The sequence below is a fragment of the Nocardia sp. NPDC058176 genome (genome assembly GCF_042883805.1).
Taxonomy (GTDB): domain Bacteria; phylum Actinomycetota; class Actinomycetes; order Mycobacteriales; family Mycobacteriaceae; genus Nocardia.
The window spans coordinates 115,344-172,864 of sequence record NZ_JBHVVA010000003.1 but is presented as its reverse complement, the minus strand read 5'-3'; the positions used below and the strand labels follow the sequence as shown (position 1 = coordinate 172,864).

At 69.1% G+C, this 57,521-nt stretch carries 48 protein-coding genes (2 of these 48 cut by a window edge); 19 read left to right on the top strand and 29 right to left on the bottom strand.

All coding sequences use genetic code 11. From position 1 onward, the window contains the following. Both ACFVVM_RS18910 and ACFVVM_RS18905 read left to right on the top strand, forming a co-directional pair. A protein-coding gene (locus ACFVVM_RS18910; RefSeq protein ID WP_387619666.1) for an alpha/beta hydrolase crosses the window boundary here: on the top strand, nt 1-157 show its final stretch. The gene continues 1,394 nt to the left of window position 1, outside the view; only the last 157 of its 1,551 coding nucleotides appear in the window; its start codon lies off the left edge, out of view; the stop codon is at nt 155-157. A 141-nt stretch (nt 158-298) separates the two neighbouring features. After that, entirely contained in the window at nt 299-454 is a 156-nt protein-coding gene (locus ACFVVM_RS18905; protein ID WP_387619663.1) for a hypothetical protein, read from the top strand. A gap of 50 nt (nt 455-504) precedes the next feature. Here ACFVVM_RS18905 and ACFVVM_RS18900 read toward each other — a convergent pair whose 3' ends face one another. From ACFVVM_RS18900 to ACFVVM_RS18885, 4 genes are read right to left on the bottom strand one after another with little or no spacing between them, the layout of a single operon-like run. Further along, the gene (locus ACFVVM_RS18900; RefSeq protein ID WP_387619660.1) at nt 505-2,379 is read right to left on the bottom strand and encodes a dipeptide ABC transporter ATP-binding protein; all 1,875 of its coding nucleotides are present in this window, start codon (nt 2,377-2,379) and stop codon (nt 505-507) included. After that, entirely contained in the window at nt 2,376-3,248 is an 873-nt protein-coding gene (locus ACFVVM_RS18895) for an ABC transporter permease (RefSeq protein ID WP_387619657.1), read from the bottom strand. Before ACFVVM_RS18895 ends, ACFVVM_RS18900 begins: the two co-directional genes overlap by 4 nt. After that, nucleotides 3,245-4,204 carry an ABC transporter permease gene (locus ACFVVM_RS18890; protein ID WP_387619654.1) on the bottom strand — a complete coding sequence of 320 codons (960 nt, stop codon included), beginning with the start codon at nt 4,202-4,204 and terminating at the stop codon, nt 3,245-3,247. The genes ACFVVM_RS18895 and ACFVVM_RS18890 overlap by 4 nt, the downstream gene beginning before the upstream one ends. Next, nucleotides 4,201-5,778, bottom strand: coding sequence for an ABC transporter substrate-binding protein (locus ACFVVM_RS18885; protein ID WP_387619651.1), 1,578 nt, complete (start codon nt 5,776-5,778; stop codon nt 4,201-4,203). Before ACFVVM_RS18885 ends, ACFVVM_RS18890 begins: the two co-directional genes overlap by 4 nt. A gap of 274 nt (nt 5,779-6,052) precedes the next feature. Between ACFVVM_RS18885 and ACFVVM_RS18880 the strand changes: the two genes are divergently transcribed. The 5 genes from ACFVVM_RS18880 (at nt 6,053) to ACFVVM_RS18860 (ending at nt 13,185) form a co-directional block, all read left to right on the top strand. After that, on the top strand, nt 6,053-8,500 hold the full coding sequence (locus ACFVVM_RS18880) for an arylsulfatase (protein WP_387619648.1): 2,448 nt from the start codon (nt 6,053-6,055) through the stop codon (nt 8,498-8,500). 332 nt (nt 8,501-8,832) lie between these two features. Next, nucleotides 8,833-10,773, top strand: a complete 1,941-nt coding sequence (gene mtnA / locus ACFVVM_RS18875) for an S-methyl-5-thioribose-1-phosphate isomerase (RefSeq protein ID WP_387619645.1) — start codon at nt 8,833-8,835, stop codon at nt 10,771-10,773. Continuing rightward, nucleotides 10,770-11,342, top strand: coding sequence for an acireductone dioxygenase (locus ACFVVM_RS18870; RefSeq protein ID WP_387619642.1), 573 nt, complete (start codon nt 10,770-10,772; stop codon nt 11,340-11,342). Before mtnA ends, ACFVVM_RS18870 begins: the two co-directional genes overlap by 4 nt. Beyond that, on the top strand, nt 11,339-12,031 hold the full coding sequence (mtnC, locus tag ACFVVM_RS18865; protein ID WP_387619639.1) for an acireductone synthase: 693 nt from the start codon (nt 11,339-11,341) through the stop codon (nt 12,029-12,031). Before ACFVVM_RS18870 ends, mtnC begins: the two co-directional genes overlap by 4 nt. A gap of 50 nt (nt 12,032-12,081) precedes the next feature. Then, nucleotides 12,082-13,185: a hypothetical protein gene (locus ACFVVM_RS18860; RefSeq protein ID WP_387619636.1), complete on the top strand. Its 1,104-nt coding sequence runs from the start codon at nt 12,082-12,084 to the stop codon at nt 13,183-13,185. A gap of 23 nt (nt 13,186-13,208) precedes the next feature. On the opposite strand, the gene ACFVVM_RS18855 is transcribed toward ACFVVM_RS18860, so the two are convergent. Then, nucleotides 13,209-14,000 carry a helix-turn-helix transcriptional regulator gene (locus ACFVVM_RS18855; RefSeq protein WP_387619633.1) on the bottom strand — a complete coding sequence of 264 codons (792 nt, stop codon included), beginning with the start codon at nt 13,998-14,000 and terminating at the stop codon, nt 13,209-13,211. 415 nt (nt 14,001-14,415) lie between these two features. On the opposite strand from ACFVVM_RS18855, the gene ACFVVM_RS18850 reads away from it, so the two are divergent. Genes ACFVVM_RS18850 through ACFVVM_RS18830 form a run of 5 tightly spaced genes read left to right on the top strand, consistent with a single transcriptional unit; the run spans nt 14,416 to nt 22,504 of the window. Then, on the top strand, nt 14,416-18,144 hold the full coding sequence (locus tag ACFVVM_RS18850; protein WP_387619630.1) for a nitrate reductase subunit alpha: 3,729 nt from the start codon (nt 14,416-14,418) through the stop codon (nt 18,142-18,144). 10 nt (nt 18,145-18,154) lie between these two features. Further along, the gene (narH, locus tag ACFVVM_RS18845) at nt 18,155-19,846 is read left to right on the top strand and encodes a nitrate reductase subunit beta (RefSeq protein WP_387620871.1); all 1,692 of its coding nucleotides are present in this window, start codon (nt 18,155-18,157) and stop codon (nt 19,844-19,846) included. Beyond that, a complete protein-coding gene (gene narJ, locus ACFVVM_RS18840; protein ID WP_387619627.1) occupies nt 19,843-20,523 on the top strand; it encodes a nitrate reductase molybdenum cofactor assembly chaperone in 681 nt (226 codons plus the stop codon). Before narH ends, narJ begins: the two co-directional genes overlap by 4 nt. Then, nucleotides 20,520-21,275 (top strand): respiratory nitrate reductase subunit gamma, encoded by a 756-nt coding sequence (gene narI, locus ACFVVM_RS18835; RefSeq protein WP_387619624.1) that lies wholly within the window; start codon nt 20,520-20,522, stop codon nt 21,273-21,275. The genes narJ and narI overlap by 4 nt, the downstream gene beginning before the upstream one ends. A gap of 56 nt (nt 21,276-21,331) precedes the next feature. Next, entirely contained in the window at nt 21,332-22,504 is a 1,173-nt protein-coding gene (locus tag ACFVVM_RS18830) for an NADH:flavin oxidoreductase (RefSeq protein WP_387619621.1), read from the top strand. A gap of 91 nt (nt 22,505-22,595) precedes the next feature. Here the strand turns inward: ACFVVM_RS18830 and ACFVVM_RS18825 are convergent, their stop codons facing one another. The 6 genes from ACFVVM_RS18825 to ACFVVM_RS18800 form a co-directional block, all read right to left on the bottom strand. Continuing rightward, the gene (locus ACFVVM_RS18825; RefSeq protein ID WP_387619618.1) at nt 22,596-22,931 is read right to left on the bottom strand and encodes a hypothetical protein; all 336 of its coding nucleotides are present in this window, start codon (nt 22,929-22,931) and stop codon (nt 22,596-22,598) included. A 100-nt stretch (nt 22,932-23,031) separates the two neighbouring features. Next, complete coding sequence (locus ACFVVM_RS18820) at nt 23,032-24,771, bottom strand: amidohydrolase family protein (protein ID WP_387619615.1); 1,740 nt, start codon at nt 24,769-24,771, stop codon at nt 23,032-23,034. Nucleotides 24,772-24,783: 12 nt separating this feature from the next. Continuing rightward, on the bottom strand, nt 24,784-26,448 hold the full coding sequence (locus ACFVVM_RS18815; RefSeq protein ID WP_387619612.1) for a class I adenylate-forming enzyme family protein: 1,665 nt from the start codon (nt 26,446-26,448) through the stop codon (nt 24,784-24,786). Between the two features lie 10 nt (nt 26,449-26,458). Next, the gene (locus ACFVVM_RS18810) at nt 26,459-27,502 is read right to left on the bottom strand and encodes an NAD(P)-dependent alcohol dehydrogenase (protein ID WP_387620869.1); all 1,044 of its coding nucleotides are present in this window, start codon (nt 27,500-27,502) and stop codon (nt 26,459-26,461) included. Between the two features lie 2 nt (nt 27,503-27,504). Further along, a complete protein-coding gene (locus ACFVVM_RS18805) occupies nt 27,505-28,647 on the bottom strand; it encodes a serine hydrolase domain-containing protein (protein WP_387619609.1) in 1,143 nt (380 codons plus the stop codon). Beyond that, complete coding sequence (locus ACFVVM_RS18800) at nt 28,647-30,017, bottom strand: flavin-containing monooxygenase (protein WP_387619606.1); 1,371 nt, start codon at nt 30,015-30,017, stop codon at nt 28,647-28,649. The genes ACFVVM_RS18805 and ACFVVM_RS18800 overlap by 1 nt, the downstream gene beginning before the upstream one ends. Nucleotides 30,018-30,132: 115 nt before the next feature. Between ACFVVM_RS18800 and ACFVVM_RS18795 the strand changes: the two genes are divergently transcribed. Beyond that, a complete protein-coding gene (locus ACFVVM_RS18795) occupies nt 30,133-30,750 on the top strand; it encodes a TetR/AcrR family transcriptional regulator (RefSeq protein WP_387619603.1) in 618 nt (205 codons plus the stop codon). A gap of 2 nt (nt 30,751-30,752) precedes the next feature. Here the strand turns inward: ACFVVM_RS18795 and ACFVVM_RS18790 are convergent, their stop codons facing one another. After that, the gene (locus ACFVVM_RS18790) at nt 30,753-33,368 is read right to left on the bottom strand and encodes a LuxR C-terminal-related transcriptional regulator (protein ID WP_387619600.1); all 2,616 of its coding nucleotides are present in this window, start codon (nt 33,366-33,368) and stop codon (nt 30,753-30,755) included. A 146-nt stretch (nt 33,369-33,514) separates the two neighbouring features. Then, complete coding sequence (locus ACFVVM_RS18785; RefSeq protein ID WP_387619597.1) at nt 33,515-33,736, bottom strand: hypothetical protein; 222 nt, start codon at nt 33,734-33,736, stop codon at nt 33,515-33,517. A 188-nt stretch (nt 33,737-33,924) separates the two neighbouring features. Here ACFVVM_RS18785 and ACFVVM_RS18780 point away from each other — a divergent pair, with 188 nt between their 5' ends. Next, nucleotides 33,925-34,353 (top strand): Ig-like domain-containing protein, encoded by a 429-nt coding sequence (locus ACFVVM_RS18780; RefSeq protein ID WP_387619595.1) that lies wholly within the window; start codon nt 33,925-33,927, stop codon nt 34,351-34,353. A gap of 56 nt (nt 34,354-34,409) precedes the next feature. On the opposite strand, the gene ACFVVM_RS18775 is transcribed toward ACFVVM_RS18780, so the two are convergent. The 3 genes from ACFVVM_RS18775 to ACFVVM_RS18765 form a co-directional block, all read right to left on the bottom strand. Further along, on the bottom strand, nt 34,410-34,745 hold the full coding sequence (locus tag ACFVVM_RS18775; RefSeq protein WP_387619592.1) for a TfoX/Sxy family protein: 336 nt from the start codon (nt 34,743-34,745) through the stop codon (nt 34,410-34,412). A 32-nt stretch (nt 34,746-34,777) separates the two neighbouring features. Then, on the bottom strand, nt 34,778-35,746 hold the full coding sequence (locus tag ACFVVM_RS18770; RefSeq protein ID WP_387619589.1) for an alpha/beta hydrolase: 969 nt from the start codon (nt 35,744-35,746) through the stop codon (nt 34,778-34,780). Nucleotides 35,747-35,928: 182 nt separating this feature from the next. Further along, complete coding sequence (locus tag ACFVVM_RS18765) at nt 35,929-36,879, bottom strand: NAD-dependent epimerase (protein WP_387619587.1); 951 nt, start codon at nt 36,877-36,879, stop codon at nt 35,929-35,931. 129 nt (nt 36,880-37,008) lie between these two features. On the opposite strand from ACFVVM_RS18765, the gene ACFVVM_RS18760 reads away from it, so the two are divergent. Beyond that, nucleotides 37,009-37,956: a GlxA family transcriptional regulator gene (locus ACFVVM_RS18760; RefSeq protein WP_387619584.1), complete on the top strand. Its 948-nt coding sequence runs from the start codon at nt 37,009-37,011 to the stop codon at nt 37,954-37,956. Here the strand turns inward: ACFVVM_RS18760 and ACFVVM_RS18755 are convergent. The 7 genes from ACFVVM_RS18755 to ACFVVM_RS18725 all read right to left on the bottom strand — a co-directional run bounded on the left by ACFVVM_RS18755 (nt 37,946) and on the right by ACFVVM_RS18725 (nt 47,044). After that, nucleotides 37,946-38,866: a hypothetical protein gene (locus ACFVVM_RS18755; RefSeq protein ID WP_387619582.1), complete on the bottom strand. Its 921-nt coding sequence runs from the start codon at nt 38,864-38,866 to the stop codon at nt 37,946-37,948. The genes ACFVVM_RS18760 and ACFVVM_RS18755 overlap by 11 nt on opposite strands. Nucleotides 38,867-39,033: 167 nt before the next feature. After that, nucleotides 39,034-39,732 (bottom strand): sirohydrochlorin chelatase, encoded by a 699-nt coding sequence (locus ACFVVM_RS18750; RefSeq protein WP_387620867.1) that lies wholly within the window; start codon nt 39,730-39,732, stop codon nt 39,034-39,036. Nucleotides 39,733-39,803: 71 nt separating this feature from the next. Then, complete coding sequence (locus ACFVVM_RS18745; protein ID WP_387619579.1) at nt 39,804-41,045, bottom strand: uroporphyrinogen-III synthase; 1,242 nt, start codon at nt 41,043-41,045, stop codon at nt 39,804-39,806. Further along, nucleotides 41,042-41,422 (bottom strand): nitrite reductase small subunit NirD, encoded by a 381-nt coding sequence (gene nirD, locus ACFVVM_RS18740; protein WP_387619577.1) that lies wholly within the window; start codon nt 41,420-41,422, stop codon nt 41,042-41,044. Before nirD ends, ACFVVM_RS18745 begins: the two co-directional genes overlap by 4 nt. A 63-nt stretch (nt 41,423-41,485) precedes the next feature. Continuing rightward, nucleotides 41,486-44,047 (bottom strand): nitrite reductase large subunit NirB, encoded by a 2,562-nt coding sequence (gene nirB, locus ACFVVM_RS18735; protein WP_387619575.1) that lies wholly within the window; start codon nt 44,045-44,047, stop codon nt 41,486-41,488. 29 nt (nt 44,048-44,076) lie between these two features. After that, nucleotides 44,077-45,531 (bottom strand): nitrate/nitrite transporter, encoded by a 1,455-nt coding sequence (locus ACFVVM_RS18730; RefSeq protein ID WP_387619572.1) that lies wholly within the window; start codon nt 45,529-45,531, stop codon nt 44,077-44,079. Nucleotides 45,532-45,787: 256 nt separating this feature from the next. Continuing rightward, complete coding sequence (locus tag ACFVVM_RS18725) at nt 45,788-47,044, bottom strand: MFS transporter (RefSeq protein ID WP_387619570.1); 1,257 nt, start codon at nt 47,042-47,044, stop codon at nt 45,788-45,790. A gap of 64 nt (nt 47,045-47,108) precedes the next feature. Here ACFVVM_RS18725 and ACFVVM_RS18720 point away from each other — a divergent pair, with 64 nt between their 5' ends. The 4 genes from ACFVVM_RS18720 (at nt 47,109) to ACFVVM_RS18705 (ending at nt 50,984) form a co-directional block, all read left to right on the top strand. Continuing rightward, a complete protein-coding gene (locus ACFVVM_RS18720) occupies nt 47,109-47,780 on the top strand; it encodes a FadR/GntR family transcriptional regulator (protein WP_387619568.1) in 672 nt (223 codons plus the stop codon). Nucleotides 47,781-47,970: 190 nt separating this feature from the next. After that, the gene (locus tag ACFVVM_RS18715; protein ID WP_387619565.1) at nt 47,971-49,452 is read left to right on the top strand and encodes an MFS transporter; all 1,482 of its coding nucleotides are present in this window, start codon (nt 47,971-47,973) and stop codon (nt 49,450-49,452) included. A 153-nt stretch (nt 49,453-49,605) separates the two neighbouring features. Continuing rightward, nucleotides 49,606-50,130, top strand: coding sequence for a GNAT family N-acetyltransferase (locus ACFVVM_RS18710; RefSeq protein ID WP_387619563.1), 525 nt, complete (start codon nt 49,606-49,608; stop codon nt 50,128-50,130). Continuing rightward, nucleotides 50,127-50,984 carry a hypothetical protein gene (locus ACFVVM_RS18705; protein ID WP_387619560.1) on the top strand — a complete coding sequence of 286 codons (858 nt, stop codon included), beginning with the start codon at nt 50,127-50,129 and terminating at the stop codon, nt 50,982-50,984. The genes ACFVVM_RS18710 and ACFVVM_RS18705 overlap by 4 nt, the downstream gene beginning before the upstream one ends. On the opposite strand, the gene ACFVVM_RS18700 is transcribed toward ACFVVM_RS18705, so the two are convergent. The 6 genes from ACFVVM_RS18700 to moeZ form a co-directional block, all read right to left on the bottom strand. After that, entirely contained in the window at nt 50,985-51,953 is a 969-nt protein-coding gene (locus ACFVVM_RS18700) for an SCO2521 family protein (protein WP_387619557.1), read from the bottom strand. A 17-nt stretch (nt 51,954-51,970) separates the two neighbouring features. Continuing rightward, complete coding sequence (locus tag ACFVVM_RS18695; protein WP_387619554.1) at nt 51,971-52,975, bottom strand: SCO2522 family protein; 1,005 nt, start codon at nt 52,973-52,975, stop codon at nt 51,971-51,973. Nucleotides 52,976-52,985: 10 nt separating this feature from the next. After that, nucleotides 52,986-53,906 (bottom strand): SCO2523 family variant P-loop protein, encoded by a 921-nt coding sequence (locus tag ACFVVM_RS18690; RefSeq protein ID WP_387619551.1) that lies wholly within the window; start codon nt 53,904-53,906, stop codon nt 52,986-52,988. A gap of 4 nt (nt 53,907-53,910) precedes the next feature. Further along, nucleotides 53,911-55,764 carry an SCO2524 family protein gene (locus ACFVVM_RS18685; protein WP_387619549.1) on the bottom strand — a complete coding sequence of 618 codons (1,854 nt, stop codon included), beginning with the start codon at nt 55,762-55,764 and terminating at the stop codon, nt 53,911-53,913. Between the two features lie 171 nt (nt 55,765-55,935). Next, nucleotides 55,936-56,787, bottom strand: a complete 852-nt coding sequence (locus tag ACFVVM_RS18680) for a TIGR02569 family protein (RefSeq protein WP_071929699.1) — start codon at nt 56,785-56,787, stop codon at nt 55,936-55,938. A 111-nt stretch (nt 56,788-56,898) separates the two neighbouring features. Beyond that, nucleotides 56,899-57,521 carry the 3' portion of an adenylyltransferase/sulfurtransferase MoeZ gene (gene moeZ / locus ACFVVM_RS18675; RefSeq protein WP_387619546.1) on the bottom strand. The gene runs 559 nt beyond the window's last position, so 623 of the gene's 1,182 nt are visible here — the last part of the coding sequence; its start codon lies beyond the right edge, outside the window — the gene reads right to left on this strand; its stop codon occupies nt 56,899-56,901.

Below are 57,521 nucleotides of genomic sequence, written 5' to 3'. Positions count from 1 at the left end.
CCTCGGTCTCGCCGACACGCTGGGCGCGAGCTTGTTGACGGTCGAGGGTGCCCAGCACGGCGCGATCATCGTGCAGAACCCGTGCATCGAGCAAAAGCTCGCCGACTACCTGATCGACCTCACCCCACCGGCCGACGGGAGTGCGTGCGCATTGTGAATTCCTTTGCTCGAATGCGGACACGCCGATAATCGGCCGGTCGGAGGACAATTTTCGCCCGGCCTCTTCCGGAGCGGATCTTCGCTGGTTATCGTTGGCGCGTTAGGCGAATCACTATCCCTCGGAAAGGACCGTGTGGAGATGGCTGACAAGTCGAAGAAGACGCCTAAGAAAATGCCCAAGCAAATGCCGCGCCAGCAGCAGCAACAGCGGCAGGAGCAGGGCGAGGAATCGCGGGGAATGCCGCGAGCAGGCCAGGACGATCGGCGCGAACCACGCCGCCCCGGCCATCACTGATCCACGTGTGTCGACGAGCCGCCGGTGCCCCTACCGGCGGCTCGTCCACGTTATGCCCCGACTGTCTGGCGCGCGTTCACCGCGGATTCGGCCCGCCCCCGGCGAGCCGTCGTCGGATCGGGAGCGGGTACCGCGTCGAGCAGGCGGCGGGTGTACTCCTGAGCCGGTGCGGCGAATACCGCGCGTACCTCGCCGGTTTCGACGATCCGGCCCTGCCGCAGCACCACCACCCGGTCGGCGACCTGGTGCACCACGGCCAGATCGTGACTGATGAACAGGCTCGCGAACCCGTATTCGGCCCGCAGATCGGCGAACAGATCCAGCACCTGCGCCTGCACCGACACATCGAGCGCGCTGGTCGGCTCGTCGGCCACCAGTAGCCGCGGCGCCAAGGCCAGCGCCCTGGCCAAGGCCACTCGCTGACGCTGCCCACCGGAGAGCTCCCCCGGCCTGCGCTGCGCGTAATCGCGTGGCAGCCGCACGGATTCGAGCAGTTCACCGACCTTGGCCCGCAACAGCGCACCCGAGGCCGCCCGGTGCACTTCGAGTGGCTCGCCGATCGCGTCGGCGACACTGCGCCGCGGATCCAGTGACGCGCTCACATCCTGATGCACCAGCGCGACATTCTTGCGCAGTCCGCGCAGTTCCCGTCGCGACAGCCCCGCCAGCGAAACACCCTGCAATTCCACGGTTCCCGAGGTCGGTGGAATCAGCCCCAACGCGGTGCGACCCAACGTGCTCTTGCCCGAACCGGATTCACCGACCAGACCGAGTACTTCGCGCGGACCGAGGGTGAGCGAGATGTCCGCCAGCGCGGAGAACGGCGCGGCACCGTGCCGGCCGGGATACACCACCGACAGATCGTCGATGCGCAACACGTCGTCGTACTCGGATTCAGCTGTTCCGCCGCCCTTCTCGGCCACCACAGCGGGTCCACGCACCACCACTCGCCGCAGGATCGCGCGGGCCGACCGGTCAGTGGATTCCGTTGTGGACGGCTTCTCCTCCTCGGATTCGCCGGGCTCTTCCACGGCGCCGCCGGTCTGTTCCGCGTCGACCGACGTCTCGGAGTTCTGTGTATCCCCGGCGTCACCAGCGGCGGCTACCGTCTCCGTCGGCTCGACCCCGCGCGCCGAGGTCGCAGGCAGCCGTGGCACCGCGGCCAGCAAGGTCCGCGTGTACTCGGCCCCCGGCGCGCCGAACAGCCCGAACACCGCCTGCTCCTCGACCACCTGCCCCGCGCGCAGCACCACGACCCGGTCGGCGATCTCGGCGACGACACCCAGGTTGTGGGTGATGAACAGGATGGCGGTGCCGCGGCCGCGCTGCAGGGTGCGCAGCAGGTCGAGGATCTCGGCCTGCACGGTGACGTCGAGCGCGGTGGTCGGCTCGTCGGCGATGAGCAGGTCGGGTTCGCCGGACAGGGCGAGGGCGATCACCACGCGCTGCTTCTGGCCGCCGGAGAGCTGGTGGGGGTACCAGTCCAGCCGCTTCTCCGGTTCCGGGATGTCGACGGCGGTCAGCAGTTCGATCGACCGGGCGCGAATGGCGGCCTTGTCGGTGGTGCCGTGTGCGCGCAACGCCTGGGCGAGCTGGGTGCCGATCTTCTGCACCGGGTTCAGCGCGGTCTGCGGCTCCTGGAACACCATGGCGGCCTTGGTGCCACGCAGCTCGCGCAGGCCGGATTCGGTCGCGCCGATCACCTCGGTGCCCGCGAGCCGGATGGACCCGCTCGCCGTGGCGGTGCCCGGCAGCAGCCCGAGCACCGAACGCGCGGTGAGCGACTTGCCGGACCCGGATTCACCGACCAGCGCGACCACTTCGCCACGGCGCACCCGCAGGCTCACCTGGTCCACCACGGTGGTGTCGCCGAACCTGACGATCAGGTCCGCGATGTCGAGCACTACCTCGTCGTGGTCGCTCATCCCAGCCTCCTAGCCCGGCCCAGCGCCTGGGCGATCAACAGGAATCCGAGGGTGAGCGCGGCGACCACGGTCAGCGGACCGATCGCCATCCACGGATTGGCATCGAGATTGTCGATGGAATCGGCGATCAGCGAGCCCAGCGAGGGATCCGGCGGGCGCACTCCGATGCCGATGAAACTCATCGCGCCCTCGATGAACACCGCCACCGACAGCGACAGCGCGAACTGCACGCCGAGCGGTTCGATCGCGTTGGGCAGCACATGCTTTCGCAGAGTCCACCAGGTGCCGGCGCCGATCACCTCCGCGGCCTCGACGAAGGGCTGTTCGCGCACCGCCAGTACCGCGGTGCGGATCTGCCTGCCGAAGATCGGGATCTCGGCGGCCACGATGACGATGACGACCGCGTGCGCGCCGGGTCCGGTGATCGCGGCCAGCGCGATCGCGAAGATCAGCGTGGGGAACGCCAGGATCAGGTCGAACACCCGCTGCGCGGTGACATCGGCGATCGGGTTCACCGTCGCGGCGAGGCCGACCAGCGCACCGATCAGCGCGCCGATCGGCACCGCGATCAGCACGATCAGCAGGTTGACGCGAATGCCCGCGAGTACCCGGGCGGCCACATCGCGGTTGAGCTGGTCGGTGCCGAGCCAGTGCTCGGCACTCGGACCGAGCAGATTGGCGCCGGAGATCTGCGCCAGCGGATCGTAGGAGCTGAGTGCCCCCGCGAACACACCGGCGAGCGCGACCACCGCGATCAGCAGCACCCCCGCCAGGCCCTGCCCCCTGCGCAGGGCCGTGAGCACGCCCGCACGACGCGACGACACCTCTTCGGGGACAGTCGTTTTCTCGAGCACGAGACTCTCGGTCATGACCGACCCCCGATCCTGATTCGCGGATCCAGCCAGGCATGCGCGATATCGGTGAGCAACTGGATCACCACGAACACCGCCACCGACAGCAGCAACAGCACCTGCACCAGCGGATAGTCGCGGCGGCTGATGCCCTGTTCGATGAGCTGACCGATACCCGGCCAGACGAAGGCCGCCTCGACCAGCACCGCCCCACCGAGCAGCTGCCCGGTCTGGATGCCGAGCACGGTGAGCATGATCGGTAGCGCGCTGCGCAGCGCGCCGCGGGTGATGATCTCGCGATGGCCGATGCCGAGCGAACGTGCCGTGAGCACATAGGGTTTGGCCAGTTCGGTGCGCAGCGACTCGGTGAGGAACCGGGTCAGGGCCGCGGCCACCGGCAGCGCGAGGCAGATCGCGGGCAGCAGCAGGTACTGCACCGCGATGTCGGGCCGGGCGATGAAGCCGTCCGGCGGCGCGCCACCCGCGGGCAGCACCGGGATCGCGATCGCGAACACCAGCACCAGCAGCGGTCCGACGACGAAGGTCGGCAGCGCCACCGCGATCGTATTGGCCGCGGCGACAACGGTATCGAGCCACCGGCTCGGCCACAGCACCGACGCGACCGACACCGTGAGGCTCGCCAGCAGCGCCAGCACCAGCGCGGTCACCGTGAGGACCAACGTGTTGGTCAGGCCGCGGCCGACCAGATCGGTGATCTCGCCGCCGATGATGTAGGAGCGGCCCAGATCCAGGGTGAACAGATCGGCCAGCCAGCTCAGGTACTGCACCGGAATCGAGCGGTCAAGCCCCAGCTGGTGGCGGATCGCCTCGATCGACTCCGGGGTCGCGTCGTTGCCCGCGAGGATGGTGGCCGGATCACCGGGCACCAGCCGCAGCAGCAGGAAGATCAGCACCGACGCCCCGAACAGCACGAGCAGTGCCGACGGGAGCCGATGTAACAGGTAGCGGGTCATGACAGGAAGGTGTCGGTGAGCAAGGGCTCACGGCGCTTGGTCCAGCCGAGGTCGTGCACCTTGTTCGAGGCGGCGTACTGCTGGTAGCGCACGCCGATCTCGATCAGGAACAGCCCCTCGAGCAGCTGATCCGACAGCGCCTTGTACGCCTGCACCGCCTCGGGGCCGGTGCTGTCCGACCGCTGCCACGCGGCGTCGGCGGCGGCCACGTAGGCGGGCGACTCGTAGTGCGAGGCATTGCGGCGCGCGTTGAACGGGTACGCGCTCACGGTCAGCGTCGAGGGCACGAACTGCGCCCACGAGTGGTCGGTGACCCACAGGCCGCGGAACTGGGCGCCGGTGAGCAGCTTGACGAAGGTGGCGCCGTCGACCGGATCGAGTTCGACCTCGACGCCGATGTCGGCGAGGTTGGACTGCACGATCTGCGCGGTCTCCTGGTAGCCGGGCGCGAAGGTCAGCGGGAGCTTCGGCGGTGTGCCCGCCTCGGTCAGCAGCTGCTTGGCCTTGTCGATGTCGCGGCTGTAGCGGGAGTTGCGCGACTCGTCGTAGGCGGGCGAGTTCTTCGGCCACGGCACATTGAGCGGGTAGCCGGCGCCGCGGTAGACCTCGGCGACGATCCGATCGCGGTCGAGCGCGTAGGCGATGGCCTGGCGCACCCGGACATCGGCCAGCTCCGGCACGGTGACATTGACGCCGACATAGGACTGCAGCTCGGCGCCCTCGAGGTCGAGCACCTGGTAGCCACCGCCCTTGGCGAGGTTCTCGGCGTCGCGGTAGCCGAGTTCGCGGGCGGCGGCGATCTGCCCGGACTTCAGCGCGTTGAGCAGGGCCTGCGGGTCGGGGATGATGGCGATCTCGACCCGGTCGAGGTAGGGCCGCTCGGGCACCCAGTACTCGGGGTTCTTCTCGAACACCAGCTGGGAGTTCGGGATGCGCTGGACGAACTTGAACGGGCCGGTGCCGATGTAGGTCTCGCCGGTGCCGAGCTGTTCGATGGATTCGCTGTCGAGGATGGGCACGGTGTCGAGCAGGTCGTAGACATTGCTCAGCGGGTGCGCGAACTGCAGCACGATCCGGGTGGGCGAGACGATGTCGAAGCCGGTGACGGCGGTGGCGGTGCTGCGCAGCTGGGCCGACCACTTGGCGTCGGCGTAGGTGCGGATCGAGAATTCGACGTCCTTGGCGGTGAACGGGCGGCCGGAGTGGAACTTCACGTCGTCGCGCAGGTCCAGGCTCAGCGAGCGGCCGTCGGCGGCCAGTTCCCACGACTTCGCCAGCAGCGGTTGCGGTTCCAGCTCGTCGTTGGGGTAGCGGATCAGCGACTCGTAGACCAGGCCGACGATGACCGGGGTCGCGCCGGTGTTGGTCAGCAGGTTCGCCGGGACCAGGTCGTCGCGGATGCCGAACTTCAAGGTGCCGCCGGCAACCGGGGTCGCGTCGCCGCCGCCCGCCTTCTGCTCCGACACCGCCGAGGTGCAGGCGGCCAGCGCCGCGCCGCCGAAGATGGCCGCCGCGACGATGCCGCTGGTGCGCAGGAAGTTACGGCGGTCGAAACCGCCAGGGGTAGAACTCATCGTGAAGATCCTCGAAGACACGTCGACCCGCGCCGCGGGCCGATCGGTGCGCAGGCATAGCGGCACCAGGGGAAAGGGGACAACTTCGGCTCGGCTCGGCCGCGCACGTCAGCAGACGTACGTCAGCCACACAGGACGCGACACGAACAGCAGCTGGACGACTGATTCGTGGGCACGGCAGTGACGCTAACAAGTTGCGCCGAGCCGGTCACCGATTCCACGCACCATGCACATAACCCTGGTGACCTGCGTAGATGTCCTCTTTACTGCCAGAATGCCTGTTCCACCCCACGCACGCGGTTATGAATCCTTCGGCGGCTCGATCGGCCGCACCACGGCGGATTCCACGCCGGAATGGACCTATCCCCCGACCGCGCCCGCGGGTGCGCCCAACATCGTCGTCGTGCTCGTCGACGACATGGGCTACAGCGATATCGGTCCGTTCGGTTCCGAGATCGAGACCCCCACGCTGGACCGGCTCGCGGCCGAGGGTGTGCGGCTGTCGAACTACCACACCACCCCGCTGTGCTCGCCCTCGCGCGCGGCGCTGCTGACCGGGATCAATTCCCACCGTGCGGGTTTCGGCTTCGTCGCCAATGCCGATCCCGGCTACCCCGGTTTGCGGCTGGAACTGGCCGACGATGTGCTCACGTTGCCGGAGATCCTGCGCGAGAACGGCTATGCGACCTATGCCGTCGGCAAGTGGCACCTCGTGCGGGATGCCACGATGAATCCGTCGGCGCACCGGGACTCGTGGCCCACCCAGCGCGGATTCGACCGCTACTACGGGTCTTTGGAGGGTTTGAACTCCTTCTACTATCCGAATCAGCTGGTGTCGGACAGTTCGGTGGTCGATGTGGAGGAGTATCCGGAGGGCTACTACCTGACCGACGATCTCACCGACAAGGCGCTGTCCTACATCAAGGACCTGCGCGCCCACGACGCCGAGAAGCCGTTCTTCCTCTACTTCGCGCACGTGGCCATGCACGGTCCGCTGCAGGCCAAGGCCGAGGACCAGGCGAAATACCGTGGCCGCTACGCCGAGGGCTGGGACGAGCTGCGCAGGCGCCGCTTCGCCGAGCAGCTCGCACAGGGGCTGTTCCCGCCGGGGACCGAGCAGAAGCCGCGCAATACCGAGCCGGGTTACGAAGCGGCGGAATGGGATTCGCTGTCGGCCGATGAGCAGCGCCGCTATGCCAAGTACATGGAGGTGTACGCGGGCATGGTCGACAGCATCGACCAGAGCCTGGGGCGCATCGTCGACCTGCTCGAGGACCTCGGCGAGCTCGACAACACCATCATCGTGTTCACCTCCGACAACGGCGGCACCGCCGAGGGCGGACCGGAGGGCACCCGCTCCTACTTCGCCGAGTTCGCCCACATCGACGACCCCGACTGGATCGGCGACGTCCCGCACGACGAGGACCTGATCGGCACTGCGAAGCTGGGCGTGCACTATCCGCGCGGCTGGGGCCAGGCCTCCAACACCCCGTTCCGGTTCTACAAGGGCCAGACCTTCGCCGGTGGGGTGCGGGTGCCGCTGGTGGTGTCGTGGCCGAAGGGGTTGCCGCGCACCGAGTCCGATTCGGGTATCCGGCACGAGTACGCCTACGTCACCGATCTCGCGCCCACGCTGCTCGAACTGGCCGGGCTCGAGCGCCCGTCGGTCCGTAACGGGTTGCCCGCCAAAGAGTTCGACGGCATCTCGGCCGCCGAACTGCTGCGTCATCCGGGCGCCCCGACCCGGCACACCGAGCAGTACTCGGAGATGACCGGCCATCGCGGCTTCTACCGCGACGGCTGGAAGCTGCTCTCCCTGTACGAAGCCGGGACCGATCTGGACGCGCCGAGCTGGCAATTGTTCGACGTGCGCGCCGATCCCACCGAGCTGCACGACCTGTCGGCGCAGTACCCGGACAAGGCGGCCGAACTCGCCGCCGCCTGGGACGAATCCGCCTGGAACAACACGGTTTTCCCGCTGCTGACCCGCGCCGACCTGTTCCGCCGCCGCCCGGAGGAGGCCCGTTTCACCGCCCCGGTCCGGCTGCTGCCCGGTACGCCGACCCTGGAGCGCTACCGGTCCCAGCGCCTCATCGCCTTCCGCGATTTCACCATCACCGCCGACCTGACCGGCGCGAAGCGCACCGCGACCAGGTCCAGTGTGCTGACCGGCGCCGAGTTCGACGCCAGGAGCGAGAGCGGGGCCGGCGTCGATGCCGACTCCGGGACGAGGGACGTGTCCGGCACCGGAGCAGCGGCCGAGGGCGACGGCTACCGGTTCGGCGACGAGGGCGTTCTCGTCGCACACGGTGACCCGCTCGGCGGTTACCTGCTCTACGTGGAGGACGGCGAGGTGGTGCTCGGCGTCAACAGCTACGGCCGCTACGCCTCGGCACAGGCGCCGCTGCCGACCGGGACACGCGAGGTCACCGTGCGCGCGACGGTCCGACCGCACCTGCGCTGGGACTTCGTCGTCGAAGCCGACGGCGTACCGGTCGCCGACCTCACCGAGCAGGTACAGCTGGTCGGCATGGCGCCATGGACCGGCATCTCGGTGGGCGTCGACGCACGGGGTCCGGTCTCCTGGGAGCTGCGCGAACGACGCGGACCGTTCCGCTACACGGGGTCACTGCGGGCGGTGACCTACACCCCCGGACCGATCCAGGTACCGCAGCGCACGATCGACGAGGTCGAGCGAGAGGCGGAATATGTGGCGGAATAGCGCCGCTCCGCGTGAGCACGCACCCACGTTCCGGGGCGAACCTGGTAGTGCCCTGGACCACCGATACGGTCGAGCGCGAGACGACGTACGTCGCGGAGTCGGGCAACGCCGGGCGGACACTCGACTGCGCACCCGGGGCGTTCTGGTGCGGCATCGGATCACCAACCCGACCGAGTGGGGCGTGGGGCCGCTATTGGCCATACTCTCGTCGCCGACTCGGTCGGTGTCGCGGTCGGTCGGTGAGCGCACGGTCGCGACGGGCCCATCCCGCGCCACCCAACCAGGTCCGATACCGTTTTACCGGCCGAAACCCCCGCAGTGAGGACACCCGCATGGACGACAGCTCCCTGATCTGGGATGACGGTGCGCTCGTCACCATCGACCAGCGTGGGCTGCCGCACGAGGTGCGGGAGCTGCGGCTGCGCACCGTCGACCAGATCATCGACGCGATCGTCACCCTGGCCATCCGGGGCGCGCCGGCGATCGGGATCGCGGGGGCGTTCGGCGTGGTCATCGCCACCAGGGCGCACACCGTCGACGGAGTGGTCGATGAAGCGGCGGTGGGTGCCGAGGCCGACCGGATCGCGGCGGCCAGGCCGACGGCCGTCAACCTCGCCTGGGCGGTCGAGCGGGTGCGCGGGCGCATCGCCGACGGTGCCGACGCGGTGCTGGCCGAGACCCTGGACATGCTCGCCGAGGACGGGCGGGTCAACCGGGCCGCCGCCACCCACGCCGCCGACCTGGTGCAGCGCCTGTGTGGCGACCGCCCACTGCGCCTGCTCACGCACTGCAACACCGGCCGCCTGGCCACCAGCGCGTTCGGCACCGCGATCGGCACGCTGCGGGTCCTGCACGAGCGTGGCGTGGTCACCGACGTGATCGTCGACGAGACCCGACCGCTCCTCCAAGGCGCCCGGCTGACCGCGTGGGAACTCGCCGAGGCGGGCATCCCGCACCGGCTGACCATCGATTCCGCCGCCGCCTGGGCCATGGCCACCGGCCAGGTCGACGCCGTCCTGGTCGGCGCCGACCGGATCACCGCCAACGGCGATGTCGCCAACAAGATCGGCACCTTCACCCTGGCCTTGGCCGCCCGCCACCACGGCATCCCGTTCATCGTGGTCGCCCCGGAATCGACCCGCGACACGGCCATGGCCACCGGCGCCCAGATCGTGGTGGAGCAGCGCGCCGCCGCCGAGGTCACCGGCTTCGGCACCGTCTCGACCGCACCCGCGGACACCGCCGTGTTCAACCCCGCCTTCGACGTCACCCCCACCGACCTGGTCACGGCAGTGGTCACCGAAAACGGTGTGGCCTACCGGAATTCGGATCAGTTCGACGGGCACGGCCGAGCAGTGCCAGCGTCTGTCACCAACAGCACACGTTCCGACGCGACAGTTCTCACCACGGCAGCGGGCGAGCGCTCCACCACGGCAGATCTGACCACGACAACCGGCGGTCGGCACGCCACCGCGGACCCGACCGCGCCGACCAGCGCGCACCCCGTCACCACAGACCCGACCGCGCCGACCAGCGCGCACCCCGTCACCGCCGACCCGACCACGGTGACCAGCGCGCACTCCGTCACCGCCGACTCGGCCACTCCGGCCGACCACGGGCGGGCGGTGCGGCAGGCCGAGCAGGGGCGGGCGATCGCCGCGGTGGCGCGGCAGCTCTACGAGCGCGGCTGGATGCCGGGGACCGCGGGCAACATCTCGGTGCGGATCGGCGACGACGTGCTGATCACCGCCAGTGGCCTGTCAAAAGGTGAACTGAACGAGGGCGATACGGTGCTCGTCACCGTGGCCGACACCGCCGCCCACCCCGGCCAGAACCGTAAACCATCCGCGGAGACCAGCATTCACACCGCCGTCTACCGCACCACCGGCGCGGGCGCGGTCGTGCACGTGCACTCCCCGTTCGCGACGGCCCTCGCCACCACGGCAGCCCAGCCCGGCAACAGCGTCACCCCACTGCGGATCACCGGCTACGAACTGCTCAAGGGTTTCGGTCTGGCCGACCCCTCCTCGGCCCAGGTCCCGATCTTCCCGAACTGGCCCGATGTCCCGCGCATCGGCGCCGACATCGAGACCTACCTGCGCGAGAACCCCACCGCCCCACCGATTCTGCTCATCACCGGACACGGCATCACCACCTGGGGTGACACTCTTCCCCAGGCGCGTGACCGCGCCGAATGCCTGGAAGCCCTGTGCGAGTTGATCGCCCGCACCGGGCGCACCGATGCCACGCCTCTCGAGATCGGACTGACATGACCCTGCTGCAAGTGATGGCCGTCGACAACGCCGCGGTCCGCGTACGGACCACCGACCCCGCCGAGATCGCCGCCGAACTGGCGAAGCACGGCATCGAGTTCTCCCGCTGGGATGTCCTCGCCGACGCCGCCGCCACGGATTCGGAGACGCTGCTCGCCCACTACGGCCCGCGGATCGCCGAGCTCAACGCCTCGGGCCGCTACGAGCACATCGACGTCGCCCGCATCCATCCCGACGACGACAACCCGGACTGGCCCGCCACCGCCGCGGGCGCGCGCGCCAAATTCCTCGACGAGCACCGCCACGCCGAGGACGAAGTGCGCTTCTTCGCCGCCGGCCGCGGCTGCTTCTACCTGCACCTCGACGATGCCGTCCTGGCCACGGTCTGCGAGGCGGGCGATCTGCTCTCGGTGCCCGCGGGCACCCTGCACTGGTTCGACATGGGCACCCGCCCCGATTTCATCGCCATCCGCTTCTTCGAGGAGGCCGACGGCTGGGTCGGCGACTTCACCGGCGACAAGATCAGCGCGGGTTTCCCCACCCTGGACGAACTGCTCACCGCCTCGTGACCCGCGCGATCGTCCTCGACATCGAGGGCACCACCAGTCCCACCGACGCGGTCCGCACCGATCTCTACGGCTATACCTCGGCCCGACTGCCCGCCTGGCTGGCCGAGAACGCCGACGGCGCAGCTGATTCCGTCATCGCGGCCACCCGCGAACTCGCCGGGGAACCCGACGCCGACACCGACCGGATCGCCGAAATCCTGCGCGGCTGGCTGGAATCGGACGTGAAGGCCGAGCCACTCAAGACGGCCCAGGGCGCGATCTGCGCCCAGGGTTTCCGCACCGGCGCCCTGCACGGGCGCTTCTTCGCCGATGTGGCGCCGGCACTGGCGAAGTGGCACGACGCCGGATTCCAGCTCCACGTCTATTCCTCGGGATCCGAACGCAACCAACGCGATTGGTTCACCTTCGCCGATTCCGGCGATCTCTCCGGACTGATCACCGACCACTTCGACCTGGTCACCGCGGGCCCCAAGCGCGAGCCCACCTCCTACCAGCACATCGCCGAACGCATCGACATCCCCGGCCCGGAGATCCTGTTCCTGTCCGACCACCCGGACGAGCTCGATGCCGCCACGACAGCGGGCTGGCAGGTCGTCGGCATCCATCGCGACGGTGAGCCGAATTCCCCACGAGCACCCCACGTCTGGGTCGGCTCGTTCGACGAGATCACCGTGCGCACACCAGCCTGAACCGACCGTCCGTGGACCGAGCACCACAAAAGACCGATTAGTCTGTTTCCATGGAACACCAGGGGCACAGCCTCGATTCAGCCCCACCGGCCCAGGGAACCGTGGATCCCCTCGACCACCCGGCACCCGAGCTCCCCGGCCTCGACCAGCCGGACACCACGTTCACCATGTCCCCCCGTATCGCGTCACTGCTGCGCCACCACAACGCCATGCGCGCGGCCGGTCGCGGGACCTGGATCATCATGCTGGCCTTGATCCCGCTGCACGTATTCAACCTGACAATCAGCGGGATGCCGCTCCCGTTGATCGTCATCGTCATGACGATTCCCGTCTGCGCCCCCATCGCCAACCATTTCCAGCTGCGCAGGCAGTACGGCAGCCTGGTCGATGATGCCGCGACCGTCGCGGTCCGGCTCGGCACCGACGCGCTCGACATCACCGAGCGGACGTGCCACAGCAGGATCCGCTACCAGCGCATCCGGGGGATCACGGTCTCGGCGCGGGTTGCCGTCCTGCAGGTCGACGGGCGACCGTACGCCATGCCCCGCGAGCTCTGGCCCGACCACCTGGTCGAGGAGTTGCGCGGATTCCTCTCGAGGGAACCCGTCACCACACCCGACCGCCGCGTCCGCACACCTTCACCGCTGTTTCCCGCCCTGCCCAGACCCCACGCCGTCACGGTCGCCGACTCCGATACGGCACGCCTGCTGACTCGCGCGCACGCGCGTGCACCGTGGTGGCGGCCGACAGCCAAGACCGCCCTGATCGGGGTCGCCGTCATCGTCGGCGCTGTTGTCTTCGGATGGCTCGGCGGGCCGCCGGCCGTCCTGATCTTCCTGGTGATCAGCGCCCTGATCGGCGCGGTCGGATGGTGGATGACGCGCGTTCCGTCCTATGCCGAGATCGACAAGGTCGCGGGCTTCGCCGCACCCGGCGCGGTCATGGCCACACAGTTCGGTTCCGACGCCGTGCTCATCGCCACGGCGAGGTTCGTCCTGCGCCTGCCGTACTCGACCATCCGTCGGATCACGGTTCGAGGCGAAGTCGCCACCCTCGGATACCGCGGGATGACCATCGTGCTGCCGGGAGCCCTCTTCCCGTCACCCATCCGCGACCGCCTGCGTGAGCGAGGACTGAGGATCAGCGGACGCTGACGTGGCGACCGGCGCGCGCCTGCTCACGCCTCGGGAACACGAACGCCCAGGTAGTACTGGATGTGACCGGGATGGGCGACGGAATCGAGCCGGAAGAGCTGCACGTCGACGGTGTAGTGCTCGCCGGTGCGCAGGTCGCACAGGCGCATGGCGGTGTGGTCGCGGCCGTAGACGGTGTCGCCGTCGTCCCAGATGCGGCGGAAGTCCGGGTACTCGGCGAGTTCGGCCAGCAGCTCGGTGGCCCAGGCGCCGCCGCCCTGCTGGCCGATCAGCCCGCGTAGCCAGTGCACGGTGAGGGTGGATTCGCGCTCCCATTCCACCATCACCTTGCGCGAGAGCGGATTGCCGAAGAACCAGCGCAGGATGTTGACGTCGTCGAGTAGGCCGGGGAAGGCGAGGTGATACGACTCGTTGCCGGCGAGCACGTTCCAGCGGATGTCGACATAGGCGGCCAGATCGGGTTCCTGCAGGGCCAGGGTGCGCCGCATCTCGTCGGTGATCTCGGCGCGCAGGTCATCGACGGTCGGATTGTCGGCGGGGGCGAGCCCGGCCAGATCGAACAGGTGCCTGCGCTCGATCTCGGTCACGGGGCTGATCCGGTCCAGATAGCGCACCAGCGCCTCGACGACGGCCAGGGTCGGGCGGTCGCGGTCGCCGCCTTCCAGGTGGGTGATGTAGCTCGTGCTGACCCCGGCCGCGAACGCCAGTTTCTCGCGGGAGATCCGCCGGTCGTCGCGCAGCCGCCGCAGCAACCCGCCGAGCGTCGGCGGCCGCGGTGGGCCGTCGAACCCCGCTGGCGATGACTTCGGTCCCAACCCCAACCCTCCCTGTCTGCAGGGCACCATCCTCGGTGACATTTCCGTATCGAACCGAATGCCGACCGGAAAAGATGCGGTTTCTTTATCTTGGCAGCACAACCTGCACCGTAGTTAACGACAGGCAAACAATGGGTGGGATCGGCTGTGCGTACCGGCACAATGTGGCCGAAAGGGGGGTGCGCCGAGCCTGTTAACAAATGTAAACCGCCCGAGAACCCACCGTTTCCGAAGGATCACCGCGGCCCGCCACGCCGGTGTGGACCGATCGCGTCCGGCCAGTTCGCCAACCCGTTGTCCCTGGTCGCGCTCGAGCAGTCGGACGCACCCGCGGTCGAGCCGGTGACCACGAGATTTCGCCGCGCTCACAGCTCACAACGGCCCGAATAGGGATGTGAAAAGTTCGTTTTGCGGGATGCGGTCGCCTCCTTACAGTTGCGCCAACAGCCCGATTTCACAGCTCGAAGGGGGCGTCGTGGTTAATTCGCTGCTGAACCTCGGTAAGTATTTCCAGCGCGGCGAGGTCTCGCCGGACCAGCGATCGGTGTACAAGGTCGGTGGTCGCGATGCCGACGAGTTCTATCGCGATCGCTGGTCGCACGACAAGGTGGTGCGCTCCACCCACGGCGTGAACTGCACCGGTTCGTGCTCGTGGAAGATCTACGTCAAGGACGGCGTGATCACCTGGGAATCCCAGCAGACCGACTACCCCTCGGTGGGCTCGGACAAGCCCGAGTACGAGCCGCGCGGCTGCCCCCGTGGCGCCTCGTTCTCCTGGTACACCTACTCCCCCGCCCGGGTGCGCTACCCGTACGTGCGCGGCACCCTGCTCGATCTGTACCGCAAGGCCAAGGCCGAGCTCAAGGACCCGGTGCTGGCCTGGGAGTCCATCGTCGAGGACCCCGTCAAGGCCAAGGCCTACAAGACCGCGCGCGGCAAGGGCGGCTTCGTCCGGGCCGAGTGGTGGGAGGCCGCCGAGATCGCCGCGGCCGCGCACGTGTACACGATCAAGCAGTACGGGCCCGACCGCGTGGCGGGCTTCTCGCCGATTCCCGCGATGTCGATGGTCAGCCACGCCACCGGTGCCCGGTTCGTGTCGCTGATCGGCGGCTACATGCTCTCCTTCTATGACTGGTACGCCGACCTGCCGGTGGCCTCACCGCAGGTGTTCGGCGATCAGACCGACGTGCCGGAATCGGCCGACTGGTTCGACGCGGGCTATCTGATCATGTGGGGCTCCAACGTCCCGGTGACCCGCACGCCCGACGCGCACTACATGACCGAGGCGCGCTATCGCGGCCAGAAGGTCGTGGTGGTCTCCCCCGACTACGCCGACAACACCAAGTTCGCCGACGAGTGGGTGGCCGCGCGCCCCGGCACCGACGCGGCACTGGCCATGGCCATGGGGCACGTGGTGCTCAAGGAGTTCTTCCTGGAGAAGCAGACTCCGATGTTCACCGACTACATCAAGACCTACACCGACCTGCCGTACCTGATCTGCCTCGACGAGGCGGCGGATCAGGGTGGCGCGCTGCCCGGCAAGTTCCTCACCGCCGCCGACCTCGGGCACACCGGCGAGGGCGTCGAGCACAAGCCGGTACTGCTGGACCAGGCCGGAAACCCGGTGGTACCCAACGGTTCTCTCGGCCACCGGTTCAATGCCGGGGACGCGGGCAAGTGGAACCTCGACCTCGAGGGCGTCGACCCGCTGCTCACCCTGCTCGGCCACACCGACGACGCGCCCGCCACGATCGCACTGCCCCGCTTCGACACCGACACCGCCCAGCCGATCCTGCGTGGCGTCCCGACGAAAACCGTTGCGGGCAAACGCGTCACCACCGTCTTCGACCTGCTGCTGGCCCAGTACGGCCTGGGCCGTGACGGCCTGCCCGGCGAGTGGGCCAAGGGCTACGACGACGCGGAATCGCCGTACACCCCGGCCTGGCAGGAGACCATCACCGGCGTGCCCGCCGTGCAGGCCGCGCGCATCGGCCGCGAATTCGCCGACAACGCCGAACGCTCCGGTGGTCGCTCGATGATCCTGATGGGCGCGGGCACCAATCACTGGTTCCACTCCGACCAGATCTACCGCGCCTTCTTCACCCTGACCCTGCTCACCGGCTGCCAGGGCAAGAACGGCGGCGGCTGGGCGCATTACGTCGGCCAGGAGAAGTGCCGTCCCGTAACCGGCTGGGCCACACTGGCTTCGGCCTCGGACTGGCAGCGCCCGCCGCGCCAGATGCAGGGCACCGTGTTCTGGTACCTGACCAACGACCAGTGGCGCTACGACCCGTTCACCTCCGACAGCTTCGCCTCACCGCTGGGCAAGGGCACCTTCGCCGGACGCACGGCCGCCGACAACATCGCCCTTGCCAGCCGGCTGGGCTGGATGCCGAGCTACCCCACCTTCAACCGCAACCCACTCGATCTCAGCGACGAGGCGGCAGCGGCAGGCGCGACCCCTGCCGAACATGTTGTGTCCCAGTTGAAGTCCGGTGACCTGCGCTTCGCCTGCGAGGACCCCGACGCCCCGGAGAACTTCCCGCGCGTGCTCACCGTGTGGCGGGCCAACCTGCTCGGCTCCTCCGGCAAGGGCAACGAGTACTTCCAGAAGCATCTGCTCGGCTGCGGCTCCAACCTGCAGACCACCGATGCCACCGGCGTGCGCCCCCAGGAACTGGAATGGCGCGAGGAGGGCGCCGAAGGAAAGCTGGATCTGCTGCTGGCCCTGGACTTCCGGATGACCAGCACCACCCTGTTCGCCGACATCGTGCTGCCCGCCGCCACCTGGTACGAGAAGCACGACCTGTCCTCCACCGACATGCACCCGTTCGTGCACGCCTTCTCCCCCGCCATCTCCCCGCCGTGGGAGGCCAAGACCGACTTCGAGGCGTTCCACCGGATCGCGCGCGGGTTCTCCTGGCTGGCCGAGAAGCACCTCGGCACCCGCAAGGACATCGTCGCGGTACCGCTGCAGCACGACTCCCCCGACGCGCTCGCCCAGGCGGGCGGCAAGGTGCTGGACTGGAAAGCCGGTGAGTGCGAACCGATTCCGGGCAAGACCATGCCCAAGATCGTCGAGATCGAACGCGACTACACCAAGATCGCCGAGAAGCTCGCGGCACTGGGACCGCTGGTGGACACCCTCGGCGTGACCACCAAGGGCATCACCACCTATCCCGAGGCCGAGGTGGAATACCTCGCGGGCCAGAACGGCACCATCGTGTCCGGGATCGCCGCGGGCCGTCCCTCGCTGGCCAAGGACACCCACTCCGCCGAGGCCATCCTGGCGCTGTCGGGCACCACCAACGGCCGTCTCGCGGTCGAGGGCTTCGAGGCGCTGGAGCGCCGCACCGGCACCGAACTCGCCGATCTCGCCAAAGAGGCCGAGGGCAAACGGATCTCGTTCGCCGACACCCAGGCCAGGCCCGTTCCGGTGATCACCTCGCCGGAGTGGTCGGGCAGTGAGAGCGGCGGGCGCCGGTATTCGCCGTTCACCATCAATGTCGAGCGGCTCAAGCCCTGGCACACCCTCACCGGCCGCCAGCACTTCTATCTCGACCACGACTGGATGATCGAACTCGGCGAGCAGCTGCCGATCTTCCGGCCGCCGCTGGACATGACCGCGCTGTTCGCCGAGCCGTCCATCGGCAACGTGAGCGCGGGTGGGGTCACCGTGCGCTACCTGACCCCGCATTCCAAGTGGTCGATCCACTCGGCCTACCAGGACAACCTGCACATGCTGACGCTCTCGCGCGGCGGGCAGACGATCTGGATGTCGGATCGCGACGCCGCCAAGATCGGGGTGGCCGACAACGACTGGATCGAGGCGATCAACCGCAACGGCATCGTCGTGGCCCGCGCCATCGTCTCGCACCGCATGCCGGAGGGCACGGTGTTCATGTACCACGCGCAGGACCGCGCGGTGGATGTGCCGCGCATCGAGGGCACCGAGGACACCAAGGTCGGCAAGGGCAAGCGCGGCGGCATCCACAACGCCCTGACCCGTGTGCTGATCAAGCCCTCGCACCTCATCGGCGGCTACGCCCAGCAGTCCTTCGCCCTGAACTACCACGGGCCCACCGGAAACCAGCGTGACGAGGTCACCACGATCCGCAGGCGCTCGCAAGAAGTGGAGTACTGACATGCGCGTTATGGCTCAGCTCGCCATGGTCATGAACCTGGACAAGTGCATCGGTTGTCATACCTGCTCGGTCACCTGCAAGCAGGCGTGGACCAATCGTGGTGGCACCGAGTACGTCTGGTTCAACAATGTGGAAACCCGTCCGGGACAGGGGTATCCGCGTCAGTACCAGGATCAGGAGAAGTGGAAGGGCGGCTGGACGCTCAACAAGCGCGGCAAGCTCTCGCTCAAGTCCGGTTCGCGGTTCAAGCGGCTGATGAACATCTTCGCCAATCCGGACCTGCCCACGGTCGACGACTACTACGAGCCGTGGAGCTACGACTATGACAATCTGCTGTCCTCCCCGCCCACCGACACCACCCCGGTGGCGCGGCCGAAATCGCTGATCACCGGCGAGGACACCAAGGTCACCTGGGGCGCGAACTGGGACGACGACCTGGGCTCGGGTCCCGAGGCGGTCGGCAAGGACCCCCTGCTCGGCAAGCTCGAGGACAAGGTGAAACTGGAGTTCGAAGAGACCTTCATGTTCTACCTGCCGCGCATCTGCGAGCACTGCCTCAATCCCTCGTGTGCCGCCTCGTGCCCCTCGGGCGCGATCTACAAGCGCGAGGAAGACGGCATCGTGCTCGTCGACCAGGACAAGTGCCGCGGCTGGCGCCAGTGCATCACCGGCTGCCCGTACAAGAAGATCTACTTCAACCACAAGACGGGCAAGGCGGAGAAGTGCACCTTCTGCTACCCGCGCGTGGAGGTCGGCATTCCGACGGTGTGCTCGGAGACCTGCGTCGGCCGGCTGCGCTACATCGGCGTGATGCTCTACGACGCCGACGCGGTCCTGGAAGCGGCCTCGGTGACCGAGGACAAGGATCTGTACCCGTCCCAGCTCGGCGTCTTCCTCAACCCGCACGACCCGCGCGTGATCGCCGAGGCCGAGGCGGCGGGTATCTCCACGGAATGGATTGCCGCCGCGCAGGATTCCCCGGTCTACAAGCTGATCGTGGACTACCAGCTGGCGCTGCCGCTGCATCCGGAATACCGGACCATGCCGATGGTCTGGTACGTGCCGCCGCTCTCGCCGGTGGTGGACGTGCTCACCGAGACCGGGCACGACGGCGAGAACGCCGACAATCTGTTCGGCGCCATCGACGCGCTGCGCATCCCGGTGGAGTACCTGGCCGAACTGTTCACCGCCGGTGACGTGGGTCCGGTGCGCGCCTCGCTGCAAAGACTGGCCGGAATGCGCGCGTTCATGCGGTCGGTGAATCTCGGCGAGGAACCCGATCCCGGCATCGCGCCGTCGATCCGCCTGGAACCCGAGGAGATCGAGGCGATGTACCGGCTGCTGGCCATCGCCAAGTACGAACACCGGTACGTGATCCCCTCCGGCGCGACCTCCCGTGCGCACGAACTGGATTCGCTGGCCACCGGCTGCAGTCTCGACACCGACGGCGGGCCCGGCATGACCGCGTTCGATCAGATGGTCGAGAAGTTCTCGCTGACCGACACGAATCAGGCCGCGCCCGAGGAGAAGTCGGGACGGATCAATCTGCTCAACTGGGACGGCCGCGACACCAGCGGCCTGGTGCCGAGCACCGACAAGCTTGCCCCCGCCACGAACGGCAACGGCGCCGTGGGGAGCAACGGCCACGGCAGCAACGGCGCTGCCGTCGCCGACCCCACCGTGAGTGGTGCGGCGCGATGAGCCTGCTCTCGATCCGTCGGCGACCGCAGCCGGTCACGGCCATGAGCGAGCACGACCGCCGGGTCGTGTGGCGGCTGGCCGCGCTGCTGCTCGACTATCCGGGCGAGCAGACCCTGGCGCTCCTGGACCAGATGACCGGTGCCGCAGCCGAATTGCCGGAGGAGGTGCGCGCGCACTTCACCGAGCTGCTCACCTACCTGCGTGACACCCCGGCCATCGAGTCCGCGCAGAGCTATGTCGAGACCTTCGACATGCGCCGCCGCGCCAGCCTGCACCTGACCTTCTACGCCTACGGCGACACCCGCAAGCGCGGTATGGCACTGCTGCGGTTCAAGCACGCCTACCGCCAGGCCGGGGTGGAACTCGGCGACGAGGAACTGCCCGACCACCTGCCGGTGCTGCTCGAATTCGCCGCCACCGTCGACCCGATCGGCGGCGAACGCCTGCTCGGCGAACACGTGCCGGTGCTCGAACTGCTTCGACTGTCGCTGGGCGACAACAACTCTCCCTACTCCGGCGTGCTCGGCGCGGTGCTGTCGACCCTGCCGCCGGTGACCACCGCCGACCGCCGCCGCATCGCCGAACTCGCCGCCCAGGGCCCGCCCGAGGAAGAGGTCGGCCTGGAACCCTTCGCCATGGACCCCGCCCTGTTCGACGCCACGGAAGGCCGCAGATGAACGCCACCATCCCCGTCCCCGAAGGCCTGTGGCTGATCCTGCCCTACATCGCGGCGACTTCCTTTGTGCTGGGCCATGTCTGGCGCTACCGGTTCGACCAGTTCGGCTGGACCACCAGGTCCTCGCAGATCTACGAATCCAAGCTGCTGCAGCTGGGCAGTCCGCTGTTCCACTTCGGCATGCTCGGTGTGTTCGGCGGGCATGTGATGGGCCTGCTGATCCCGCAGTCGTGGACCGATGCCATCGGCATCTCGCGCCACACCTACCATCTCGTCGCGGTGGGAGCGGGGTCGATCGCGGGGTTGATGGTCGTGGCGGGGGTGGCGATCCTGTGTTATCGCCGTGTCGCCGTTCCCGCTGTGCGCAAGTCGACCAGCCGCAACGACGTGCTCATGTACACGCTGCTGACCTTGGCACTGGTCACCGGCCTGCTCAACACCTGGGGCTCCAACCTCGCCTGGGGCACCTACAACTACCGCGACACCGTCTCCCCCTGGTTCCGCAGCCTGTTCACCATGCACCCCGAACCCGCGCTGATGGTCGGCGTCCCCTGGACCTTCCAACTCCACGGCCTGGTGGTACTGGCCCTGGTCTTCGCCTGGCCCTACACCCGCCTCGTCCACATGTTCAGCGCCCCGATCGGCTACCTCACCCGCCCCTACATCGTCTACCGCCGCAAAGAAGTCAAGGCCAAGGACAAGACCCGCTTCGCCAAGGCCTGGGACGCCCCGGTCACCCCCGACCGCTGGTAACCGCTCAGCGGGACACTTCCCTTGTCAGCAAAAATGTAACGTGTTTCACTTTTGGCATGAGCGATGTCCTCGCACCAGCCCGTCTCGGACCACTCACCCTGCGGAACCGGGTGATCAAGGCGGCCACGTTCGAGGGGCGCACGCCTGAAGCGCTGGTGACCGATGAGCTGGTGGAATTCCATCGAGAGGTCGCGGCGGGCGGGGTGGGGATGACGACGGTCGCCTATTGCGCGGTGGCGCCGGGTGGGCGGACGGATCGGCATCAGATCTGGATGCGGCCCGAGGCGGTGCCGGGGTTGCGGCGGCTCACCGATGCCGTGCACGCCGAGGGCGCGGCGATCAGCGCGCAGCTCGGGCATGCCGGGCCGGTGGCCAATGCCAAGTCCAATCGGGCGCCCGCGCTGGCGCCGAGCCGGATGTTCAATCCGCTGGGGATGCGGTTCACGAAGGTGCCCGACGCGCTCGGGATCGCCGAGGTGGTCGCCGCGCATGCCAGGGCGGCGCGGCTCGCGCGCGAGGCCGGGTTCGACGCGGTGGAGGTGCATCTCGGGCACAACTATCTGGCCAGCGCCTTCCTGAGCCCGATGCTCAATCGCCGCAAGGACGACTACGGCGGCGCGCTCGTCAATCGCGCGCGGGTCGCCAGGGAAGTGGTGCGCGCGGTGCGCGACGCGGTCGGCGACACGATCGCGGTGACCGCCAAGCTCACCATGGAAGACGGTGTGCGAGGCGGGTTCTCGATCGAGGAGTCGGTACAGGTGGCGGCCTGGCTCCAGGAGGACGGCGCCCTCGACGCGCTCGAGCTCACCGCGGGCAGCTCCCTGCTCAACCCGATGGCGATCTTCCGCGGTGACGCCCCACGCAAGAACTTCGCGAAGGTGCTGCCGATCCCCGCACGCTGGGGCCTCCAGCTGGTCGGCAAACAGTTCCTGCGCGAATACCCCTACCGCCCCGCCTATCTCCTCGACAAGGCACGCCGATTCCGCGAGGAACTCTCGCTACCCCTGATCCTGCTCGGCGGTATCACCGACCTCGCCACCGCCGAACAGGCGCGCGCGGAAGGCTTCGACTTCGTCGCCATGGGCCGCGCCCTGCTCCGCGAACCGGACCTGATCAACCGCTGGCACACCGACGCGACCACCCGCTCGCTGTGCACCCACTGCAACGAGTGCATGCCGAGCATCTACACGACCACCCACTGCATCCTCCGCACCCCGGCCGCCACCTGATCCCGAGTCGGACGGTTGATCACCAGGCTCTCCGGTGAGTATCGGCCGAGAAGCCGACGCCACCACAGCCTGGTGATCAACCGTCCAGGTGCTAGGCGAGTGCCTTGCGGACGGTGTCGAACCAGGACTGGGTGGCGGTGAGGCCCTTTTCGACGTCTTTGCGGCCGTCGACGAAGCCGAAGAGGTCGGCGGCGTAGCGGGTGAGGACGGCGCCCTCGGATTCCTCGAGTTCGGCGAGGACCTCGGCGTCGCCGAGCAGGTAGGCGACGACGGCGAGCTGGCCGGTGGACCATTCGGCGCGGTAGGGCGCCCAGCCGTCGGCGCGGACCGCGTGGGCGCGGGTGAGCAGGTCCTCGCGCAGCGCGTCGCGGTCGGCGTCGCTGGGGCGGCGTGGCTTACCCCAGGTGATCCGTTTCGCATCCGACATCTCGAATCCTCTCGCTGACGTCCGGGCGAGGTGCACACGGCCTGAGGTGACTGTCCCAGATCCCCACCCAGCCAGCGCGCACCAGCCCCGGAACGCGCCCTCACCCGGCGCGGAGGAAGTTCCCCGTTCGCTCGGCGCCGAGCGCGGGATCGGCGACGCCCGCGCCGAAGACATAGCGCCCGTTGACGAACACGGCGGTGACCGTCGCGTCGTTGCGATTGACCATCCGCGAGAGATTGCCGAACACGGCGACCGGATGCTCGGCGTAGGCGTCGAGCGTGTCGTCGAGGTGGGCGGGATCGATGACGACGGCATCGGCGCGATCACCCACGCGCAGGTGACCCGCGTCGATGCCGTACCAGTCGGCGAGCTCGCCGGTGAGCCGGTGCACCGCCTGTTCGACGGTCAGGAACGGGCGCGGGGAGTCCACGGCGTCGGCGACGCGGCGCAGCAGGCGCAGGCCGAAGTTGTAGAAGGCCATGTTGCGCAGGTGCGCGCCCGCGTCCGAGAAACCGAGCTGGACCGAGGGGTCGGCGGCCAGGATGTCGAGGACCTCGGGGCGGTGATTGGAGATGGTGGTGCGCCAGCGCAGTTTGTCGCCGTGCTCGACGACGAGGTCGAGGAACGCGTCCACCGGATGCAGCCCACCGCGATCGAGACCGACCTGACCGAAGGTCTTGCCGAGCACGGACTCGTCGGGACAGGCCACGATGTCGGCGTCGAAGAAGTCGCGGTGCCAGGCCCGGGGCCCGTACTTCTGGTCGTAGTCCTTGCGGAACGCGCGGCGATAGTCCTCGTCCTGCATGAGGTGGCGCTGCTCGTCGATGTGGTCGGCCAGATGCAGAGCCGCCGCACCGGAACCGAATTCCTCGAACACCGGCAGCGAGATCCCGTCGGAGTACACCTCGAACGGCACCGGCAGATGCTGCCAGCGGAAGTTCCCGCGCAGCCCGTTGATGATCTTGCCGACGGCGGGGAACATCTTCGCGGCGCCCGGTACCGCCTTCACATCGGCGGCCGAGAGCAGGCTCACCTTCAGCGGATTGCGCCACAGCCCGATGCTCGACACCGCCATCGACACCAGGCTCGTCGGGCTGGCGATATCGGGTCCGCCCTGTAGCGCGCGGCCGCGCTCGCGCAGGATGGTGTTGAGCCGGTGCCGTTCCTTGCTCGTCGCGTAGGTGGACGGCAGGGTCCGGGAGCGGCACTGCACGCCGTCGAGTTTGTCGAAAAGCAGCTGCTGCGAAGACATTCCGACGAAGCCCGCGTCGAGCGCCGCGATCAGCTTGTCTTCGATCTCGGCGAGTTCGGCGGCACTCGGTCGCGCCTCCTTGCGGGTCGAGCGGTCCAGGCCCATGACCGCGGCCCGGATGTCGGAGTGGCCGATGAAACTCGCCACGTTCGGGCCGAGCGGGAGCTGTTCGAGCGCGGCGACGTAGTCGGCGGCGGTGCGCCAGGTCTGCACCTCGGCCATCGCGCTGACGACGTATTCGCGCGGAATCGCCTCCACCCGGCCGAACAGGTCACCGGCCACCTCGCCGTCGACGTGCACCGTCGAGAGCGAACACGAGCCCAGCAGCACCGTGGTGACGCCGTGGCGCACCGATTCCGCCAGCGCCGGGTCGAGCAGGACCTCCACGTCGTAGTGGGTGTGGATGTCGATGATGCCGGGGATCACCCATTTGCCGGTGGCGTCGACGACCCGCGGGCACCCGGCTTCGTCGAGTGGGGTCGCCGAGATCTCGGCGACCCTGCCCGCGCGCAGGCCGAGGTGTCGGATCGCGGACGGGGCGCCGGTGCCGTCGAACCACCGGCCGCCCTTGATGATGCTGTCGAACATTGCTGCCCCCTCTTACAACGCGAGCTCGCGCCGCGTGACTTTGCCGGTCGCGTTGCGCGGCAACGCTTCCGAGGTTATCCGCCAGCGGGCCGGCACCTTGAAATAGGCCAGCCGCGCGGCCAGGTAGGCGCGCAGTTCCTCCGTGTCGACCGCGCCCGGTTCGGCGACCACCACGGCCGCTACCTCCTGGCCCAGATCGGGGTGGGCGACACCGAACACCGCGCAGTCGCTGACCGCGGGATGTTCGGCGAGCACGTTCTCGATCTCGGTGGGGTACACGTTCTCCCCGCCGCGCAGGATCAGGTCGGTGCGCCTGCCCGCGACGGTCAGTCTGCCGTCGGTGAGCACGCCGAAATCGCCGGAGCGAAGCCACCGTTCACCATCGATCGCGGCGGCGGTCGCACCCTTGTCGTTCCAATAGCCGAGCATGACGTACGGACTGCGAATGCAGATCTCGCCTTCTTCACCATCCGGCAGCGCCGCGCCCTCGGGATCGCGGACCTCCACGGCGACGCCGATGATGGGGCGGCCCACCGATTCCGGGTCGACGGCCAGGTCCAGCGGCGTCGCCACCGTGGCGGCGGTGCCGCTCTCGGTGAGGCCGTAGCTGGTGGTGAGGGCGAGCTGGGCACCGGCCAGGTGGGTGCGCAGCCGGTCGAGCAGCGCGGGTGAGGACGGCGCGGAGTTCAGCGACAGGGCGCTCAGCGAGGACAGGTCGTAGCGGGACACGTCGTGGTCGAGCAGCCTGCTCGCCATGGTCGGCACGGCCGCCCAGTTGGTGACGTGCTCGCGTTCGACCAGGCGCAGCACCCGGTCCACCTCGAACGCGCCGTCCGGGAACACCACCGAGGCGCCGGTGACCAGGCGCGGGATGACCAGATTGTGCAGGCTGGCGATGTGGAACAGCGGTGCGGTGACCAGGTAGCGCCGGTCGCTCGGGCCGTCGCCCGGTGGCTGCCCGGTGAAGGCGGCCAGCATCGCGTCGGTGAAGCGGTGATAGTCGCTGACCGCCACCAGGTTTCGTTGCGAATGCACTACGCCCTTGGGTCGGCCGCTGGTGCCGCTGGTGTAGAGGATCACGGCCGGATCGTCTTCGCCCACCGGGGTATTCGGGATCTCACCACCGCTGTATTCGGCGATCAGCGCGGGCAGCTCGGTCTCGAAGGTGAGCACCGGCAGGTCGGTGCCCGACTCTGCCAGGCGCGCGGCTCTTTTCGCGTCGGCGAGCACCACGGTCGGGGTGGTGTGGTCGAGACCGTAGGCGATCTCCGGTGGCGCCCACCAGGCGTTGTAGCCGACCGGGATCGCGCCCAGACACTGCGCGGCCCAGAACGCGATCACCCAGTCGGGGCCGTTGGCGGCGAAGATGCCGACCCGGTCGCCCTTGCCGACGCCGTAGCGGGTGGCCAGCGCCGTGGCGAGCGCACCCGCGGCGACGGCGTGCTCGGCGAAGGAGATCCGGCGGTCCTCGGTGACGAGATAGTCGCGCTCGCCCCAGGTCAGCGAGTGCTCGAGGAGTTCGCGCAGGCTGTGGCGGCGGTGCGCGAGCACCGGGATCTCGGCGCCGAGCACGGTCTCGACGGTCATCTCGAAGGGCGCGCCGGGCGCGGTGAGGCCCGCGGCGACCTGCGCCACGAAGGTCTGGGGGTCTGTTTGGGGAGATACTGCTTCGGTCATGTTTCCTCCATCAGGGAATGAGCACGGCGCGTCCGCGGATCGCGCCTGCGTCGAGTCGGTCGAAAGCGGTGCGGGCCGCGGCGAGGTCGAAGCATTCGACCTCCACGCGCAGTGCGCCCTCGGCCGCCAGCGCGACCACCGCCGTCAGGTCGTTTCTGGTGCCGCCGTAGGACTTTCGGACGGTGGCACCCCAGGGCAGGCCGGGCCCACCCGCCGGGCCCGAGTCGATGCCGGGGACGCCGCCGGCGAGCCCGACCATGCGGTAGGCGCCGTTCGGGGCGACGGTCTCGACGGCCAGCTTCGCGGTGGCGTCGGAGCCGACGAAGTCGAACACCGCCTCCGCGCCGCGGCCCCCGGTGAGTTCGAGGATCGCGGCGGCGGTGTCCGGACCCGCGAGCAGGGTGACATCGGCGCCGCAGGCGGTGGCCAGGTCGAGCTTCTCGGCACTCACGTCGACCGCGATCACCCTGGTCTCGGTGGTCGACTTCAGCAGCTGGATCGCAACGTGGCCGAGGCCACCGATGCCGATGGCGACCGCGGTCGCGCCCGGCCAGAGCTGGTCGGTGGCGCCGCGGATGGCGTGCATCGGGGTCAGGGCGGCATCGGCGAGCGGGGCGGCCTGGGCGAAACTCAGTTCGGCGCCGATCGGGACGAACGCACTGGCCGGGATGCGCACGTACTCGGCCATCCCACCGTCGGGGCCGAGTCCGGGACACGGCGGCATCGCGCCGCGCCCGGCGGCCAGGCAGACGTTCTCGTTGCCGCGCAGGCATTCTCGGCATTGCCCGCACGACCAGCACAGGTAGACGATCCCGCGCTCACCCACCGCCCGGTACACCACGTCGGCACCGACGGCTTCGACGGTGCCCGCGATCTCGTGGCCGAGGGTGAGCGGGTCCTCGCGCAGCGGGAACGGCAGGCCGAGGACGAAGGAGTCCGAGTGGCAGATCCCGGCGGCCCCGACCCGCAGCAGCAGGTCACCGGGGCCGATCTCGGGGATGGGGACGGTCCGCAGTTCCAGGGTGCCCGGTGCGGTCAGCTGCATCGCGCGCATGGTCATCGCTGCCCCACCGCGTCGAAGACCGCCTTCAGGTACTGGTCGCAGCGGTCGGAACCGATCAGGCCGGTGGCCATCCGATTCATGGTGTAGGCGAAGGTGATTCGGCGGTCGAGGTCGTTGACGACCATCGAACCGCCGTACCCGGCCCACCAGCAGACCCGGCCGTCCGGGATGTGCGGGAAGGTCTGCGGGCGGGGCAGGCCGTAACCGATGCCGAAGCGCAGCGGGGTCAGCAGGGCCAGGTCGATGCCGTCGGCCTGCTCCCGGAAGATCAGGTCGATGGTGGCGGGCGAGAGGAATCGCCTGCCGCTCAGTTCGCCGCCGCAGGCGATCAGCGACTGCACGCGGGCCACCGAGCGGGCATTGCCGTGCCCGTTGACCGCGCCGTTCTCGGCCTCGCGCCAGCCCGCGGAGGCGGTTTCGGCGATGTCGAGCAGCGGGCTGGTGAGCGTCTTGATGAGCACGCTTTCCTGGTCGAGGGTCGACAGGTCGAACTCGGGCAGCTGCGGTGGGATCAGGGTGGCGATCCGGTCGGCGTGCTCGGGGCCGGTGCCGATGTGGAAGTCCGCGCCGAGGGTGCCCGCGAGTTCGGCGGCGAAGAACTGGCCGAGGGTGCGGCCGGTGATCCGGCGGACCAGCTCACCGATGAGGTGGCCGTAGTTGAGCGCGTGATAGCCCGAGGCGGTGCCGGGTTCCCACCACGGGGCCTGGGCGGCCAGGCGGGCGGCGGCGGCCTCGGTGTCGTAGATGTCGGTCAGTTCGATCGGTCGGTCCCAGCCCGAGACGCCCGAGGTGTGCGCGAGCAGCTGCCTGACCGCGACCTCACCCTTGCCCGCGGCCGCGAACTCGGGCCAGTAGTGGGCCACCCGTTCGTCGACATCGAGTTCGCCCGCCTCGACGAGCAGCAGGGCGCACAGCGCGGTCATGGTCTTGGTGACCGAGAAGACGTTGACCAGGGTGTCGGCGCGCCACGGCGTGGTGCGGTCCGGATCGGCGTGACCGCCCCACAGGTCGAGGACCGGATCGCCGTCGACGGTGACGCACAGCGCGGCACCGAGTTCGGCACCGGAATCGAGTTGTTCGTCGAATACCGCACGCACACCGGCGAATTCGTCCTGACAGAATCCCGATGCGCTCATCACCGCACCCCCGCCGTCGCCCGAGCCGACACCGGCAGCGTATTGCCTGCCGCGGCAGCACGTTTGGCGCCGCGCTCCAATTCCTTGCCGAGGCGGCGCACATACGGCTCGAATTCGATCTGGATCGTGTGGCGCGGCGACTCGTAATAGCGCCCGGTGCGGGCCGATTCCTGTTCGCGCACAGCGGTATCGATCTGCTCGCGCGAGGGCAGGTGGTAGCGGCCGGTCAGATAGGCGGCCACCAGCTTGCTCTGCTGCTCCGCGAAGTTGACCAGCGTGGGCATGGGCTGGGCGAGGCCGAGATAGAACAGATTGTCCACGCCGGGCTTCATCATCATCGCGAACAGCGGGAACCGATTGGCGGCATCGGGGACCAGGGCCGGATCGGTGAAGAACGGGAAGCTGATGTGATAGCCGGTGGCGCACAGCACCACATCGACCCGCTCACTGCTGCCGTCGGCGAAATGAACGGTGTCGCCGTCCAATCGGGTGATCGCGGGCTTGCACACCACATCACCGCAGCCCGCGCGGTGCAGGAATTCCTCACTCGCCGACGGATGCGCCTCGAACGGTTCGTGATCGGGCGCGGGCAGGCCGTAGTTCTGCATCTCGCCGCGGTTCTTGCGGACGAACCGCTGCTTGAGCTTCAAGGCGACCTTCGCCGGAATCCACGAGGGCATCGACCGCCGGTCCCCCACTTGACCGTTGACGTACTTGGGCAGCACCCAGACGCCACGCCGCGCCGAGACGAACAGTTTCTCGGCGAGGAATCGCTGGGACAGTTCCGAGGCGATGTCGAGGCCGGAATTGCCCATCCCGACGACCACGATCCGCTTGCCCCGCATGTCGATCGGATCGAAGGGGTCGTTGTAGGCGTGACTGTGCATGAGGACACCGTCGAATTCGCCCGGGTAATCAGGGAATCGCGGGTTCCAGTGGTGGCCGTTGCAGACGATGAGGGCGTCGAAGATCTCGGTGTCGCCGGTACTCGTCGTGACCCGCCACATACCGTCGTCATCCCGCTCGGCGGCGGTGACCAGGGTGTCGAAGCGGATGTGGGGCCGCAGGTCGAAATGGTCGACGTAATCCTTGAAGTACTGCAGCAATTGGGAGTGGTGCGGGAAGTCCGGCCAGTCCGCGGGTGCCGGGAAGTCCTCGAATTGCAGGCGGTACTTGGAGGTGTCGATGTGCAGGCTCTGATAGCAGGCCGACATGCCGTTGGGATTCTTGAAGTACCAGTTGCCGCCCACCTCGTCGGAGGCTTCGTAGCAGACGAACGGAATGCCGTGTTCGGCAAGACGTTTGGCGGCGGTGATACCCGACGGCCCGGCGCCGATGACGCACACCCTCGGCAATTCACGTGTATTCATGCACAACTCCTGAGCGGCGGGTCGACGATGACCCTGCCGAAGTGACGTGAGCCACACGATAGCGTCTCACTGGACATCATGTCCAGTGAATGAGCGGATCGTCTAGGATGGGGCCATGTCGTCCGAACCGACCGCCCGCCGCGGCTCCCTGCGCGAGGAACAGAAACGCCTGACCAGGGCCCGGATCGTCGAGACCGCGCGCGGGCTGTTCGAGACCCAGGGCTATTCCGATGTCCGGGTCGACGACATCGCCGCGGCGGTCGGCTGTAGCAGAGCCACGTTCTACCTGCACTTCACCGGCAAACCCGAGGTGCTGCGCGCCATCGCGAACGAGGGCACGCTCAACAGCGTCCGGCTCTTCTACGCCGACCTGGACCGCGTACTCACCACCGGTTCCCGAGACGCGTTCCAGGGCTGGATGTCCCGGGCCATCGACTGGTTCAGCGTGAACCGGGACATGCTCCCGGCGTGGGACCAGGCCACCGCGATGGAACCCGAATTCCGGGCGGTGGCGCGCGAGGGCATCATGACCCTGGCCGACAGCATGCCCGCCTACCTGGCCCGCTGGCCCGAACACCGCCGCGACGAGGCCCGGCTGCGGATCGAGCTGCTCGTCGCCCAGCTGGAACGGTTCTTCACCCGCTGGGCCATGCAGGGCACCATCGACGTCACCGCGGAGCAGGCCGCCACGGTCCTCACCGACGTCTGGTTCCCGGCGCTACAGGCACCGTGAGCTCAGAGCAGGCCCAGACCGCGGGCCTGCGCGATGGCCTCGGCGCGGGCGTTCACGCCGAGCTTCTGGTAGATGCCGCGCAGGTGGGTCTTCACGGTGTTCACCGAGATGCCGAGGTCGCGGGCGATGCTGATCGCCGTCATCCCGGACGGGAGTTGGCGCAGCACAACGAGTTCGGTGTCGGTGAGCTGCGGCGCGCCCACGGCCGCGCCGCGCTGGGCGCGGATCCGGTCGACGAAGGCGTCGTAGCGGCCGAACCGGCCACCCAGCCGGTCGAGGAGCTCGGCCGCGCCCGGTACGTCGAGGAACGGGCGGATCAGCTGCTCGCCGTCGGCGTGGGCGAGGGCCTGTTCGATCGCGTCGTCGACCTTGCGGGGACGATCGAGCCGGTCGGCGGCGACCGCGACCAGCAGCCAGGCCGTCACCAGCGCCCCCGGCCCGAGCACCGGGGCACCGGCGAGCAGCGGCTCGAGCAGGGTCATCGCGGCGGCGGGGCGGTGGGTGTAGACGGCCAAGCCCGCCTCGGCGACCGCCTGCTCTGGCACCGGGCCGAGCGCGCGCGCCGCGTGGTCGACCAGCTGCTGGGCATCGGCGCGCGCCTGCAGCCGCAGCAGCAGCCACAGCACGTCGACGATCTGCGCGCCGAGTCCGAACAGCAGCGGCGACTCGTCGAGCAGCCGGTGCACCTGCTTGCTCATGACGGTCGCGGCGGCGGCACGGTCGGTGGTGTCCGCGAAGCTCAGCAGGCCGATCACGATCGCGGCCTGACGTAACGGGGCGGGCACCATGGACTCGTGCGCGGTCGACCCCGGCAGATTGGGCAGCGGGCGCTCGAACTCCATTCCCTGCCGATAGGCGCCGTGGGCCGCGATCATCCGGGCCAGCGCCGCTTCGGTGGACCCGGTGAGCTCGTGGCGGCGCGCGCAGTCGATGGCCTGCGCGGCCAGGGTGCGCAGCTCCCCCACCCGGCCCGCGGCGCCCGCCGCCATGGCGGTCGCGGTGCGCGCGCGCACGGCCACCCGCCCGAGACCCGCCTCCTCGGCGTGCACGATGGCGTGACGCAGCGCCGTCGCGCCCGCCTCGGCGTCACCACCGAAGACCTCGGCGGTGCCGCAGTGCAGCGCGGCGTAGCAGTCCAGATCGTGGTGCCCGGTCAGCGCGGGCAGCGGCCACCGCGTCGACGCCGAATCACCCACCAGCACAGCGACTCCCGCGCTCACGGCCTGGTCGAGCGCGTGCACCAGATCGGCGGGGGCCAGCCGGGAGAGTCCGCCGACATGGGCGGCTTCGAGGTAGACCTCGGCGGCCGCGATATCGCCCGACTCCACGGCGACGGCCGCGCGCAGCAGGCGCACGAAGGTGTCCTCGGCCAGGTCCGGTACGTGCTCGACCGCCGCGAGGAGAGTGTGCCCCGCACCCACGAGCACCATCCGCGGGCCCCACTCCCGCAGGAAGATCGCGAGACCGGGTGCGCCCGGCTCGGCGAGCACGTGCTCGAGCGCGGGGACGGGCATGGCGGCGGCGGTGAACCACTCGGCAACCCGGCGATGACCGGCGGTCAGCCGTTCCGGCCTGGTGTGCACGGCCTCGGCGAGCAGGTAGGCGCGCAGCAGCGGATGGTAGGTGTGCCAGAGTTCGCCCCCGTGCGCGACGGTCTGCAGGGGGAAATTGGCGCGCAGCAGTTCGTCGATGATCCTGGCCGCGTCCTCGCCTGCCAGTTCCTCGGCCAGCGGCAGGCAGAACTGCGCGGGCACCGCGGTGGCGAGCAGGAAGTCGAGGGTCGGCGCGGGGAGCGAGTCGAGGAGTTCGGCCACCAGGAAGTCGGCGACCGCGTGCGAGGGGCGGGCCAGCGCGGTGAGCGCGGTGTCGCGGTCGGCCGCGTTGGCCGACAGGTAGATGGCCGCGATCCGGACCAGCGCGGCCCAACCGCGGGTCAGGTTCTGCACCACGGCGAGTTCGGCGTCGTCGAGGCGGCAGCCGTGCTGGGCCAGCAGCTGGGCGATCCGGTCCGGGGAGAGCGCGAGCTCGGCGGCACCGATCCGGGTGAGCCGACCGGCCAGGTCGAGGGTGTGCCAGCGCAGCGGTGGATCGAAACGGCCCGCGATCAGCACGGTGAACTGGGTCGGCAGGTGGGTGAGCAGGAATTCCAGACCGGCCAGTTGCAGCGGATCGGTGAGCAGGTGGGCGTCGTCGATCACCAGCACCGTCGGCTCGTCCTCGGCCAGCACCGCGATCAGGTCGGCGGCGCGATCCACCGGTGTGCGCAGCAGTCCGTCGGGGCCGAGGTCGGGGGCCGGGTCGAGCATCCTGGACAGCGTCGCGAGCAGGTCGCCGCCGTCGGCGCGCCGATCGGTGACGGTCGACCAGAGCACGCGCGGGCCACGCTTGCGGTGCAGCCTGCTCACCCAGTCGACCAGCACGACGGTCTTGCCGCTGCCGGCCGGACCGCACAGCAGCACCGTGTGGCCGCCAGCGGCCAGTGCCCGGTCGAAGCGGGCGAACGCCGCACCGCAGCGCACGGGCGCGAAGGACAGGTCCGGGATCGTGCCGCTGTGACCGGCGACAGCTACCACCGGGCTGTCACCGTGGAAGTCCAGCGAACTCGACGACGAAGCCATCATCACCCTCCTGAACTCGCAGTTTCACCGCGCGGCGGTGAGATCCGCAGAGCTCGACGGTAGGCGAAACGACGGCTGTGCGTTTGCCAGTGGCGGGCCGAACGGCCGCTCGTTATCAGATCGACGTGATCGCCGAGGTTCATCGATCAGTCGGGCAGCTGGGACATGCCGAGCAGGGTGAGGCCGAGGGTGTCGAGGCGGGCGAGCACGCCGCGCATGGCCGTGTTGTCGGCGATGACGCCGTAGAGCGTGGTGGTCCCGGTCGGTGAATGCGCGCTGGGGCGCAGCTCCGGAAATGCCGCGAGGACACGCTCGGTCAGCTCGCCCTCGATGACGAACTGGTAGCGGCGGGGCCCGGACGTCGACATGGGACAAGTGTCGCGGCCGGTCGGCGCGGCCGCCTCATCCCCTGCGGGTGATTTTCGGGCGTCACCTGCGTCTCACCGGTCATCCTGATTTTAAACATCTTTATTTCAGTTTTGGGGACAGCGGTCGCGTCCGGTGGCTAATGTCGCGCTCACCACGCTCCGTGGGACAGCGCGAACAGGAGAACATCATGCAGACCCACCAGGCACGACGCGCCGGTTTCGGACTCACAGCAGGCACCGCGATCGCCGCAGCACTGGTGCTGGCGGCACCGCAGGCCTCGGCACTCGTGCAGGGCATCACGGTCAGCGGCAGCACCCACTACGTGGGCACGCCGTACACCGTCACCGCCGACGTCACCGCGACCTCGTTCCTGTTCTCGGTGACCTTCACCGACAACGGCACCCAGATCGGTGAGCCGGTCGCGGTGAAGAACGGCAAGGCGACCATCACCTGGACCCCGACCTCGGCCGGTACCCACCAGCTCAAGGCGGTCCAGGAGATCATCAGTTCCAAGACGATCACCGTCGAGGTCGCCGAGAAGCCCACCACGCCGCCCGGCGGTGGCGGCACCGGCTCGGCCGATCTGGGCGGTCTGCTCACCGGCTCGGCGGGCTAGTTCGTCCCGACGGCCGCCGCGACTCCGATCGCGGCGGCCGTTGCCGTGTCCAGGATCTAGCGTTTTCGCGGCAGGGTTCTGGCGTAGGCCGCCCCGCGCTCGACCCATTCCCGCAGGCCCGCGTCGTCGTCGAGAGCCGTTGGCGTCACCAGGATCCAGCCGGTCATCTCCCGGCCGCCCATCACCATCGGCGTCGCGATGGGAGCGTCGAGGAGCGCGTCGAATTCGGCGCGGTCGACCCGCACCATCAGTCCGTCCTCGCCCGCGACGGCGACCGCCATGTTGCCGCCGATCAGGAAGGCGAGTCCGCCGAACATCTTCTTCTCGACGACATCCGATGCCGGGTCAAGGCTCTCCCGGATCCGCTCGGCGAGTTCCTCGTCGTATGCCATCGTCTCAGTGTGCGCCGGGGTACCGACAGGTTCTATCGGGCGCCGAGGGCGGCGGCGAACATCGGCCAGGAATCGTGGACGTCGTCCTGCCAGTAGGGCCAGGCGTGCGTGCCCGCGGCCCGGAAGCGGACATCGGCGGGGATACCGAGTTCGGCCAGGCGCCCGGCCAGCGGGTTCGAGCAGCTGCCGACCACGGCTTCCATGACGCCGCCGACCAGCAGGCGGTCGAGCAGGACGCCGACATTGCCCGCGATGCTCGGGGCGTTGATCGCCTCGTGCGGGCCGGGCAGGCCGTTGCCCGAGGACAGGTAGATGGCGGTGCCGCGCAACCGTTCCGCGTGCACGACCGGATCGTTGGCGGCCCAGGCCGGGTCGCCGGGGCCGCCCCACATGTTGGTGGCGTCCGCGCCGAAGGTGGCCAGCTGGGCGCGGACCAGGGTCTGAGCCAGCGCGTTCGCGGTCTGGGTGCAGCCGCTGAACGCGCCGACGGCACGGTAGAGACCCGGTGCGGCGATGGCCAGGTTCAGCGCGGAGGTGGCCGACATCGACAGTCCGGCAACGCCGTTGGCGCCACTCATGCCGAAGCGTTCGTTGAGCAGCGGCGGCAGTTCGGCGGTGAGGAAGGTGGTCCACTTGTTGCGGCCCAGCGCCGCGTCGTCGCGCTGCCAGTCGGTGTACATGCTGGCGCGGCCGCCGATCGGGACGATCACATTGACCGGCTTGTCGGCGAAGAAGTCGACCACATCGGTGCGGCGCATCCACGGCCCGCCGCTCTCGCCGCCGTCGACGGCATTGAGCAGATACAGCGCGGGCGCGCCGGCACCGGGATGCGACATCCACACCGTCACCGGACGATTCATCGCCGCCGAATACACGACCACTTCGAATTGCCTGCCGCCGAGCGGACGGACTTCCAGGATTCCCGGAGCGGCCGAGGCTGCGGGCGCGACCACGAGACCGCAGCCGAACAGGACGAGCAGACAGCACAGGAGCCGACGCATGAGGTCGAGTGTGCCGCACCGACCGGCTAACGTCCGGCATTACCCCGTTCGTGTCCGGGTTGTGCGCATTCGTCCGGAAAACACGCACGAAGCTCGGTGTGGTGCGCCGAGTGGACGGTTGTCGCGGTTCCACAATCCGGCGGACGGTCGGCCGGACCGACGACCAGCGGACTTCCGGCAACCTACGCCGTCGACCCCGACCCGGTCGCCGACGCCGGTGCGGCATCGGCCTCGACCACCTCGGTAAGCACCGTGCTCAGGTTCGACGCGGTGATGCCGAAGGTGGTGCGCAGGGCGGTGTCGTCGACAACGAACTCCCGATGCGACATGTGCTCGGTCTCGAACAGTTCCGGCCAGAACGGATCGTCGCGGCCGAGTTCGGTGATCTCGGCGGCCGAGAGCACCGCGAGGTCGGGTTCGGGCGCAGCGGCCAGTTCCGCGAGCCCGCGGGCGGCGGTGCGCACTGTCGTGGTGATCATCGGTGCGTGCCAGGCGCGGCCCCACGACCGGTCGTCACGGGCGACGGTGACCAAGGTCGCGGCCGCGTCGCCGATCGCGGTGAACGAGTGCGCCAGGTCGAGCGACTGCGGCACCTGGGCGGCCGTCCCGGCGAGCACCGCGGGCTGCACCATCAGCGAGAAGATCGAGACCGCGCCGACCCCGAGGAACTGCCCGGCGCGCACCTCGGTGACCCGCAGCCTGCCCGCCTCGTGCGCGGCCAGCGCCTCGGTCCACATGCGCGCCCTGACCGCGCCCTTGCCGCCGGTGGCCGCGAGCGGGGTGCGCTCGGTGACGACACCGTCGACGGGACCGTAGCCGTAGAGATTGCCCAGCATCACCAGGTTCGCGCCCGCCGCTTCGCTCGCGCGCAGGATCGAATCGAACAGGGGCGGAACGGTTTCCGGCCAGGTGTGATACGCGGGCATGGCCAGGTTGAACACGGTGTCGGCGCCCGCGGCCAGCGTGGTCAGCGCGTCGGTGTCGAGGGCGTCGAGCGCCACCCGGTCGATGCCGGGGTGCTCGGGTCCCAGCCCGCTGCGGCTCACCATCCGGACCGCATCCCCGGATTCGGCTAGCAGCAGCGCGGTGGCGGTGGCGGTACCGCCACGACCGATGACGACATGTGTTGACATGCGAATTCCCCTTTGTAGCAACATCTTTGGAATGCAACGGCAGGAAGTTCCTGCGTGCACCGTCAACGATGCCGCCCCGGCGAACGCTAGACTAGTGGCCGGAATGCCAGCTATCCCAAGGATCAGGCCATGAAGACCATCGCCGTCGTCGCCGTTCCGCCGGTGAAGTCGTTCGACCTGTCCATGCCCGAGACGCTGATGGGCTCGGTCGAGGTCGACGGTGCCCCCGGGTACCGCGTGGTGGTCTGCACCGCTGATCCCGGTGTTCTGCCGTCGACGCCGGGCGGGTTCGACGTGGTCATCCGGCACGGTCTCGATGTGCTCGACACCGCCGACACCGTCATCGTGCCCAGCAGCGGCAGCCGCACCGATGCCGATCCGGTGACCCTCGCCGCCCTGCGCGGCGCCGTCGAGCGCGGTGTGCTGGTCACCTCGATCTGCAGCGGCGCCTTCGTCCTCGCCCAGGCCGGGCTGCTCGACGGCCGCACCGCCACCACGCACTGGGCCCTCGCCGACGAACTCGCCCGCGAGCATCCGCTGATCCGGGTGCGCGCCGACGCGCTGTTCATCGAGGACGGCCCGGTGACCACGGCCGCGGGCGCGGCCGCGGGCATCGACCTGTGCCTGCACCTGATCCGCACCGACTACGGCGCCACCGTCGCCAACGCGGCCGCGCGCGCCGCCGTGGTGACCCCGGTCCGGCCCGGCGGTCAGGCCCAGTTCGTCGACACCGCGCTCCCGCCGGACACCGATCTGTCGCTCTCGGCCACCCGGGCTTGGGCCATGGAACGCCTCGACACTCCCCTGTCACTCCGTGAACTGGCCGAGCATGCCAGGACCAGCGTGCGCACCCTCACCCGGCGCTTCCACGACGAGACCGGGCTGAGCCCACAGAAGTGGCTGCTGCACCAGCGCATCCACCGGGCCCGCGAACTGCTCGAGTCGACTTCGCTACCGGTCGACCAGGTGGCCCGGCACAGCGGGATCGGCTCGGCGGAAGCACTGCGCCAGCACATGATCCGCCACCTCGGTGTGCCGCCGAGTATCTATCGGGCGAACTTCACCACTACCCGTTAGGCGGGTAGCCGGGGTAGGGCAGGTAGCCGATCGGCGGGGGCGGGGCGAAGTACGGCGCGGACTTGCGGTTCCAGATCAGGACCAGCGCGGCGATACCGATCGCCAGGATGACCGTGCTGAACAGCACCGGGATGAGCTGCCCCTCGACTCCGGTGAACAAGCTGACCAGGCCGAAGAGATAGAACAGCACATTGATGCCGAAGAACACAGTGCCGGTGATCCTGGCCCAGTTCTTGCCCGCGCGAGTGGTGAAGGCCATCCACACCCACAGTCCGGCGGTGATCAACGCGCCGATGACGGCGCCGCCGAGGGCGCCGTAGACGATCATGTCGATCCCGGACTCACTGAGCACACCCTCGGACGACCGCTCGGCCTCCGCCCTGAGGTCGGAGATGGTGGTGAGCGAGTACAGCGCGCTGAGCACGGTGACGATCGCGCCCGCCAGCATCACGTAGAACGCGGTCTGGATGTTCTGCGGCACCACGCGCGGACCGGCCTGGCCCGCCTGCGGAGCACCGGGATACGCCCCCTGCGGACCGCCCGGATACGGGGGTGCGGCGGGATACGGCGTCTGAGCCGAGCCGGGCTGCCCACCCGGGTACGGCTGCTGGGCGCCCGGGTACGGCTGCTGGGCACCCGGGTGCTGCGGCTGCGCGCCCGGGTACGGCTGCGCGACGGGGTACTGCGGCTGCGAGGCGGGGTACGCGGACTGCGCGCCCGGGTAGGGCGGCTGCGCCGCATCCGATGCCTGCGCACCCGGGTGGGGGCTGCCCTGCGGGCTCGGCGGCTGCGGGATCGCCCCGCCCTGCGACGGCGCGGGCGCCGACCACGGGCTCACCACCGTCTCGTCGGGATACGACGTCGGCTCGTCCTGTGACGGCTGTCCCTGACCTGCGGACGGGTCTGTCATGGCGGCTGCTCCCCCTTCGAACGGAATCAGCTCAACCCTATCCGCAGCGGCCGACATCGACGACTCCTGGGCAAGCGTCCGGCTACAAACCCCCGGTGACCCTCAGCCCGGCAACGACCGGACCCATGGGCAGCTCAGCACGCGCGCGCGACCCAGCCAGCTCCCGCTCAGCGCACGCGCGCGCGAACCAGTTCCCGCGCCGCGGTGCGGTAGCGATCGGCGATCAAGCGCACCACCGCGGGATGCACGCCGATCGGCTCGGCCACTCCATCGGCGCCGGCATCGTGCAGGCGCTGATGGAACAGGCCGTGGGCCAGCAGATAGGAGGCGATGAACACCCGTTCGGCGCCCGCGGCACGCAGGTCCGCGACGGTTTCGGGGACGCGGGGAGCGCCGGTCGCCACGTAGGCGATGCGCACCGGCGCGCCGAGCTGTTCGGCGAGCATGCCCGCCGCGCGTCGAACATCTTGGCGCGCACGCGAATCCGAGGAACCGGCGGCGGCGAAGACCACCGCGTCACCGGGTCGCCAGCCGGCGGCCCGCAAACGCAGCGCCATCACCCTGGTCAGGGCCGGGTCGGGGCCCATGGCCGCGGTCACCGCGACCGCGGTGTGGCCGCTCTCGGCGACCTCGCGCGGAACGTCCTGGTAGACGTGATATCCCGAGGCGAGGAACGCGGGCACCAGCACGGCGGGACCGTCGAGGTCACGCAGTACCTCCGCCGGAGAAGGGCCGAGGACGTCGACGAAGGCCGTGCGCAGCGCCGGATTCGGCGCCGCCCCTTCGGTTTCCGAACCATCGGCGCCACGCCCCGAATACGCGGCGCCGAGCTCTGTTGCCACCGCGTCGGCGAGCGCGGCGATCATCTCCACGCCGCGCGCGCTGCGGGTGCCGTGCGCGACGAGCACCAGGGCCGGATCACCCGGCCGCGCGGTACTCACCACACCCCGATCGGTTGCGTCGGCCGCGGCGACCTGGCCGGGGTGCCGATGCCCGCGGGGTGCGGCGGCTGGACCGGTGCGCGCACCGGGGTGTCGGAGCAGTCGGCCGCGTCGAGGGCGAGCCGGTAGCCGCGCTTGACGACGGTCTGGATGGCCTTGGGCGTGCCGAGTCCGGCCCGCAGGCGGGCGATGGCGGTCTCCACCGCATGGGTGTCGTCACCGCCGCCGGGCAGCGCCGCGAGCAGATCCTCGCGCGAGACCACCCGGCCGGGCTGGCGGGCCAGCGAACGCATCAGCGCCATCGGCGCGGGCGCCAGCTGACGCACGGAACCGTCGACGACCACACAGCCACCACGCACGCTGATCAGGTGACCGGCCGCGTAGATGCGGCTGGCCCGGCGCGGCAGTTCCTCGGCCACGTGCCTGGCCAGCGCGCCGAGGCGGGCACGGCCGGGCATGGTGGTCGGCACGCCGAGTTCTTCCAGCGGTGCCGCGGTGATCGGGCCGACGCAGGCGGCGAGTACCCGGCCGCGCAACGCGTGCAGCACCGACTCGAGCGAGCCGGTCTCCTTGGCGCGCATCAGCATCGAGGCCACCGCGGGCGCGCTGGTGAAGGTGACGCAGTCGAGGCTGCCGGAGACGATCGAGTCGATCATGGCGTCCATCGGGCCGCGATCGGCGGGCGGTTCCCAGCGGTAGACCGGCACCGGAACCACATCGGCGCCCGCGCAGCGCAGCACCTCGCAGAAGTCCGGAACCGGCTCCCACTCGGTGGTCGCGCCGTGCAGCTGCACCGCGATCCGCACACCTTCCACGCCCTCGGCGAGCAGGTGGTCGAGCACCTCGGCCGAGGACTCCGACGCCGGCGACCACTCCTCGCGCAGTTCGGCGGCGCGGATCGCGCCCTTGGCCTTGGGGCCGCGGGCGAGCATCCGGGTGGAGCCGAGGGTCTCCCGCAGTACTTCGGCCAGGCCCCAGCCCTCGGCGGCCTCCATCCAGCCGCGGAAGCCGATGCCGGTGGTGGCGACGGTGATCTGCGGCGGATCGGCGATGAGCTGTTCGGTGACCCGTTCGAGCTCGGTGTCATCGGCCAGCGGAATGATCCGGATGGCGGGGGCCGAGACCACGGTCGCGCCCTTGCGGGTGAGCAGCGTGCCGAACTCCTCGGCGCGGCGGGCGGCGGTGATACCGATGGTGAACCCGGCCAGACCAGGAGTTGTTTCGGTCGGAGAGGTCATGAAGTCACCGGTTCGTTGGACACCGCGACGACGCCACCGTCGAGCTGCACGGCGTGTACCGGCAGCGACTGGGTCTCGTCGTCGAGACAACGCCCGTCGATGAGGGAGAACGCCTGCTTGAGCAGCGGCGACGCGACGACGGGAACGCCACCGCGATCACCGACGATGCCGCGCGACATCACCGCGGCCCGGCCGATCGGGTCGATGTTGCCGACCGCGGCCAGCGTGCCGTCCGCCAGCAGGAACAGTGCGGCCTGCCGGCCGCCTTTCAGCAGGACAGCAACGCCGCGGCCCGGGATCAGGAAGTCGAGCCGGCAGGCCTGGGTCCAGCCGGTTGTCGTCTCCGTGGTGATGGTGGGTGTGTCGATAACGGTCATCGGTTCCTCCTCCGAGCGCCCTACCTATTGGTACAGGCGCCCTGTTTCCGCAGGGTTAAGCGCCTATTTCCCGGCTGCTGCTGTGTCCGAGCCGACACCGGCGCCGACCTGCGGCAAACCCAGAAGCACTGGTACCTTGCGTTCTCCGCTGTCGTCGAACGAGATCGTGGGATCGGCTTCGTCAGGGGCATTGACGAAGGAGACGAAGCGGGAGAGCTTGTTCTCGTCCTCGAGCACGGCCGCCCACTCGTCCTTGTAGCCCTCGACGTGCTTGTCCATGGCCGCCTCCAGATCCCCGGCGATGCCGAGACTGTCGTCACAGACGACGGCCTTGAGGTAGTCCATGCCGCCTTCCAGCGCCTCCTGCCAGGGCGCGGTGCGCTGCAGGCGGTCGGCGGTGCGGACGTAGAACATGAGGTAGCGGTCGATGTAGCGGATCAGGGTCTCGTCGTCGAGCTCACCGGCCAGCAGCACCGCGTGCTTAGGAGTCAGGCCGCCGTTGCCGCCGACGTAGAGGTTCCAGCCGTGCTCGGTGGCGATCACGCCGACGTCCTTGCCCCGGGCCTCGGCGCACTCCCGTGCGCAGCCCGACACGGCCAGCTTGATCTTGTGCGGCGAGCGCAGGCCGCGGTAGCGCTTCTCCAGCAGCACGGCCATGCCGACCGAGTCCTGCTGGCCGTAGCGGCACCAGGTGGACCCGACGCAGCTCTTCACCGTGCGCAGCGACTTGCCGTACGCGTGGCCGGACTCCATGCCCGCGTCGACCAGGCGCTTCCAGATCAGTGGCAGCTGCTCGACGCGCGCGCCGAACAGGTCGATGCGCTGACCACCGGTGACCTTGACGTAGAGGCCGAACTCCTTGGCCACCTCGCCGATCACGATCAGCTGCTCGGCGGTGACCTCGCCGCCGGGCATCCGCGGCACCACCGAGTAGGTGCCGTTCTTCTGCAGGTTGGCCAGGAAGTGGTCGTTGGTGTCCTGCAGCGCGGCCTGCTCGCCCTCGAGGATGTGGTCGCTCGAGGTCGAGGCCAGGATCGAGGCCACGGTCGGCTTGCAGATGTCGCAGCCGGTGCCCTTGCCGTGCTTGGCGATCAGCTCGGAGAAGGTGCGGATGCCGGTGACGTTGACGATGTCGAACAGCTCGGCGCGCGACTGGCCGAAGTGCTCGCACAGCGCCTTGGACATGGTGACGCCGGACTGCTCGAGCAGCTTCTTGATCATCGGCACACAGCCACCGCAGGAGGTGCCCGCGTTGGTGCAGCTCTTGACGGCGGGGATGTCGCAGGCGCCCTCGGCGATCGCACCGCAGATCGAGCCCTTGCTGACGTTGTTGCACGAGCAGATCTGCGCGTCGTCGGGCAGCGCGTCGGCGCCGAGTTCGGCACCGGCCGGGGAGATGAGGGTGGCCGGGTCGGCCGGCAGCGGGCGGCCGACCAGCGGGCGCAGCGCCGAGTAGGCCGAGGCGTCACCGACCAGGATGCCGCCGAGCAGGGTCTCGGCGTCGTCGGAGACGACCAGCTTGGCGTAGGTGCCCTTGGCCGCGTCGTGCAGCACCACCGACAGCGCGCCCTCGGTGGTGGCGTGCGCGTCACCGAAGGAGGCGACGTCGACACCCATCAGCTTGAGCTTGGTCGACATGTCCGCGCCGGGGAACTCGCCCGCCCCGCCCAGCAGGCGGTCGGCGACGATCTCGGCGGTGGTGTAGCCGGGGGCGACCAGGCCGTAGCAGACCCCCTCGACCGCGGCGCACTCACCGATCGCGTAGATGTCCGGGTCGGAGGTCCGCAGGCCGAGGTCGGTGAGGATGCCGCCGCGCGCGCCGGTCTCGATGCCCGCGTCCTTGGCCAGCTGGTCGTGCGGACGGATACCCGCCGAGAACACCACCAGCGAGGCCTTGATCTCGGACTCGTCGGACAGGTGCAGGGTGACCTGGTTCGGGCCGTCCTCCTCGAGCGAGACGATCTTGGCCGTGCCGACGCCGGTGTGCACGTTCAGGCCGATGTCGGAGACCAGCTTCTCCAGGATCGCGCCGCCGCCCGCGTCGACCTGGGCGGGCATCAGCCGGTCGTTGTACTCGATGACGTGCGGGGTCATCCCCATCAGGCGCAGCGCGTTGGCGGCTTCCAGCCCGAGCAGACCGCCACCGATCACCACACCGTGCGCGCCGGGACCGGCGGCCTCGGCGGCGGCCCGGATGCCGTCGAGATCCTCGATCGTGCGGTAGACGAAACATTCGGGCAGGTCGTGGCCGGGCACGGGCGGCACGAAGGCGTACGAACCCGTCGCCATGACCAGCGCGTCGTAGCCGATGACCTCGCCGGTCGAGCTGGTGACGGTCTTGGCCGCCCGGTCGATGGCCGCGCCGCGCTGGCCGAGCCGCAGGTCGACCAGGTCGTCACCGGCGTAGGTGTTGCCGGGCAGGGCCAGCTCGTCGGGGTTCCAGTTGCCCACGTAGTAGGACAGGCCGACGCGGTCGTAGGCGGGCAGCTTCTCCTCGGACAGGATCACCACCTGCCACTGACCGGCCTCGTCGCGCGAACGCAAGGCCTCGACGAAACGGTGTCCGACCATGCCGTGGCCGATCACGACCGCGGTCTTGCGCTGGGTGGGAGCGATGGGGTTCATGAGATGACCTCCTTGATGATGGTCGGGCGTCAGCCGCGAGCCGACGAAGTGGACGACTGCTCGGCCTCGAGCACCAGGCTCTCGGCCTCGACCACGACATCGGAGTCGACGGGCACAGCAGCGGAGTGGGGGCGGCGCAGGAACACCAGGTAGGTCACCGTGGCGCAGAGCACGTAGAACCCGAGGAACACCATGAAGGCGGTGGTCGCGGACTGGGTGGTGGCGTAGGAGGTGCGCAGCGCCAGGTTGATCCCGACGCCGCCGAGCGCGCCGATCGCGCCGACGAAGCCGATCAGCGCGCCGGAGGTGTTCTGCGCCCAGGACGACTGCTCGGCGGGGGTGCCTGCGATCGACTTGGACTTGGCCTCGAACACCGACGGGATGATCTTGGTGACCGAGCCGTTGGCGAAGCCCGACACGATGAACAGCGCGATGAATCCGGTGACGAGCAGGGCCATGGTCGCCCCGGTCGCGACACCGGCATTGCCGTCGGCACGCGAGCTGGCGACGATCACCACCAGGGTGGCGGCCATCATCACGAAGAAGCTGCCGATGGTGACCCGGCTACCGCCGAGCCGGTCGGCCAACTTGCCGCCGTAGGGGCGGGCCAGCGAACCGAGCAGCGGGCCGATGAAGGCGATCGAGGCGGCGTGCACGGCGGCCTGGGCGGCGGTGTCGCCACCGGCGATGAAGCTGATCTGCAGGATCTGGCCGAAGGCGAAGCTGTAGCCGATGAACGAACCGAAGGTGCCGATGTAGAGGAACGCGATGGCCCACGACTGCGGCACCCGCAATGCGGTGACCATGGAGGACAGATCGGCCTTCTGGTTGGTCAGGTTGTCCATGTACAACGCGGCGCCGAGGGCGGTCACGCCGACCAGGACCAGGTAGATCGCGCAGATGATGGAGGCGTAGTCGCTGCCGAGGGTGGCCAGCACCAGCAGGCCGAGCAGCTGGATGACCGGGACGCCGATATTGCCGCCACCCGCGTTCAGCCCCAGCGCCCAGCCCTTGAGCCGCTGCGGGTAGAAGGCGTTGATATTGGTCATCGACGAGGAGAAATTGCCGCCGCCGAAGCCGGCGAAGGCCGCCACGATCATGAAGGTCGTGTACGAGGTGCCCGGCTGGTTGATGAAGTAGAGCGTCAGCAGCAGCGGGATCAGCAGCATGAAGGCGCTGAAGATGGTCCAGTTGCGCCCACCGAAGCGCGCGGTGGCCACGGTGTAGGGCACCCGCATGACCGCGCCGACCAGGGTGGGCACCGCGACCAGGAAGAACTTGCCCGCGGCGTCGATGTGGAACTGGTCGGCGGGCATGAACAGCACCATGACCGACCAGATCGACCACACCGAGAACCCGACGTGCTCGGCGAACACCGACCAGATCAGGTTGCGCTTGGCGACGTCCTTGCCACCGGCCTCCCAGGCCGCGACATCTTCGGCATCCCAGTGCGCGATGTCGTGGTTACGCTTCAGCGTGCTCAAGTTGGGCCTCCCAAAAGTGCGATGGCCCAACGGTAGGAAATGGGTATTGCCGAAATGCTGCGGGAAATGTCGCGCGAATCAACGGTTTCTCACCTGACGCATCAGAGGTAGGTGAGATCAGCCCTTTTGTTTCGGGCATGTGACACAACGATTTCCGCGCGTAAGCAAGCAGCGAGAATTCGCGAATATCACCCGTGAGGGTGTGACGTACACAGCATTACCGCGAACGCACCGGCTCGCAACTCGAACGGTGAGCTCAATTCCAGGTGTCTTCGAGCATGCGGGGTTTGCAGGCCTGCCAAGCTCCGGCCAAGAGCACGCCGAGGGCGACGAACAGCAGGGCGAACGGGGCGGTCCAGCCGCCGGTCCAGTCGTGCAGCATGCCGAACAGCAGTGGGCCGGTGCAGGCGATGGCGTAGCCGACGCCCTGGGTGAACCCGGACAGCGCCGCCGAGCCCTGCGGGGTGCGGGTGCGCAGGTTGATCAGGGTCAGCGCCATCGGGAAGGTGCTCGGGCCCAGGCCCAGCAGCACCACCCACAGCAGCGGCACGGACATCGGTGCCACCAGCAGGCCGACGAAGGCGGTGGCGAACAGCACCATGCACCCGACGACGACGGGGAACGGATTGCGCATCCGCGACACCACGGTCGGCGCGCCCAGCGCGGGGATCAGGCCCATCAGCGCGAACAGCCCGACCATGCTGCCGCCGAAGCCCGCGCTCGCGCCCGCGTCGGACAGGATCTTGGGCAGCCAGGCAAACATCGCGTAGGTGGTCAGCGAGGTCATGCCGAACATGCCCGCCATGCCCCAGGCCACCGGCGAACGCCACACCTTGCCCGCGGCGGCCGCGGGTTCGGCGGGCAGCGCGGTTTTGTCGATCAGGTCGCGACCGCGCCGGTCGCGCAGCACCACCAGCCACGGGACGGCGGCGGCGAAGCCGACCAGGGCCCACACGCCCATCGAGATCCGCCAGCCGTGGCCCTCGGCCAGCGGCACCGCGACGAAGGCGGGAATCACGGTGCTCAGCTGCACCATCACGATGTAGAGCGAGCTGATCGCGGCGAGCTGATCGGCGAAATACCGCTTCACCAGCGGCGGAATCACCACATTGCCGATGCCCATGCCCAGCAGCGCGACCCCGGAGAACACCAGCAGCTCGGCGGTGTTGGCCATGAACACGCGCACCAGCGACCCGGCCCCGGCCAGCAGCATCGCGATCAACACCGTGCGCTCGAGCCCGAACCGGCGCACCAGCATCGGCGTGAACAACCCGGCCACGCCGAACATCGCGGTCGGCAGCATCCCGAAGATCCCGACCACCGCGGTCCCGTACCCGATATCCGCGCCGATCCGCTCGGCCAGCGGACTGAACGCCGTCACCGCGGCCCGCAGAGTGAGCGCGGACATGATGATGGCGGACAGGACCAGCAGGCGGCCACGGATCAACGCGCGGGCGCGGGCGCGCCGAGTGGCTTCGGGCAGGGATCGGCTGTCGGGCAGGGTCGCGGTCACCACGAAATCATAGGATGACCCTACGATCGAAGCAAACAAGTGTGAGCGCCGGTACTCTGACTACGTGCAACCCGTCCGGCGAACCAGCCTCATCGCCCAGGTCACCGAGCAGCTACGAGCCGAGATCCGTTCCGGCCGTTGGCCCGTCGGTCGACGAATCCCCACCGAACCGGAGCTCACCGAGCTCACCGGGACCGGGCGAAACACCGTGCGCGAGGCCGTCCAGGCGCTCGTGCACGCGGGCATGCTCGAGCGCCGCCAGGGCTCGGGCACCTATGTGATCGCCACCTCCGAGGTCGGCGGCACCCTGGCCAAGTACTTCGCCGACGCCGAGGAACGCGACATCCTCGAGCTGCGCCAGGCCCTCGACACCACCGCGGCCGGCCTGGCCGCGCGCCGCCGCGACGACACCGACATCGCGAACCTGCGCCGCCTGCTCGCCGAACGCAGCAACCGCAGCTGGACCGAACCCGACCCGGTCACCATCGCCGCCGACGTGGAATTGCACCGCGCGATCGTGGTCGCCAGCCACAACGCGGTATACCTGGAGTTCTACGATTCCCTGCTGCCGATCATCGAGCAGGTGATCCACGCCAGGACCGCCAAATCCGACGACTCCTACGACTCCGAGCACGCCGAACTCGTGCAGGCGGTGATCGACGGTGACGCCGAGAAGGCGGTCCAGGCCACCAGCTGCTTCCTCGGCTCGCTGATCGCCGAGTATCCGGACCGCTGAGTTTCGTCCTACATCCAGGTAACCGACCCGTCACCGCGGGAGCCGACGCCCCGTGAGCCCTAGTTGGCGGGAACGTCACCTGAGGCCATTCTCACGCAACAACCGGTTTCTACCTTTATCAGGACCCCACCCGAAGCCCGTCGCCGCCGCAGCCGACGCGCTTCTATCGAGCCCGATCGAGAGGAAGCCGATGACCGCAATCGCCGCCACCGGCCAAGAGACGGACGCTCCGTCCTTCGAATATGAGAAGAAGGGCCGCTGGCTGACCCAGTGGGAGCCCGACAGCCCGAAATTCTGGGAGTCCGGCGGTGAGCGCACCGCCAAGAAGAACCTGTGGTTCTCCGTGTTCGCCGAGAATCTCGGCTTCAGCGTTTGGGTGCTGTGGGGTTCCATCGTCACCGCCATGGGCGCGGCCGGCTTCAGCTTCCTGGAGGGCCTGGGCACCGGCAATCCGACGGCGGTCGCCAACGCGCTGCTGCTGACCTCGGTGCCCACCCTGGTCGGCGCGACCCTGCGCATTCCCTACACCTTCGCGGTCCCCCGCTTCGGTGGCCGCGCGTTCACCGCGTTCAGCGCGGCGATGCTGCTGATCCCCACCCTCGGCATGGCGTTGTTCATCAACCAGCCGGGCACGCCGATGTGGGTCTTCGTGCTGCTGGCCGCGCTCGCCGGTGTGGGTGGCGGTAACTTCTCCTCCTCGATGGCCAACATCTCGTTCTTCTTCCCCGAGGGCAAGAAGGGCGCCGCGCTCGGCATCAACGCCGCGGGCGGCAATCTCGGTGTCGCGCAGACCCAGCTGGCCGCGCCGCTGCTGATCACCCTCGGCACGCATCTGCTGGCCAAGGACGCCGCGGGCTACCGATTCGGCATCACGCTCGCCATCCTGGTGTGGGTGCCGTTCATCGTGGTCGCCGCGGTCGGCGCGCTGCGGTACATGGACTCGATCGTCTCGGCCAAGGCCGACGGCAAGTCCTACAAGCTGGCGCTGACCAATCCGCACACCTGGATCATGTCGTTCCTCTACATCGGCACCTTCGGCTCGTTCATCGGCTTCTCGTTCGCGTTCCCGACGCTGATCAAGGCCAACTTCCCGCACCTGGCCGGGATCGGCTGGATCACCATGGTCGGCAACCTGGCCTTCCTCGGCGCCTTCGTGGGCTCGTTCAGCCGTCCGGTGGGCGGGTGGATCTCCGACAAGGTCGGTGGCGCCCGGATCACCGTGCTCGTCTTCAGCGGCATGTCGGTCGCGGTGGCGCTGATCATGGCCGCGCTGTCGATGAAGAGCTTCCCGCTGTATCTGACCGCGTTCCTGCTGCTGTTCGTGCTCACCGGCATCGGCAACGGCTCCACCTACCGGATGATCCCCTCGATCTTCGGTGCCACGGCCAAGAAGTACGCCGCCGAGCACGGTCTCGAGCTGACCGAGGCGCAGGCCTCGGCGCGGCGCCAGGCCGGTGCCGCGATCGGCGTGATCGGCGCGGTCGGCGCCTTCGGTGGCTTCATCGTCCAGCAGGCACTTCGCCTGTCCAACATCAACTTCGGCTCCATGGCGCCCGCCTTCTGGGCCTACGCGGTCGCCTTCCTGGTGATGGCCGGGGTCACCTGGTGGTACTACCTGCGCTCCTCGTTCGCGATCGAGAAGGTGCCGTCGCTGGCCTACGCCAACGTCTGACGCCAGATCGGAAGGCCACGTCCGGAATTCGGTTTCCGGGCGTGGCTTTCCGCTGTGTACCAACACCTTTCACGGCAGTTGGTGGTCAGCGCACCGCTGGACCCCGTATTCTGGAGGCCGGACTTGCATCGGGGCGGGCAGAGGTGAGTGCTATTGAACATCTCGAACGAGGTGGTACAGCCACGGTTGCGCGACGCCTCCGTCGACGACCTGGCCGCGATCGCCGAGCTCGAGTCCAGCACGTTCACCCCGCTCGCCTACCCGTATTTCGCGCTGCGCCAGCTCTATGACATCCACGGATCCGACTGGGTGGTAGCGGATCTGGACGGCGCGCTGTGCGGGTACGCGCTGGTCGCGGTCGGTCGGCGCACGGCCTGGCTGCTCGGTCTCGCGGTGTCGGCGGGTTATCAGGGGCGCGGGCTGGGTAGCTCGCTGCTGGATCGCGCGGTGGCACAGTGCCGTTCGTCGGCGGTCGACGCGGTGTTCATCACCGTGCGCCCCTCCAACGCCCCCGCCGCCAAGCTGTACGAGAACTCCGGCTTCACCTGGGTGGGCCACGAGGCCCAGTACTTCGGCATCGGCGAGCCACGCGATCTGCTCGTGCACCGCATCGCCTACGACTGGACGCCGGCCGACCGGCGCTGGCACAAGGGCCGTGGGCCGGTCGACAACGGATGAACAACTACGCCGCACACGACCGGCCGGGCGATTTCGTCGCCTCCAAGACCATCCTCATCCGCCGCCACGCCGACGCCTACGCCGACGAGATCGACGAATTCCTGCGCGGCCACAGCAGTGCCGACGAATACCAGCTGCTCGACGACCTCAACCACCGGGTCGAGCAGTTCCTCGCCGACTACGTCCCGCCCTCGACCCGCCGGATCGGCGACAGCCTGGTCTTCACCCCCCTCTACCGCGACTCCGACCCCGACGTGCTCGACAACGCGGGCCGCGAATTCTCCAGTGAGACCGTGCTGACCGCGCTGTTCGCCGCCGAGGTGGAATTCCGCGGTCCGCTGAGCCTGAGCCGCACCCAGTCCTCGCTGCTGGCCGATGTCTACGAGGAACTCGGCGAACTGCTCTCGGCGCACCGGCTGCCCGCGCACGCCGCGCTGGCCTACCGCCAGGCCTACCGGCTGCACACCATCACCGAGAATCCGCGCGGCCAGGACCGGTGCGGGCTGCGCATGGCACGGGCGCGCACCAGGGCCCGCACCCCGCGCTGGCGGCGGATCCCGGGCGTCGCCTCGGACCTGTTGTGCGGCTATGGATATCGCCCGTTCCTGCTGCTGGCCTGGATCGCGGTGGAGATCGCGTTGTTCGTGCTGGTGTTCTATCTGGCCGGGGGCGGGTTCGATTTCGACACGGCGCTGCGGGTGTGCCTGGTCAACTTCCTCGATCCGACCGAACCCGACAATCCGGAGCGGCTGACCGCGGTGGGGCACTACACCCTGATCGTGGAGTCCTACGCCGGGATCGTGTCCACGTCGGTGTTCTTCGCGCTGCTGGTGCGCCAGCTGTTCCGGCTGTGATCACCAGTGCGACTGGCTGCGGGTCAGCGCGCCGAGGGTGGCCACCGCGATCCGGTCGCGCAGCTGCCCGATCCGGGCGTTCCACTGCATGCTGAATCCCGGATCGGCCTCCAGCCCGGCCCACAGCCCGCGCAGCACCGACGGGGTGAACGCGCCGGGCAGCCAGAGGTGGACGAGGTGTTCGAGCATCGGGGTGAGTACCTGGGCGGGTGAACTGTGCGAGAGCCCGGCCATCTCGGCCTCGTCGATCACGTCGGTGAGCACCGTGAGCAGCCAGTCGTGCATCGCGAGGTCTTCGCAGAAGCGTTGCACCGCACGCAGTTCGGTCTCGTCGCCCACCACCACCGAGGCCAGCCGGGTCTCGTCGTCGAGCAGCACGAACGACATGCTCGGCGGCTCCCCCGGCCGGATCCGGGCGGCCCAGCGCAGCATCGACGCGCCGGTCTGGATCGGCGGCCGCTGATTCAGCATCGGGTCGGTGCGCACCCGCATGTGCAGCCGGGCCGCGACGGCGCCGGGGTCGAGCGTGGCGACCGCGGGATCGGGCGGCCCGAGGAAGCCCTCGACGAGATGGCTGCCCAGGTTCGCCGGTGCCCGAGTGAGGACTTCCACGATGCCGACCCGCCCGAGATAGTGTCCCCAGTTGCGCCGGTGGCTGCCCTCCCCGGCGACCACGGTGGCCTGGGCCGAACTCTGCAGGATCCGGCCACCGAGGACCACCGCGTGCGTGGCGACGGTCCCCACCGCGCGCACCCTGGCCCGGCTCGGTGTCGCCAGCCGGCAGTCCACCCCCTCGGGAATCACCGGCGACTGCGCCCAGCTGACCGGGCGCTCACGCGATTGCACGCCGCGGCCACGAACCAGGGTCAGCAGTTCCGCCGCCGACCCTCTGCTCAGGGCCGCGGACTCGGGAAGCAGGCCGGTACGCACTTCGCCCAGAAGTGCCAGCGGACCACCGCTGAGTTGCATCACTGCAGCGTATCGGGTCAGACGCCGCTGAGGAAGTGGTGCGAGAGCCGATCGGTGACGAACTCGGTCATCGGCACGCCCTGCTGCTGGGCCCGCTGGGCGATCATCCCGACCACGACCTCGTCGAGCGCCACGTGCTCGAGAATCGTGCGCACCGCGTGCTCGATGCCCAGATAGCGCTGCGGCAGCAGCGACAGCGACCGGAAGGCGGCGAACGGGGCGGCGTGCTCCTGCAGCCGGATCACACTCGGGAACTGGTCCCAGCGCGCGGGCCATTCCTGGTCGGGATCCCAATAGTCGGCCTGCACAACGGCTTTGCCCTCCTCGCGCAGCATGCCGAGGCGCAGCAGCTGCCAGACCGAGGCCAGGAACGGGCACGACCACAGCACGTCGCGCTGCTCGCGGCCGCGATCACGCCACATCTCCACATCGAGGAAGATCGAATGGTTGTGCGCGGAGAACTCCACCGGGTGCCGGTAGTTGACCTCCATGGCCTGGCCCGGCTCGTCGTCGCTGGAGCGGCTGCCATTGCACAGCCAGCCCGACTCCGCGGTGGGCGGGCGACGCCCGGTGCTGCCCGGCGCGGGCTCGGCGACGACCGAGTCGGCCACCATCTGCGCCAACGGCACCCGCGGTTCGTCGTGCAGCCTGCGCAGGTGCTTGTCGCAGCCCGCCTCGCTGCCGAGGTAGTCGATCCGTACCCCGCAGTCGGCGGCGATCCGGAGCAGTTTGGGCACCACCTGGCGGGGGTCGGCATTGTTCTGGAAGTAGTCGTCGAGCAGGAAGCAGGTACTCACCCGCACCCGCGACGGGCCGCCCGCGGCCTCGGCGAACTCCTGGCGCGCCAGCTCGGTGAAGGCGTCGAGCAGCGGTGCGACACGGCGGAACTGGGCGGCGATCGCCTGTTCCCCGTTGATCAGGTCGGACATGTAGAAGTGCCCGGCTTCGATGGACACGTGCGCCAGCGGAACGTCCTCGACACGCGTCGACGCCGTCGCCTCGGCATAGGCGGCACTGCTCACCTCGGGCACACTACACCCGGACCCAGGTCGAGCGATCCCACAGCCGACGCGCCAGTTCCTCGAACGCCTCGACCGTCGCGCGATTGGCGATGCCGGCGTTGACATCGGCGTCGAGCACGATCTGTTCCCGCCATTGCAGCACCGGTTCGACCGGGGTCTCCCCGAGCAGCGCGCCCGCGCCGAGGCGGTATTCGGCGGCGAGCGAGCGCAGCGCGTCGTTCTGCTTGATCAGCCAGGCGGCCTGCGGTCCGCCGCTGGCCGCGTGCTCGTCGGTGACGCGCGGAACCGCGGTGCGCACGAAGCGGATTCGCGACAGCATCTCGTCGGGCGCGTACCCGAGTTCCACGCCGGTCTTGAGCAGGCCCTTGGGCCCGTGCACCAGCCCCTGTGCGGCCATCAGGTGCTGGCGGGTCCAGCGGTGATACACCAGCCAGGCCACCTGCTTGCCCGGCATGTCCTGCGGCCGAGTCGCTTCCAGCGCGATCTGCATGGCCACCGAACGGCCCGCGCTGAGGTCGACGATCACGACTTTGAACGTGGCGTCGAGGTCGAGCAGCAGTTCCCGGCAGCGCCGCACCACCTGGGGATCGTTGGCCGACATGGCCTCACCGCCGCCTTCGTCACCGGGCAGCAGGACCAGCTTGCCGCCGCGGGAGCGCTGGCGGCGCAGGCCGTCCCGGTTGGTGCTCGCCCGCACGTCGATGCGCTGCGGCAGGCTGTTGTGGCCGCGCAGATACGAGTGCAGTCCGTTGCCGGGCTGGGTGCCGCGTTCCACCGAGCCGATCTCGAACAGCGCGCCCGCGGTGGGTGAGCCGAAGTCGAAATCGAGGTAGGCCGTGCTGATTCCGCGCAATCCCAACCGGTAGGCGAGATTGCAGCTGGTCACCGACCGGCCCGTTCCGCCCTTGTCGGAGGTGGCGAACACGATCATCTGCTCAGGTGCTCCTTGTCGCGTCGAGACGAGCGTAGGCCAGGCGGTCCAATTCGATCAGCGCGGCCGAGGCCAGGGTGAACGCGGTGCCCGGCTGGACATTCACCACCTGCCGCGCCCTGGCCAGCTGCTGCTCGACGCCGTCGAGGGCGATCCGGTTGGCCGAGGTGTCGGCGATGCTGACATTGAGCATCTCCTGATTGAGCAGGTGCTCGGCCTCGTTGAGCAGTTCCACCGCGCGCACGACCATCGCCGGTGAGCGCAGCGGCACCTCCCGATAGGTGCGGTCCGCGGTCACCAGGCATTCGATGACACGCTCGGTCATGTACCAGGACGGGCGCTGCTCGTCGCTGGTCGAACCGCCGAACACCGCGCCCGGCACGTCCCACAGGCCCGCCGCGTCACCGTCGGTGATCATCCGCCGGTCCAGGTGGTCCATCACCTCCTTGGCCAGCTCCATCAGCCGGTCGCGCGCGGTGATGTTGCCGGACAGGCGCGCGGCCTGCAGGCTGCGCTTGAGCAGGACCGGGGCGAAGTCGGAGGCGATCCACTCCAGGCGCGGACCACCGCCGACGACGTTCTCGCTGCCGCGCAGGCTCATCCGGACGCCCGGGTGATGCAGTTCTACGGCCGGATCGTCCTGGGTCGGCCTGCGCACGATGCGCCCGCGCCGGGCCAGCTCGTCGAAGATGCCGATGGCGCGGGTCAGGTCGTCGTCGGAGGCGGTGCGCGCCACCAGTTCCTGGATCAGCACCGCGGAGACGAGCAGACTGAAGTAGTCCGATTCCTCGCCGTCGGAGGTGCGCCACGGAATGTCTTCCAGCGGCCAGGTTCCGGCGCCGAAGCGCGCGACCGTCGACCAGTAGCGCTGGGTGATGTCCCAGCGGATGCGCAGCGCCTCGGCCAGCCGGTACTGGGTGTCGTCGAGCAGGTCGAGTTCCCTGGTGCGCTGGGAGAGCACGTCGTTGATGCCGTCGAGGGCGATGATGGTGAAGTACAGATACGGGCGCGGATCGGCGTAACCCACACCGGCGCCGATCTCGGGCGCGACGAAGCCGACCTCGTCGGACCCGGCGACCACGCCCCAGCTCCAGCCGCACTCGAACAGCAGGTCCTCGTCGTCGAGTTCGGCTTCGGTGGTCCGGCCCAGTGTCACGTCGTTGCGCAGCCGGGCGCGGACCCGTTCGAGACTGCGGGCCACCGATTCGGCGACCACCTTGTCGGGCTGGCCGGACTGGTTGAGCATGCCGACCAGCACCTCGCCCGAGGGCGAGCGCGGCGACATGGTGTTGACCACGAAACTGCGCACCAGGCCGGTCATCGCGGCGGTCAGCCGGGCGCTCATCCCCTCGCTCAGCGTGGTGATACGGGTGCTGATGTCCTTGCGGCGTTCGGTGCGCGCCCAGCGGTCGAAGACGCGGGCGAAGCCCAGCGCGGCGATACACAGCGTCACCGACATCGAATAGCCGTCGACCACTTCCAGGTGGTGCTGGGCCGGGGAGGGTTCCCGATCACCGCTCGCGCGCAGGTAACTCCCGGCGTCGAAGCGGGGCAGGCCGTCGGGGTCGGTGTTGCGGTCGAGGTATTCCTCGAGCAGGCCGAGCACGGTGATGCCGATCTTGGCCTGGCCGCCGAAGGCGTCGAGCACCGCCCGCACGTCGTCCGACATCGCCTCGGGGCGGTCCAGCGCGAAGCTCTCGATCTCGGTCGCCGGATACAGCAGGCACAGCAGCTGTTCGGAGTCGCTGATCGAATTGGCGGCGAGCACACCGTCCCAGTGCCACTTCTCGTCCCGGTAGCACGCCGAGATCATGGCGCTCCAAATGTCCAGAATCTGTTGTCTGGGCTGGATTCTCACCCGCAGCCGTCCTCACCGCTCGTGACGAGCCGCGCTGGGTCCCCCGGTCCAGCGCAGGACACATGGCGGCGATGCCCGATGAAGATAGCACGACAGACCTCGAGAAAGGTTGAGTCTCAATGGATTTGAAACCTCAGCAGACCCATCGGTCACGATCGGCGCAATTGCCCCTTACAGCGCCAAACGGACCATGTCGGCGGTGCGGGCCAGGCCGGGGAAGGCCTCCGGCGTCGAGCGCGGATGCAGGGCGTGCACGGCCAACCGGAACATCAAGGCGCGCAACAGCATCTGCGGCCATTCGGGCAGGGTGGACCAGCGGTCGAGCAGACCGTCGTCGCCACCACCCCAGGCCAGCGCGTCGACGACCACCACACCCGCGGCCCACACGGCAGGACGCCAGTAGGGCGTGATGTCGGTGAGGCCGGGCGTGTGCGCACCGGCGAACAGCACCGTGCCGAACAGGTCGCCGTGCACGAGCTGGTCGGGGCTGCGGATCGGTTTGCGCAGCGTCGAGAGCTGACCGATCAGTTCGAGGCTGCGCTGACCGTCGGGCGTGGCCGCGATCGGCACGCCACCGGCGCGCAGGCTGCGCAGCGGCACCGATTCCCAGGCCGCGCGGTCGGCGGCGACGAACACGTCCACATCCACCCACGGCGCGACCGGGGGCTGGACCAGGAACCGGGGACGCTCCAATTGCGCTGTCGCCTGGTGTAATCGCAGCGACACCGAGACCACCTCGTCGTGGCGCGGCTCCGGCGCACCGTCGACGTAGGTGTCGGCCCGCCAGCCCGAGACCACATACCGGCCGTCGGTGGCCCTGACCGGCCGGGCCACCCGCAATCCGTCCACCGCGAGGGTCTCGCGCACCTTCGCCGACCAGGCGGCCCGCGCGTGGTCGGCGACCGGGCTCAGCACCACATCACCCAGCCGCCAGCCACCGTCCCAGTCACCGAGGGAAACCGGTGTCACTTCGCGAAGTCCGAATGTGGCTCGCACATGCTCGGGAGGTTCGACTGAGGTCACGGCCGTACCGTAACCCCGGACCGGCGACGGGCCGCCGAAGGCACGCTGGCACATCACACTTTGCGACCACACCGCAATCAGCGGCGTGGTCGCAACCGCGTGGCTACCGGATCAGTAGACCGGCAGCGAGGGATCGACCTGCTTGGCCCAGGCCACCACCCCGCCCTGCAGATGGGTCGCGTCGGCGAAACCGGCCCGCTTGAGCGCCGCGAGGGCCTCGGCCGAGCGGATACCGGTCTTGCAGTGCAGCACGATCGGCTTGTTCTGCGGCAGCTCCGCGAGCGCCTCACCGGAGAGGATGCGGTCCTTGGGGATCAGCGTCGCGCCGTCGATGTGCACGATGTCCCACTCGACGGGCTCGCGCACGTCGATCAGCTGGATCTTGTCCGCGTCGAGCAGGTCCTTGAGCTCGGCGGCGGTGATCGTCGACCCGGCCGCGGCCGCGACGCCCTCCTCGGAGACCACACCGCAGAACGCCTCGTAGTCGATCAGTTCGGTGATCGGCTGACGTTCCGGATCGCGGCGCAGCTTGATGGTGCGGTAGTTCATGTCCAGTGCGTCGTAGACCATCAGACGGCCGAGCAGCGTCTCACCGATGCCGGTGATCAGCTTGATCGCCTCGGTCACCATGACCGAACCGATCGAGGCGCACAGCACGCCCAGCACGCCGCCCTCGGCGCAGGAGGGGACCATGCCCGGCGGCGGGGCCTCCGGGTACAGGTCGCGGTAGTTGA

Excerpts from the sequence above, each read along its gene's own strand:
- ACFVVM_RS18905 (WP_387619663.1), top strand. The coding sequence starts at position 299 with ATGGCTGACAAGTCGAAGAAGACGCCTAAGAAAATGCCCAAGCAAATG.
- ACFVVM_RS18900 (WP_387619660.1), bottom strand. The coding sequence starts at position 2,379 with ATGAGCGACCACGACGAGGTAGTGCTCGACATCGCGGACCTGATCGTC.
- ACFVVM_RS18895 (WP_387619657.1), bottom strand. The coding sequence starts at position 3,248 with ATGACCGAGAGTCTCGTGCTCGAGAAAACGACTGTCCCCGAAGAGGTG.
- ACFVVM_RS18890 (WP_387619654.1), bottom strand. The coding sequence starts at position 4,204 with ATGACCCGCTACCTGTTACATCGGCTCCCGTCGGCACTGCTCGTGCTG.
- ACFVVM_RS18885 (WP_387619651.1), bottom strand. The coding sequence starts at position 5,778 with ATGAGTTCTACCCCTGGCGGTTTCGACCGCCGTAACTTCCTGCGCACC.
- ACFVVM_RS18880 (WP_387619648.1), top strand. The coding sequence starts at position 6,053 with ATGCCTGTTCCACCCCACGCACGCGGTTATGAATCCTTCGGCGGCTCG.
- mtnA (WP_387619645.1), top strand. The coding sequence starts at position 8,833 with ATGGACGACAGCTCCCTGATCTGGGATGACGGTGCGCTCGTCACCATC.
- ACFVVM_RS18870 (WP_387619642.1), top strand. The coding sequence starts at position 10,770 with ATGACCCTGCTGCAAGTGATGGCCGTCGACAACGCCGCGGTCCGCGTA.
- ACFVVM_RS18860 (WP_387619636.1), top strand. The coding sequence starts at position 12,082 with ATGGAACACCAGGGGCACAGCCTCGATTCAGCCCCACCGGCCCAGGGA.
- ACFVVM_RS18850 (WP_387619630.1), top strand. The coding sequence starts at position 14,416 with ATGCGGTCGCCTCCTTACAGTTGCGCCAACAGCCCGATTTCACAGCTC.
- narH (WP_387620871.1), top strand. The coding sequence starts at position 18,155 with ATGGCTCAGCTCGCCATGGTCATGAACCTGGACAAGTGCATCGGTTGT.
- narJ (WP_387619627.1), top strand. The coding sequence starts at position 19,843 with ATGAGCCTGCTCTCGATCCGTCGGCGACCGCAGCCGGTCACGGCCATG.
- narI (WP_387619624.1), top strand. The coding sequence starts at position 20,520 with ATGAACGCCACCATCCCCGTCCCCGAAGGCCTGTGGCTGATCCTGCCC.
- ACFVVM_RS18830 (WP_387619621.1), top strand. The coding sequence starts at position 21,332 with ATGAGCGATGTCCTCGCACCAGCCCGTCTCGGACCACTCACCCTGCGG.
- ACFVVM_RS18825 (WP_387619618.1), bottom strand. The coding sequence starts at position 22,931 with ATGTCGGATGCGAAACGGATCACCTGGGGTAAGCCACGCCGCCCCAGC.
- ACFVVM_RS18820 (WP_387619615.1), bottom strand. The coding sequence starts at position 24,771 with ATGTTCGACAGCATCATCAAGGGCGGCCGGTGGTTCGACGGCACCGGC.
- ACFVVM_RS18815 (WP_387619612.1), bottom strand. The coding sequence starts at position 26,448 with ATGACCGAAGCAGTATCTCCCCAAACAGACCCCCAGACCTTCGTGGCG.
- ACFVVM_RS18810 (WP_387620869.1), bottom strand. The coding sequence starts at position 27,502 with ATGCGCGCGATGCAGCTGACCGCACCGGGCACCCTGGAACTGCGGACC.
- ACFVVM_RS18805 (WP_387619609.1), bottom strand. The coding sequence starts at position 28,647 with ATGAGCGCATCGGGATTCTGTCAGGACGAATTCGCCGGTGTGCGTGCG.
- ACFVVM_RS18800 (WP_387619606.1), bottom strand. The coding sequence starts at position 30,017 with ATGAATACACGTGAATTGCCGAGGGTGTGCGTCATCGGCGCCGGGCCG.
- ACFVVM_RS18795 (WP_387619603.1), top strand. The coding sequence starts at position 30,133 with ATGTCGTCCGAACCGACCGCCCGCCGCGGCTCCCTGCGCGAGGAACAG.
- ACFVVM_RS18790 (WP_387619600.1), bottom strand. The coding sequence starts at position 33,368 with ATGGCTTCGTCGTCGAGTTCGCTGGACTTCCACGGTGACAGCCCGGTG.
- ACFVVM_RS18785 (WP_387619597.1), bottom strand. The coding sequence starts at position 33,736 with ATGTCGACGTCCGGGCCCCGCCGCTACCAGTTCGTCATCGAGGGCGAG.
- ACFVVM_RS18780 (WP_387619595.1), top strand. The coding sequence starts at position 33,925 with ATGCAGACCCACCAGGCACGACGCGCCGGTTTCGGACTCACAGCAGGC.
- ACFVVM_RS18775 (WP_387619592.1), bottom strand. The coding sequence starts at position 34,745 with ATGGCATACGACGAGGAACTCGCCGAGCGGATCCGGGAGAGCCTTGAC.
- ACFVVM_RS18770 (WP_387619589.1), bottom strand. The coding sequence starts at position 35,746 with ATGCGTCGGCTCCTGTGCTGTCTGCTCGTCCTGTTCGGCTGCGGTCTC.
- ACFVVM_RS18765 (WP_387619587.1), bottom strand. The coding sequence starts at position 36,879 with ATGTCAACACATGTCGTCATCGGTCGTGGCGGTACCGCCACCGCCACC.
- ACFVVM_RS18760 (WP_387619584.1), top strand. The coding sequence starts at position 37,009 with ATGAAGACCATCGCCGTCGTCGCCGTTCCGCCGGTGAAGTCGTTCGAC.
- ACFVVM_RS18755 (WP_387619582.1), bottom strand. The coding sequence starts at position 38,866 with ATGACAGACCCGTCCGCAGGTCAGGGACAGCCGTCACAGGACGAGCCG.
- ACFVVM_RS18750 (WP_387620867.1), bottom strand. The coding sequence starts at position 39,732 with ATGATCGCCGCGCTCGCCGACGCGGTGGCAACAGAGCTCGGCGCCGCG.
- ACFVVM_RS18745 (WP_387619579.1), bottom strand. The coding sequence starts at position 41,045 with ATGACCTCTCCGACCGAAACAACTCCTGGTCTGGCCGGGTTCACCATC.
- nirD (WP_387619577.1), bottom strand. The coding sequence starts at position 41,422 with ATGACCGTTATCGACACACCCACCATCACCACGGAGACGACAACCGGC.
- nirB (WP_387619575.1), bottom strand. The coding sequence starts at position 44,047 with ATGAACCCCATCGCTCCCACCCAGCGCAAGACCGCGGTCGTGATCGGC.
- ACFVVM_RS18715 (WP_387619565.1), top strand. The coding sequence starts at position 47,971 with ATGACCGCAATCGCCGCCACCGGCCAAGAGACGGACGCTCCGTCCTTC.
- ACFVVM_RS18705 (WP_387619560.1), top strand. The coding sequence starts at position 50,127 with ATGAACAACTACGCCGCACACGACCGGCCGGGCGATTTCGTCGCCTCC.
- ACFVVM_RS18700 (WP_387619557.1), bottom strand. The coding sequence starts at position 51,953 with ATGCAACTCAGCGGTGGTCCGCTGGCACTTCTGGGCGAAGTGCGTACC.
- ACFVVM_RS18690 (WP_387619551.1), bottom strand. The coding sequence starts at position 53,906 with ATGATCGTGTTCGCCACCTCCGACAAGGGCGGAACGGGCCGGTCGGTG.